Below are 57671 nucleotides of genomic sequence, written 5' to 3'. Positions count from 1 at the left end.
CTTGCCCGCGCCAATGGCGCCCGCACCGCGCTCGACATCGACTATCGCCCCAATCTGTGGGGCCTTGCCGGCCACGGCGCCGGCGAGGAACGCTTCATCGCCTCCGCGGCGGTCACGGCGAAGCTGCAATCCACCCTGCATCTCTTCGACCTGATCGTCGGCACCGAGGAAGAGTTTCACATTGCCGGCGGCACCACCGACACCATCGCGGCGCTGCGGGCGGTCCGCGTGGTCACCGGCGCGACGCTGGTCTGCAAGCGCGGTGCGGCCGGCGCGGTCGCCTTCGAGGGCCCGATCCGCAACAGTCTCGACGAGGGGCAGGCCGGACCCGGCTTCCCCATCGAGGTGTTCAACGTGCTGGGCGCCGGCGACGGCTTCATCTCCGGCCTGTTGAAAGGCTGGCTCGACGGCGAAACCTGGCCGACGGCCCTGACCTACGCCAATGCCTGCGGCGCCTTCGCCGTGTCGCGCCATGGCTGCACGCCGGCCTATCCGAGCTGGCAGGAACTGCAGTACTTCCTGAAGCGCGGCGTCCTGAAGGAGAAGGAAGCGCTGCGCAAGGACGCGGAGCTGGAGCAGATCCACTGGTCAACGACCCGCAAGACCGATTGGTCCACCATGCGCGTATTCGCCTTCGATCACCGCATGCAGTTCGAGGAACTGGAAGGGGCGACCCCCGACCGGATCGGCGCCTTCAAGCAGCTCTGTCTCGACGCGGCGCTGCGGGTCCAGGACGGTGCGCCCGGCCACGGCATTCTGTGCGACGGCCGGCTGGGGCGGCAGGCGCTCTACCGCGCCGCCGGTCGCGGCCTGTGGATCGGCCGGCCGGTCGAATGGCCGGGATCGCGGCCCTTGTCGCTGGAGCCGGAGATCGGCTCGGATTTCGGCGGCCTGTCGGAATGGCCGAGCGAGCACGTGGTGAAATGCCTGTGCTTCTGCCATCCCAACGACGCCCCGGATCTGTGGCGCGCCCAGGAGGAGACCATCCTGCGCCTCTACAACACCTGCCGGCGCAACCGGCTGGAATTCCTGCTGGAGATCATTCCCTCCAAGGTCGGGCCGGTGGACGATGACACCGCCGCGACGGTGATCCGGCGGTTCTACGATCTCGGTGTCTATCCCGACTGGTGGAAGCTGGAGCCGATGACCAGCGAGGCCGGCTGGCAGAAGGCCTGCGCGGCGATCCGGGACAACGATCCGAATGTGCGCGGCATCGTCGTTCTGGGTCTCGAAGCCTCCGAGGCGGCGCTCATCGAGAGTTTCTCCGTCGCCGCCCGCTTCGACCTGGTGAAGGGCTTTGCCGTCGGCCGGACGATCTTCGCCGACGCGGCGAAGGCCTACATGACCGGCGACATCACGCCCGAGGCGGCGGTGCGACAGATGGCGGAACGATACAGCAGGCTGTGCGCCCTGTGGGACGACGCACGCCGGGCAGGGGAGAAAGCGGCATGACGACGATCCGTCTGACAGCGGCGCAGGCTCTGGTGAAATATCTCACCGCCCAGATGACCGAGGACGGCGAGCCGTTCATCGCGGGGGTCTGGGCGATCTTCGGCCACGGCAACGTCGCCGGGCTCGGCGAGGCGCTGCATGCCGAGAAGGACCAGATCCGGACGCTGCGCGGCCACAACGAGCAGACGATGTGCCATGCGGCCATCGCCTATGCCAAGCAGTTGCAGCGCCGTCGGACCATGGCGGTGACCTCCTCCATCGGGCCCGGCGCCACCAACATGGTGACCGCCGCCGCGCTCGCCCATGTGAACCGGCTGCCGCTGCTGCTCCTGCCCGGCGACGTCTTCGCCAATCGCGGCCCCGATCCGGTATTGCAGCAGGTCGAGGATTTCGGCGACGGCACCGTGACGGTGAATGACTGCTTCCGGCCGGTGACCCGCTATTTCGACCGCATCATGCGCCCCGAACAGCTTCTCACCGCCCTGCCGCGCGCCTTCCGGGTGATGACCGATCCGGCCGAATGCGGCCCGGTGTGCCTGGCCTTCTGCCAGGACGTGCAGGCCGAAGCCTACGACTATCCGGCGGCCTTCTTCGAGCCGCGGGTCTGGCGGACCCGCCGGCCGCATCCCGACCCGGTCGAGCTGGAGCGTGTCGCGGAGCTCCTGCGCCGCGCCGAAAAGCCGGTGATCGTCGCCGGCGGCGGCGTGCATTACGCCGGTGCCTGCGACGCGCTGGAAGCCTTTGCGAGCGATCACCGGATTCCGGTGGTCGAGAGCCAGGCCGGCAAGTCGGCGCTCGCCTGGGATCATGATCTCAATTTCGGCCCGGTCGGCGTAACCGGGGCGGCGTCGGCCAACGCGATCTGCGCCGAGGCCGATCTCGTCCTCGGCATCGGCACGCGCTTCCAGGACTTCACCACCGGCTCGTGGAACCTGTTCCGCAATCCCGGGCGCCGGCTCGTCAGCCTGAACGTCGCCGCCTATGACGCCATGAAGCACGGCGCCGAACCGCTGTGCTGCGACGCGCTGGTCGGGCTGGAAGCGCTCGGCGCAGCGTTGGGCGACCATGCATTCGCCGCGCCCGATGCGGCCCTGAAACGCGACTGGTTCGCCGCCGTCGATCCGCTGACCGCGGCGCCAAAGGACAGCAATGCCCTGCCGACCGACCAGCAGGTGATCGGCGCGGTGCAGCGGGCCAGCGGCGTCGATACCGTCGTCATGTGCGCCGCCGGCACCATGCCGGGCGAACTCCATACCCTGTGGAAGGCGCCGCGCCCTGGCGCCTACCACATGGAATACGGCTTCTCCTGCATGGGCTACGAGATTGCCGGCGCGATGGGCATCAAGATGGCCGAGCCCGATCGCGACGTGGTCTGCATGATCGGCGACGGCAGCTACATGATGGCCAATTCCGAGCTCGCCACGGCGGCGATGCTGGGGATCAAGTTCACTGTCGTCGTCACCGACAATCGCGGCTATGGCTGCATCAACCGGCTGCAGATGAGCACCGGCGGCGCCGAGTTCAACAATCTCCTGGAACACGCCCATCACGTGAACCCGTCGCGGATCGACTTCGCCGCCCACGCCGCCTCGATGGGCGCCACCGCATCCCATGTCACCTCCATCGCCGAGCTGGAAGTCGCACTGGCGGCGGCGGGCGAGGCGGACGGTCCGGTGGTACTGGTGATCGACACCGATCCCTATCCCAGCACCGGGCCGGGCGGCCATTGGTGGGACGTCGCGGTGCCGGAGGTCTCGGCCCGTCCGGCGGTGGAAGCCGCCCGCAAGGCCTATGAAGCGCAATTGCGGATGCGCGCCGGCGGCTGACCGGTCGCCGCCCCGTCCGCCCTCGATCTCCTGACCGGAAAACTGCCCATGATCCGCTTCGGCACGAACCCCATCGCCTGGTCGAACGACGACGACCAGAGCCTCGGTGCCCATATCCCGCTCGACCGATGCCTCGGTGAGGCCGCCGCGATCGGCTTCGACGGCATCGAGAACGGCCACAAATTTCCGTGGGACCCGGCCGAATTGCGGGCGGTCCTCCAGCCGCACGGCCTCGCCTTCGTCTCGGCCTGGTATTCGCTCAACCTCCTCGTCCATTCGGCCGAGCAGGAGATCGCGCTGATCCAGCCGCATCTCGACCGGCTGAAGGCGATGGGCTGCACCGTCTGCATCGCCTGCGAGACCTCCAACGCGATCCACGGCAACGACGCCGTCGGGCTGGCGGCCTCGCCGGTACTGAGTGTGGATCAATGGGCGGAGTTCGGCGCCCGGGTCGAGAAGGTCGCGGCCCATTGCGCCGCCGAGGGCGTGCCGCTGGTCTACCATCATCACATGGGCACGGTCGTCGAAACGCCGGCCGAGCTCGACCTGTTCATGGCCCATACCGGGCCGGCGACCCGGCTTCTGTTCGATGCCGGGCATTTCTATTTTGGCGGCAACGGCGTCGATCCGGCGCCCTATCTCGCCCGGCATGTCGATCGCGTGGCGCATTTCCACGCCAAGAACGTGCGGCCGGCCGTGATGGCGGATGTGCGCCGCGACGGGCTGTCGTTTCTCGAGGGCGTGCGCCGCGGTGTCTTCACCGTGCCGGGCGACGCGGAAGGTGGTGTCGATTTCGGCCCCTGCCTCGGGGTTCTGGCGGAGCATGGCTACGACGGCTGGATCGTCATCGAGGCCGAGCAGGACCCGGAGGTCCACGATCCGGTCGAATATCAGAGCCTCGGCCTGAAGACCCTGAAGACGCTGGCCGCCGAAACCGGCCTCGTCGCGGACTGACCAGGCGGACCCGGTTCGCGGGGCGTGCCCTGCGGACGATCAACAGCATTGCGGAGGATCACGATGCCCGACCTTCTTCGTCGCCCGAACGGCCGGCATGGCCTGGTTCACGACATCACCCCGGCCGATGCCGGCTGGTCCTATGTCGGCTTCGCGTTGCATCGGCTGGAAGCCGGCGAGATGGCATCGGCGGAGACCGGCGAGGAGGAAGCGATCCTCGTTCTCCTGGAGGGCAAGGGCGAGGTCAGCGCCGGCGACCAGGAGTTCGGCGAACTCGGCGCGCGCATGTCGGTCTTCGAACTGGTGCCGCCCCACGCGGTCTATGTGCCGAACGGCTCGCACTGGCAGGTCACGGCGACGACGCCGCTGACGCTGGCGGTCTGCCGCGCCCCGGGCAAGGGCGGCCACGCCGCGCGGGTGATCGGTCCGCAGGGCATCCCGACCATCGTCAAGGGCAAGGGGGCCAACACTCGCAAGGTGCACGCCATCGCCATGGAGGAGCGCGACGTCGCCGACAGCCTGCTGGTGACCGAGGTCTACACGCCGGCGGGCAACTGGTCGTCCTATCCGCCGCACCGGCACGACGAGGACGATTTTCCGCGCATGACCTATCTGGAAGAGACCTATTACCACCGGCTCGATCCGCCGCAGGGCTTCGGCTTCCAGCGGGTCTTCACCGACGACGGCAGCCTCGACGAGACCATGACCGTCCATGACGGCGATGTCGTCCTCGTGCCGAAGGGGCACCATCCCTGCGGCGCGCCGCATGGCTACAAGATGTACTATCTCAACGTCATGGCGGGCCCCCGCCGCCAGTGGCGGTTCGAGAACCATCCCGACCACGACTGGATCGCCCAGCGCGACGCGGAGTGAACGGCCGACCGGCAAAGGCGAAGGAAGCGGGAACCGACGGCGCCGCGGGGCTCAGCCCGCGCGCTCGACCTGCCGTGCCAGCGCCAGGAGATCGGTTTCGCGGCCCAAAGGCGCGATGATCTGGACTCCTGTCGACAGGCCGCCGCGAAAGCCGGCCGGCAAGGCGAGGACGGGGCAGCCGGAAAGGGTGGCGGGCGCCACGCATTCCATCCAGCGGTGATAGCTGTCCATCGCCCGGCCATCGATGGCCTGCGGCCAGCGCTCGCCGATCGGAAATGGCCAGACCTGCGCGGCCGGAAGGGCCAAAAGGTCGAAGCGGGCGAAGAGGTCGACGAGCCGCAGATGCCAGGCGGTCCGTAGCTCGCGGGCGGCCTCGACGGTCAGCGCGGAGAGACGCAGGCCGTTCTCGATCTCCCAGACCATTTCCGGTTTCAACAGGTCGCGCGTCGCCGGATCAGCATGGAGCGGGGCATAGCGGGCCGTGACCGCCACATGGCGCTGGATCACGAAGCTCTGCCACAGGCGCTCGGCATCGAAGCCCAAAGCCGCAGCCTCGACCACCGCGCCCGGAATGCGTTCCAGCGCCGCGCGATTGGTGTCGAGAATGCCCGGCTCCATGGCGAGATGGTCGTCGAAATTACCCAGCCAGCCGATCCGGAGGGGCGCGTCCTTGTCGCGCGTCGAAGCATCGAGGTCGGGAAGCCCCGCCGACAGCGGCTGGCGCGGATCGGCGCCGGCCTGGACCCCGAGCAGCAAGGCGAGATCGTCGGCGGTGCGCGCCATCGGTCCGTCGGTGGCCAGCGCTGCCTCGAAGACATTGCCGGCCGGCAGGCTCGGCACCCGGCCGAAGGAGGGGCGCAGGCCGTAGACATTGTTGAAGGCGGCGGGATTGCGCAGCGAGCCGCCCATGTCCGAACCGTCGGCCAGCGGCAGCATGCGCGTCGCGATGGCGACGGCCGCACCCCCGCTGGAGCCGCCGGCGCTGCGCTCCGGCGCAAAGGTGTTGCCGGTCGCGCCGAACACTTCGTTGAAGGTGTGGGAGCCGAGGCCGAATTCCGGTGTGTTGGTCTTGCCGACGATGATCGCCCCGGCCGCCCGGATGCGCGCCGTCGAGAGGCCGTCGCCATCGGGCACGTGGTCGCGATAGATCGGCGAGCCGAAGGTGGTGGTCAGCCCCTTTGTCGGCGACAGATCCTTGATGGCGATGGGCAGGCCGTGCAGCGGTCCGGTGTCGGCGCCGCTGGCCAGCGCCCGGTCGGCGGCCGCGGCCTCGGCGAGCACCACCTCCAGCGGACGCCGGGAGATGATGGCGTTGTAGGTCGGGTTGAGCGCGTCGATCCGGTCGAGGAAGGCGGTCACGACCTCCACCGAGGACAGGCGGCCGGCACGCATTTCCGCCATCAACGCCGTCGCGTCCATGGCGCAGATTCCGGACACCGCCTCCGGCGCGCGCAGATGGCCCGGCCGGTCGAAGGGCGAAAGCGTCTCGCCGTCCGCCTGTTGATGTGCCCCGCCGGATGTCACCGGCGCAGGCCTCCCGCGGGGCGTCGCATCAGGCGCCGAGTTCGGCCAGAAGGCCGCCCAGAAGCCGGCCGCGCGACACCAGGCTCGACACCTCGATATGCTCGTTCAGCGTATGGACGTCGGCGCCGACGACGCCGAGGCCGTCCAGCGTCGGCAGGCCCATGGCGCCGGTGAAATTGCCGTCCGAGCCGCCGCCCTCGCTGGCATGGGCAAGGTCGAAGCCCAGCTCGTTGCCGATCCGCCGGACGCGTTCGTAGAGCTCCATCGTGCCTTCGCTGGCTTCCCAGACCGGGCGCACGACGCTCTTCTCGACGAAGAAGCCGGTGCCGTCCGGCTCGCGCCTGTCGAAGGCGAGGATGTTCTCGGTACCCCGGTCGAGGTCTTCCTGGCGCTTGGCCATGGAGAGGCACTCGGCCCGCGCGATGGTCGGCACGCAATTGACCCACTGGCCGCCATGCATGACCGAGACCGAGAAGGTGCAGTCCTCGTCGGTCATGTCCTCGATGGCGATGAGCTGCCGGGCCATCATCTTCACCGCCGACTGGCCGGCCTTCAGCGCCGCGCCGGCGTGGCTCGGGCGTCCCATGGCGGTCAGGTGGTAGCGGGCGATGGCGTAACGGCCGGTGACCACCGTGTTGCGGGCCCAGGCCGGCTCCGGCACCAGGATGTAGCGGTGTTTGGCGGCCTCGGCCTCGATCAGCGCGCGGGTGCCCGGGGTGCCGATCTCCTCGTCGGAGGTCAGCAGGACATGCACCGGCAGCGGCGTCTCGACGCCCATGTCGGCCAGCGCCTTGACGGCGCTGATGGCGATGTAGTTGCCGCCCTTCATGTCGCAGATGCCGGGGCCCCAGCAGATGTCGCCCTCGCGCCGGAACGGCAGCTTCTCCAGCGTGCCGAGCGGGTGCACCGTGTCGAGATGGCCGATAATCAGGATGCCGGGCTCGCCGGCCTTGGGGTGCGGAAACGCGCCGCGCACGCAATTGCCGAGCCCCTCGGGGCCGGGAATGGTCTCCACCTCGAAGCCCATGGCCTGCATGTCCTCGGCGGCCAGAGCCATCATCCGGTCGACCGCCGGCTTGTCATAGGTCGGGCTCTCGCATTCGACCCAGCGCCTCAGGCCGCTCAGCATCTGTTCCGCATCCAGCGGGATCTTGGTCACGTCCATCGTCACTCTCGCTTTCCTGAGGTCTCGAACCGGCCGGTCAGGCCGCCAGCCGCTTCTCGACGATGCGGGCCAGAAGGCTGGAGCCGATCGGCAGGATGCCGTCGTCGAGGATGAAGCCGGGATTGTGCAGCGGCATGGTGCCGCCATGGCCGACCCAGCAATAGGAGCCGGGGACCGCGTGCAGCATGTCGGCGAAATCCTCGCTGCCCATGGTCGGGCGCGGATCGGTGAAGACCTTGTCTTGGCCGACGATCTCGACGGCGACTTCGCGCAGCGCCTCGGTCTCGGCCTCGTGGTTTTCCAGCACCGAGAAGACGTCGCGGATGTCGACCACGATCTCGCAGTCGTAGCTCGCCGCGAAACCGGCGGCGATCTCGCGGATACGGGTGGCGACAAGCTCGCCGACATCGTCGTGGAAGTAGCGGATCGTGCCGCCGAGAGCGGCCTCTTCGGGGATGACGTTGTAGGCCGAGCCCGCGGCGAATTTGGTGATCGACAGCACCGCCGGCTTCAGCGGATTGACGTTGCGGCTGACGATCGACTGCAGGCTCTGGCCAAGCGTCATGGCGATGACGATCGGGTCCTTGGAATTGTGCGGCATCGCCGCATGGCTGCCGCGCGCCTTGATCTGGATGTCGAAGAACTTGGCGCCGGCCATCGCCTTGCCCGGGAAGACGGCGACCTCGCCGAGCTCCAGATCGGGCATGTTGTGCAGCCCGTAGATCTCGTCGCAGGGGAAGCGCTCGAACAGGCGGTCGGCGATCATCGCGCGGGCGCCGCCCAGCCCCTCCTCGGCGGGCTGGAAGACGAACATCGCGGTGCCCTTGAAACCGCGATTTGCAGCGAGATAGCGCGCCGCGCCGAGCAGCATGGTGGTGTGGCCGTCATGGCCGCAGCCATGGAAGCGGCCCGGATTGGTCGAGCGGTAGGGAAGGTTGGTGAACTCCTCCATTGGCAGGGCGTCCATGTCGGCGCGCAGGCCGATGGTCCGGCCCTCGCCGCCGGTGCCCCTGAGGATGCCGACGACGCCGGTGCCGCCGATGCCCTCGTGGATCTCGTCGACGCCGTAGCTCTTCAGCGCCGCGGCGACGATGGCGGCGGTGCGCTTTTCCTCGAAGCCGATCTCCGGATGGGCGTGCAAATCGTGGCGGATCGCCGTCAGGTCTTCGGCAAAACTTTTGATCTCGGGAATGATGGTCATGGTCGGGTTTCCTCGTTTCGCGGCCGCAGCTAGGCGGTCGCAGGCATTACGACGGATGGGATTCGGCGGGATCGAACACCGGGCCGATGGGCGACAGCTCGATGCCGGGCCGCAGCCGGCGGAAGGGCAGGTCGGCCGGCGACAAAGGCATGGGCCCCGGCGCCGTGCAGGTCAGGATGGTCTCGGCGATCGGCGCGAAATCGGCGCGGAAATGCACCGAGCTCTTGTTGACGAGGATCGCCTCCTCCTCCGGTTCGATGCCGACGAAGCGGTACATCTCGCGGTCGGCCATCTGCGCCTTGGCCGAGGCGACGACGACGCGCACGCCGCCGATCCTCAGGCAGGCGGAGGGGCCGAGCCGCATGCGCGCGCCGCCGTAGAAGGCACCGGACGCGATCAGGTCGCCGTCGGACAGGGCGGTGACCTCGAAGGTCCCGGTGAAGGGCGTGTCGCCGGCAACGCCGTCGGCGCCGCCGAGGGTGATCTCGGCCGTCACGCCGACACCGGCCGCATGGGCGGCGGCCGCCGCCTTGGGATCGAAGATCACGCCGATCGCGGCGCGCTGCGCGTCGGCTTCGACCAGCGCCTTCAGCATGCCGGTGGTGTTGGAATCGCCGCCGGCACCGGGATTGTCCTGGGTGTCGGCAATGACGACCGGGCGCGTGGCGCTTGCCGCGATCCGCATCGCCTCGCGCACCCCGTCCAGGGGGGCGAAGGCCTTGCCGGCATAGGCGGAACGCGCGGCGGCGACCCTGGCGGCCAGGGCGTCCGCAGCGGCATCGGCCGCCGCCTGATCGGCGCCATAGGCGAGGACGGACGGGCCGCAATCGGCAAAGTCGGCGGCCGGAAAGCCGCAGAGATAGGAAACGCTGGCAATGCCGCCCGTCTCCATCTCCGGCAGGCCGCAATAAAGCGTGGCGTTCGGCTCCATGCTGGTCGATTGCCAGGCGATGGGGATCAGGAAGGGGATCTGACGGAACGCCTTGGCGTGGCGCTGGCCGGCGAGCAGCGGGACCAACTGTTCGGCGGTACGGCGTCCGGTCTCGGCCATGTCGACATGGGGATAGGTGCGGTAGGCGACGAGGAGATCGGCCTCGGCGACCATCTGCGGCGTGACGTTGCCGTGCAGGTCGAGACTGGCGACCAGCGGCACATCGGGGCCGATGACCCGGCGCACCCGCGCCAGAAGCTCGCCTTCGCCATCGTCGAGATGGGTGCAGACCATGGCGCCGTGGAGATCGAGATAGACCGCGTCGAGCGGCAGTGCGGCCTCGACCGCCGCGACGATGCGGGCGGCGATGGCCTCATAGGCGTCTTCGGTGACATGGGCGGAGGGCACCGCTGCGCACCACAGCGTTGGCACGAGGTGCCAGCCGCGTCGCTCGGCTTCGGTGACGAAGCCGCAGATGCCCATGTTGACGTCGCGCGTCGCCGCGATCATCCCCGGGCCCTCCGCCAGCGCCGGCCAGCCACCACCATGCTCGAAGGCGGCGTAGTCCGCTCTGGTCGGCGCGAACGTATTGGTCTCGTGCATGAACCCGCCGACCGCGATGCGCGGGGCGGGCGTCCCTGTGCTGTCGTCTGTCATGCCGGCACGGTCGTGTCCCTGAAGCCCGCGGCGCCGGGTAGCGGGCGGAAGTTCGGAAAGTCCCAGTAGCGACCGGGGGCCGCGTCGATCAGCTCGCGCGTATAGGCCTCGCGCGGATTGCCCAGCACCTCGGCGGTCGGGCCGTATTCCACAACCCGGCCGCGCTGCATCACCACCACCTCGTCGCAGATCTGCGCGGCGACGCGCAGGTCGTGGGTGATGAACAGGAGGGCGACGCCGAGCCGCGCCTGGATGTCGTCGAGAAGGTCGAGGACCTGGGCCTGCACCGACACGTCGAGGGCCGACACCGCCTCGTCGGCGACGAGAACGTCCGGCTCCATGGCGAGCGCCCGGGCGATGGCGATTCGCTGGCGCTGGCCGCCGGAAAACTGGTGCGGATGCCGATCGATGGCGTCCTTGGGCAGGCCGACGAGTTCCAGAAGCGTCTTCGCCTGCTCGCGCGCCTCGCGGGGCGGGGTGCCGTAGTTGATCGGCCCCTCGGTGATGCTGTCGCCCACCGTCAGCCGCGGATTGAGCGAGCGGTTGGGGTCCTGGAAGATCATCTGGATGCGCTTGCGCCACGGCCGCAGCGCCCGGCGCGACAGGCCCGAAATGTCGGAGCCGCGCAGGCGGATGCTGCCGGCGGTGGGCTCGATCAGCCGCATGACGCAGCGCGCCACGGTCGACTTGCCCGAGCCGCTCTCGCCGACGATGCCGAGGGTGCGGCCACGCCCGAGGATCAGGTTGACGTCCCTGGCCGCGACGGTGCCCTCGCGTTTGCGGAACAGCGAGCCCTGGCTGTAGGTCATGCCGAGTTCGCTGGTCTCGAGCACGATCTCGCGGGAGGCCGCGGGGCGGGCGTCGCGCGGCCGCAGCGCCGGCACGGCGGTCAGGAGGTTGCGGGTATAGGGCTTGGTCGGGGCGGTGAGGATCGCCTGGATTGGCCCGGATTCCACGATCTCGCCGGCCCGCATGACGTAGACCCGGTCGGCGATGTCGGCGACGACGCCCATGTCGTGGGTGATGAACAGCACCGAGGTGCCGAGGCGCTCCTGGATCTCGCGGATCAGCTTCAGGATCTGCTTCTGGGTGGTCACGTCGAGGGCGGTCGTCGGCTCGTCGGCGATCAGCAGCCTGGGTTCGAGGACGAGCGCCATGGCGATCATCACCCGCTGGCGCTGGCCGCCCGAGAGCTGGTGCGGGTAGGAGCGGCACATGCGCTCCACATCCGGCAGATGGACGAGCGAGAGAATGTCGCGAATGCGCGTCCGGCGATCGGCGGTGCCCATGCTGGCATGGGCGCTCAGCACCTCCTCCAGCTGGCTCTCGACGGTCATCACCGGGTTGAGCGCCGTCATCGGCTCCTGGAAGATCATCGACATGCGGGTGGCGCGCAGCTGGCGCAGCCGCGTCGGGCTGGCGGTCAGCACATCCTCGCCCTCGACGAGGATACGGCCCGAGCGGGCGGTGAGCGCCCCCTTCGGCAACAGCCCCATCGTGGCCAGCGACGTCACCGACTTGCCGGAGCCGCTTTCGCCGACGAGGCAGACGGTCTCGCCGGCGCCGACGCGCAGCGAGATGCCGTCGAGGATCGGGGCCGGCGCACGGCCGCGTGTGGTGACGACGAGATCCTCGACGACGAGCACGTCGCCGCTGCTCGCGGCGGCGGGGTGGGCGTGGTCGCTCATCAGGCCTCCCTCTTCTTGCCGAGGCGCGGGTCCATGACGTCGCGGGCGGTGTCGCCGAGAATGTTGATCGACAGGATGGCCAGCGACAGGAACAGGCCCGGCCAGAAGATCAGCGACGGCTTGAGCTGGAAGTAGAGCCGGCCCTCCGACATGATGTTGCCCCAGGACGGCGTCTCGGTGCCGATGCCGGCTCCCAGGAACGACAGGATCGCCTCGGTCAGGATCGCCGAGGCGCAGACATAGGTGCCCTGGACGATCAGCGGCGCGATGGTGTTGGGCGTCAGGTGCCGCCACATGATCTTCGGCAGGCTGGAGCCGACCGCGATGGCGGCCTCGACATAGGGCTCCTCGCGCGCCGACAGGACGACCGAGCGCACCAGCCGCACGACCCGCGGGATTTCCGGAATGGTGATGGCGATGAGCACTGTCCAGAGGCTGGAGCCGGCCAGCGACACGATGGCGATGGCGAGGAGCACACTGGGGATCGCCATCAGGCCGTCCATGATCCGCATCAGGATGGCGTCGAGCCAGCGGAAGAAGCCCGAGATCAGGCCAAGCGGCAGGCCGATCAGCACCGCCACGAGGGCCGCGCCGATGCCGACGATCAGCGAGACGCGGGCGCCGTAGAGCGTGCGCGAGAAGACGTCGCGGCCATAGGCGTCGGTGCCGAAGGGATGGGTGGCGCTGGCGCCTGCCAGCCGTTCCATCGGGTTCATGGCGATCGGGTCGAAGGGCGCTATGACCGGCGCCAAAAGCGCGCCGATGACGATGACCGCCAGGCAGATCGCGGCGAGGGTCGGCGCAAAGCGCAGATCCGCCAGTTCGATCCGCGGCAGGAAGCGGCGCTTGATGACCGGCTCGGCAATCGGGGGCAGGGTGTCTCTCCTCGCCATCAGTATCGGATCCTCGGGTCCATGAACGCGTAGGAGATGTCGATCAGGAGGTTGATCACCACGTAGATGCCGCTGGTCAGGAGGATCAGCGCCTGGATCACCGGGTAGTCGCGGGCAAGGATGGCATCGACGGTCAGTCGCCCCAGGCCGGGAATGTTGAAGACGCTTTCGGTGACGACGACGCCGGAGATCATCAGCGCGAAACCGGTGCCGACGACGGTGAGGATCGGCACGGCGGCGTTGCGCAGGGCGTGGCGGAACAGGACGATCCGCTCCGACAGGCCCTTGGCCCGGGCGGTGCGCACATAATCCTCGTCGAGAACGTCCAGCATCGCGGCGCGGGTCATGCGGGCGATCAGCGCGATGTAGATCGTCGCCAGGGTGAAGGCCGGCAGGATGATGCGCGCAAGGAACGGCCCGACGCCGTCGAAGATGCTCTTGAAGCCCTGGACCGGGAGAAGTTTCAGGTCGATGGCGAAGATCTGGATGAAGATGTAGCCGGTGACGAAGACCGGAATCGAGAAGCCGAGCACCGAGATCGCCATGATGACGTTGTCGGTGAGCGTGCCGTGGCGCCAGGCGGCGAGGACGCCCATCGGGATCGACAGGAGAAGCGTGATCGCCATGGTCACGAGGGCGAGGCTGAGTGTCGGCTCCAGCCGCTGGCCGATCAGGGTCAGGACCGGCGTGCGCGAGATCAGCGAGCGGCCGAAATCGCCGCTCAGCAACTGGCCGCTCCAGGTGATGAACTGGGTCACCAGCGGCTCGTTGAGGCCGAGGCTCTGGCGGATCTGGGCGAGCTGTTCGGGGGTCGCCATGTCGCCGGCGATGATGGCGGCCGGGTCGCCCGGCGTCAGCCGCAACAAGAGGAAGACGAACAGCGCCACGACGATCAGCACCGGCACGGAGGCCAGGACGCGGCGGAAGATGTAGGCGAGCATGGGTCGAGCCTCGCGGCGCAGGACGCTGCAGAAGGGAACGGGTGACGCCGCGCCGTCAGCGACGCGGCGTCACGGGCATGGCGTCAGTCGGTCTTCTGGACGTTCCAGAACACCGGAACCGGCATCTTCATGACATCGGTCAGCTTGTTGGAGATCGTCGTCGGGATCCGGTACTCGCCGACCGGGATGTAGTTGACGACGTCATAGGCGTGAGCCTGGATGTCCTCGGCGATCTTCTTGCGCTCGGCCTCGTCGCCGGCCTTGGCGAAGGCGACGCGCAGCTCCTCCAGCTTCGGATCGTCCGGCCAGCCGAACCAGGCCGCTTCCTTGCCGCCGCCGTTCAGCATCGGATTGTTGAGCGGGCTCCACACCTCCGGGATGATCCAGTTGGTGAAGAACATGTTCCAGCCGCCGTCCGCGGGCGCGGCCTGGCTGGCGCGGCGGGTCACGAGGGTCTGCCAGTCCATCGGCTGCATGTCGACGGTGAAGCCGGCCTGGCGCAGGAGCTGGGCGGCGACCACCGGCTGCGGGCCGACGGAGCCGACATCGGTCGGCTGCATCAGGACGACCGGCGTGCCGTCATAGCCGGCCTCGTCGAGCATCTTCTTGGCGACCTCGGGCTGCGGGCCCTTCATGATCAGCTCGTCGCCGGCCTCGGTCGCGAAGGGCGTGTTGCAGCCATACATCGAGCCGCAGGTGTCCTGGTATTCCGGATTGCCGACGAGCGCGGCAAGGATCGGCTCCTGGCCGAGCGCCGCCATGGCAGCACGCCGGATCTCGACATTGTCGAAGGGCGGGTAGAGCCAGTTGAGCCGGCCCATGGTCTGGTAGCCGTAATCGGCGAGGGTCATCACCGTCAGCTCGGGATTGCCCTGCAGCAGCGGCAGGAGATCGGTCGGCGTCTGCTCGATATAGTCGATCTCGCCGCCATTGATGGCGTTCACCGCGGTCTGGGCGTCCGGCATGACCACCCAGGTCACGCGGTCGACATTCACCACCTTGCCGCCGGCGGTCCAGCTCGGCGCCTCGTCGCGCGGCACATAGTCGGGGTTCTTGTCGTAGACGGCGCGCACGCCGGGTTCGAACTCGGCCTCGACGAAGGTGAACGGGCCGGAGCCGGTATAGTCGGTGATCGCCTCGCCTGAGGGCGTCTGGGCGACGCGCTCCGGCATGATGAAGGACGGCAGGCCCGACGGCTTGGCGATCAGTTCGAGGACGTAGGAGAACGGCTCGGACAGGGTCAGGACGGCGGTCTTGTCGTCCTTGGCCTCGAGGCTCTCGACATATTTGAACATCATCTGGGCGCCGCCGTCGCGCTCGCCCCAGCGCTTCAGCGAGGCGACGACGTCGGCCGCCGTCACCGGTTCCCCGTCATGCCATTTCAGGCCGTCGCGCAGGGTGAAGGTGTAGGTGAGCTTGTCGTCGGAGATCTCCCAGCTGGCCATCTGCGGCTGCGGCTTCAGGCTCTCGTCCATGCCCAGAAGCGTGTCGTAGATCATGTAGCCGTGGTTGCGCGTGATGTGCGCCGTGGTGATCACGGGGTCGAGGACGCGGATGCCCGAATGCATCACGGCGCGAATTTCCTGGGCGGCGGCGGGGCCGCCGGCAAGGCCCGTCATGGCGACGACTGAGGCGAGCAGGGCGGATCGGATCGCCCGGGTTGGTCGGAAGGTGGAAGCGGCAGAGAAGAAGGACATCAATGCGTCTCCGAAGGGTAGGGCTCGGGGGCCGGGACATCTCCGCCCGTTATCGCATGCCGATAACCGTTTGCGGATTGTGGTATCGTAGGAACACGGCTACGATTCAGTCAACACTCCGAATTGATCAAATAGTGTGCAGCGCAGCATGCCGGCAGACCGGGAAGTTCAAAGGGACGGCCACTTCGTTGCCTCGCTCGGCAAGGCGATGACCCTTCTGGAGGCCTTCGCGCCCGAGCGTTCGCGCATGGGCCTGACCGAATTGGCCGAGGCGACCGGGCTTGACCGCAGCAGCGTTCAGCGTCTGGTCACCACCTTCACCCGTCTGGGCTATCTCGACAAGGACCCGACCACCCGTCGCTACAGTCCCTCGATCCGGATGACCGAGCTCGCCAACGCCTATTTCTGGTCGCAGGAGCTGGTCCATACGGCGATGCCCAAGCTGATCGACCTGCACCAGTCGCTGGGCGAAACCATCAATTTCTCGCGCATCGACGGGCCCGACATCGTCTACATTGTTCGCTTGCCCAGCGCCCGCACGAGCTTCGGCGCCTCCATCGTTGGACGCCGGGTTCCTGCCCTGAACACCTCAAGCGGCCGGGTGATGCTGTCGCGCCTCGGCGCCGAGACCCGCCGCCGCTGCGTCGAGGAATGGCCGATGCGGCGGTTCACGCCTGCGACGGTGATGGACCGCGGTGCCGTCGGCGCCCTCGTCGAGGCGGCGGCCGAAACCGGCTACTCCATCGCCGAGAACGAGGTGCAGATGAACGAGCTCGGCGTCGCCGTGGCCGTCGGCCGCGACCCGCAGACCGGCGGGGCGATCCATTGCTCGGTCAGCGGCACCGCCTGGACCCGCGATCGGCTGGAGGCCGAGATCATCCCACCCTTGCTCGATGCCGCCAACGGCGTCGGCTGACCGGCGCCCGCATGTCGAACGGCCGCGGCCGCAACACCGCGCCCGTCCCGTCCTGCCCATGCACCACTCACCCGTATCCGGGGACGTCCATGACCAATTTCTCCCGCTCCCAGATCGTCAGCAAGCCGGCCCGGATGTCGCAGACCGGCATCGTCGCGGCCCAGCATCGCCGGGTCGCGGAACTCGGCGCACAGGTTCTGGCGGCCGGCGGCGACGCCCTCGACGCGGCGACCGCCGTCTCCTTCGGCATGGGGGTGCTGGAGCCTTGGATGAGCGGCCCGGCCGGCGGCGGCGCGATGATGGTGTGGCGCGCCGGCGAGGCGAAACCCTACGCGGTTTATTACGGCATGCGCGCGCCCGCCGGGCTCGACCCGGCGGCGTTTCCGCTGGCCGGGGTAGGCCGGGCGAGTGACCTCTTTCCCTGGAAGCGGGTGGTCGGCGATCGCAATATCGAGGGCGCGACGGCGGTGGCGGTGCCGGGTGTCGTCGACGGCATCGGCATCGCCCATGCCCGCTGGGGGCGCATGCCCTGGCACGATCTCGTCCAGCCGGCGGCGGCGATGGCCCGCGAGGGGCTGAAGATCGACTGGTACGCCGGCCTGATGATCGCCTCGGCGGCGCGTTCGCTGGCGCGCGATCCGGACGCGGCGGCGCTGTTCCTGGAGGACGGGGTCTGGCCGCCGGTCGGCGGCTGGACGGCGCTGACCGATATCCGCCTGGCCATGGGCCGGATGGCCGACACGCTGGATGCGATCGCCCGCAACGGGCCGCGCGAGATGCACGAGGGCGACGTCGCCCGCGAACTCGCCCGCGACGTCGCCGACAAGGGCGGATCGCTGACCTATGCGGATCTGGCGGCCTATCGTGCCGAGATCCAGACGCCGCTGCCCTTCGCGGCGCCAGGTGGCCGGCTGCACGTGACGCAGGAACTGACGGCGGGGCCGACGCTGGCCGATGCCTTTGCGCGCTACGCGGCGGCGGGATCCTTCGCCGGGCCCGGCGACGAACTGGCGGCGACGGCGGATGCGCTGTCCGGGGCCTATTCGGATCGCCTGGCGCGGATGGGCGACCACGACAGCCCCGCCGCGCCCGGCTCGACGACGCATTTTTCCATCGTCGACCGGCACGGCAACATGGTCGCGATGACCCAGACGCTGCTGTCGGTCTTCGGGTCGCGGGTGGTCTCGCCTTCGACCGGACTGCTTCTGAACAACGGCATCATGTGGTTCGATCCCGAACAGGGCGGGCCGAACGCGCTCGCCGGCGGCAAGCGCTGCCTGATGAATGTCTGCCCGATTCTCGGCGAAAGCGGAGACACGCGGTTTGCCCTCGGTGCCTCGGGCGGACGCAAGATCCTGCCGGCCGTGTTCCAGCTTGCCCGCCACATGCTGACCGGAGGCGACCTCGACGCCGCCTTCCACGCGCCGCGCATCGACGTGTCGGGCGGCGATATGGTGATCGCCGACGAGGCGATCCCGGACGCCGATCTCGCGTCCCTGCGGCGAGCCCACCGGGTCGAGACCGTGCCGCGGACGGTCTTTCCCTATGCCTTCGCCTGTCCCTCCGGCGTGGCGCGGCAGGGGGCGACCAACTGGGGCGCCACCGAGATCGTCTCGCCCTGGGGCGACGCGGTCGCCGAAGAGGATGTCGCGGCCACCGCGTAGCGCCGGGCGCCGCACGGGCCGGAGCGCCGCATCGGGGGGTGTCGTTACAGGAGCGGGCTGACCAGCCGGGCGAGGTTTTCCAGAAGCCGCGTGCCGCGCGGGCGCGCCCGCCAGTCCTCCAGCGTCAGCGGGTCGCTGTGCGCGATGTAGTGGCGCTGGGCGGCGTCGAGGCGATTGCTGGCCTCCTCGCCATGCAGGATCAGGCTGATCTCGGCATTCAACATGAAGGACCGCACGTCGGTGTTGCTGGAGCCGATGACGCCGACCCGCCCGTCGATCGAGACGTTCTTGGCGTGCAGCAGATGGTCGCGATAGCGGTAGAGGCGAACGCCGGCTGCCAGAAGCTCGTCATAATAGGATCGCTGGGCAAGGCTGACGAGCCGCTGGTCGACGACCTGCGAGACGATCAGGTTGATCTCCACGCCGCGGGTGACGCCGTTCTTCAGGGCGGTGAGCAGCGCTTCGTCGGGAATGAGGTAGGGCGACACGATCGCGACCCGGCGTTCGGCACCGTGGACGAGCTCGATCAGCAGTCTTTCATAGCCCGGAACGCCGAAATCCGGTCCGCTCGGCATCGCCTGGAGAACGGCATCGCCGGCGGCGGACGCGACAGGCAGGGGCGCGAGCCGCGTCTCGGTCTCCAGATACCAGTCGCCGGCGAAGACCGCCTCCAGCGCGGCGGTGGCGGGGCCTTCTACCCGGCCGACCAGTTCGTCGTTGCGGATGCCCGGCTTGAAGTCGCGGTCGACGATGTTCTGCGAGCCGACAAAGGCGATCTCGCCGTCGATCAGGCAGAGCTTGCGGTGATTGCGAAGATCGCTGCGGGTTCGGCGCAGCGCTGCGAAGCGCACCGGCAGCGCCAGCCGGGCATCGACGCCGCGGGCGTTCAGCATCGGCAGGCTGCGTGCAGCCCAGGGCCGTGACCCGAGCGCATCGATCAGCACCCGGACGGCCACGCCGCGGGCGACGGCCCGGCCCAGCGCATCGGCGATCTTCGTGCCGGTCCGGTCGTCGGCGAAGATATAGGTGAGGAGGTGGACCTGCGTGCGGGCGCCGTCGATGGCCGCCACCATGGCGTCGATCGTCGCGTCGTAATCGGTGAAGAGGTCGACCCGGTTGCCCTCGCAGGCCGGAAAGCCGCCGAGCGCCTCGGCAAGCCGCGACAGCCGGTCCGGGGCGTGGGCGGGGACAGGCAGGTCGCGCGCCACCTGGGCGCGTTCCGGCGCCGTCGCGGCAAAGCGCGCGGTGCGCCAGGCCGGAAAACTGGCCCGGCCGATCAGGCGGTAGAGGATCAGGGCCGGGATCGGCAGGAACAGGACCAGGAGCAGCCAGCTGCGCGCCGATTCCGGCGGCCGGCGCAGCGGAATGACCACGATCATCACCAGGCGGACCGCCCATTCGCACAGGAGATAGGTGAGCGTGAGGCTCGGAAGGTCGAACATGCCCGCGCCTATGCGGACCGGCGCGCCGGCCCGGGCGGCCGTGCCTGGCAATCTCTCGTCATCGTGCCGGTCTCCCCATGCCGCCCCCGACGCCGGACCGGAGCGGTGAGGCTGGCGGTCTGGCGTCGGAGACAGACGGCCGGAGCCGGCCCGTTCTGTCAATGGCCCTCGCGGCGGGGGCCCCTCGGGAGGAACTCAGGCCGCCTGTTCGAGCTCGCTCGTGCAGCGCAGGATCTCCGCCTTGATCGCTCCTTCCAGCGCTTCGAGGCCTGCGATCAGCCGTTCCAGCTGCGTCGTGTCGACGGGGGCCTGGCCGGCGGCCAGCTTGGCGCATTCGAAATGCGCGCTGCGATAGCCCTGCACCAGACGCTCGATCTCGTCGGCCCAGAAGTCGAAGCTCGCCGTGTCCCGGCCGAGCGTGCGCCAGAAATAGGCGATGACATGCTCATAGGCATATTTGCGGATCACCAGGATCGGCAGTTCGGCGACGGCCTCCGGCAGATCCGCCAGCGGCCGCGTCGCGCGGGCGCCGGCATGGGTGGCGAGCACGCGTCTGAGCCCGGTCGCGAAGGGGTTCACGTCGAGCCGGATCACCGACCGGAAGAAGGCGGCCAGCGCCGCCGGCTCCGGTGGACGGCTATCGCGATGGTCGATCAGGAAGCCGCCCGAGACATGCGGGCTGGCCATGGCGGCGGCCAGCCGGTCGGCCGCGATCGGCCCTTCCCATCGAAAATCGACATCCCGCATGAGCAGCTTGCCCGGCTCGTCATGGGGCGCCAGCAGCGCGTAATGGGGGAAGGGATCGCGGTCGAACGGGTTCTCGCGCTCCGGCAGGCGGTGGAGGTCGACCATCACCATCGTGTCGATGCCATTGACCGGGTACTCCGCGGCGGTGAGCAGCGTGTCGGCATCCGCGACCGGCGTGATCGTGGCGCCGTAGAGCGAGGCGAACCAGTCGCGGAAATCGCCATGGGTCATGCCGGCCGCGTGGTAGCGGATCCGCATCCGGTCATCGAGGGCGAAGGGCGAATCCGGGATGGCCGCGTAGAAGGGGCGGTGGTCGATCCCGTCGCGGCGCTTCAAGCCGTCGCAGAGACAGCTCACATAGCAATGGACCTTGATGTCCATGGGCATTTCGCCATGCACGCCGGCCGCGGCCCGGGCCTCGGCGCGCCCGGCCGCCGGATCGATCGCCGGCCGCGGTCGCGGGGCGAGATCCGTGCCGGCCTGGTCGGGGCCGAACTGGGCGAGCAGATCGCCGATGGTGATCAGCCGCGCGCTGTCCAGCGCGGTCTTCGGCACCTCGAAGCCGTGGCCGGTTTCCAGCCGCACCAGAAGCTCCATCAGGATGACGGAATCGATCCCGAGATCCTCGCGCAGCCGGGCGGCGAGGGCGAAGCGTTCCATGCCGGGATGCCGGATCTCCTCGGCGAGGACCCTGCGGACGGTGTCGAGAAGGGAGGGCGCTGCGGGCTGGTCCATGATGATCTCTAGAGTCGGTCTTCGGTGTAGAGGCTGCGGATCTCGCGGCGGCTGATCTTGCCGGTGCCGCCGCGCGGGATCGCGGCGGCGCGGCGCATCTCGCGCGGGCGCTGGTGGCCGGCGAGTTGCGTGCCGCACCATTGCGCGATGGCGGCCTCGGTGACGTCGTCGGCGCCGGTGTAGACGAGCGCGACGCGCCCGCCGGAAAACGCGTCGTCCAAGCCGAACACCACGGCGTCGTCGATGCCCGGCATGGCCATGACCACGTCCTCGACCTCGCGCGGATAGACGTTGAGGCCCGAGACGATGATCGTGTCGTCGAGGCGCGCGTCGAAGACGAGAACGCCGTCGTCGCGCAGATGGCCGAGATCGCGGGTGCCGACCGTGCCCCAGGGCGTGTCGACGATGATCTCCGCCGGTTCCGCTGCGGTGCCGGCCTGCACCCGGTGATGGGGCAGCGGCCGGCCCATCTCGTTCGCTGCAACCAGATCCTCGCTGACGGCGACGACGCCGGCTTCCGAGCAGCCATATTGCTGGAACAGGGTGCCGGTCTTCGCCCGGATCGCCTCGAACCACGGCGCCGGCAGCAGCGTGCCGGAGGTCATTGCCGCATGCATGGTCTCGCCCGGCTTCAGGAAGCGGGCCGCCACGTTGAGAAAGGCCGGCGCGGCGTAGAGGAGGGGCCGCTCCATCTCGGCCATGCGGGACAGGACGTATTTTGGATTGTCCGGCGATAGCACCAGCGGGGTCACGCCGCGCGCGACACCGGCCAGGAGGCCGCAGATCAGGCCGTAGGAATGGCTGATCGGGCAGGCCACCACCGGCACCTTGTCGTGGGCGCCCTCGAAGAAGCCGACATAGGATTCGATCTCGGCCTCGATGTCCTCGAAGGTCCGGGCGATGATCTTTGGCTCGCCCGTCGTGCCGGAACTGGTCTGGATCAGGCGATGGCCGAATTCGGGCTGGCGGGCGTCGGGCTCCAGCGCCTCGGCCGGCGCACGGCCGAAGGTCAGCGTGTCGCAGCAGGCGCTGAGCGCGATGCGCCGGGCCGCCGTTGCCGGCGTCGCCGGGTGCAGCGGCATGACGCTGCCGCCCTCCTGCCGGATCAACAGGAACGCCGCCATCAGTTCGGCCGGATCGGTCAGGCAGATGGCGTGGGTGCCGTGCAGCGTGCTCCCCAGCCGGCCGTCGCGCTGCATCTGCGCGGCGAGCGCCAGCAGCGCGGCGAAATCGTAGTCGCGGTCATCGAAACGGATCATGCCAGGGCCTTCCAGGGCTTGCGGGCAAGGGAATTGGGAACGACCAGCGGGCCTTCGGCGGCGTGTCCGAGCTTGGCGGAGAGCAGCCGGTCGGTGACCACGGTCGGTGCATGCAGCCCGAGCTGGTCGGCCCGGTGCTCCAGCTTCAGGGCCTTGGCGTGGTTGGTGACGAGGCACAGGATCTGGTCGAAGAAGGCCTTCTGGGTGTGGCCGTAGCGCCGCTCCATCAGGAAGGCGAAGTCGGCGAGCGAGAAGACCAGCACGGCGTCGGTGAACAGCCAGCGCAGCTCCTCCACGTCCTGCATCCAGTAGAAGCGGTTGGGCGTGCGGTCGGCGAACAGCGGGTCGATCGCGGTAAAATCGGGCAGGGGCGGCGCGCCGCGCAGGAAGTCCGGCACCCATTCCAGATTGTCGGAGAAGTCGCGCAGGGCGATCCGCACCGGCCATCCGTCGCGATGGATCAGCACCAGGTTCTGGCCATGCGCTTCCGATGCCAGGCCGTAGGCCAGAAGCAGGTGAAACAGCGGCCGCACGACCACCTCGATCAGCTGCGTGACGAAGCCCGCGCAGCCATAGCGACGAATCCAGGGCGCGACGAACGGGTCGCCATCGGCCTCGACCGCGAAGAGGGCGTTGAGCGGCACCGCCCCTTCGCCCGGCGCCAGCCTGGCGGCCGGGTTGTCGCGCCAGATCGCGCCGGTGTGTTCGGCTTCGGTGCCGTTCCGGTCGAAGACGAGGGCCCGGGTTTCCTTCAATACGACCAGACGATTGCCATCGCTCAGCCAGCGGTCGTTCGCCACCAGCGTGGCAAGCCAGTCGGAGATGGCGGGACCGGCCAGCGCCCAGTGCGGGTCGAGCGTGCGGGCGACGGAGGTGTTCACCACCGCCAGCGGCAGCTTGAGGTGCGGCGCGTCCGGACGGTCCAGATTGATCAGCGTGCGCAGCGACTGGGTGGCGCGGTAGCTTTCGCCGGCCACGCCGAGGTCGTGGACCTCGCCGAGCGCGATCGCCGGGGCGACGATGGCGGAGGTCTTCGCACGCCATTGCCAGGGATGGACCGGCATCAGCTGCCACTGCGGCGCCGCGTCCGCGCCGATGCGGTCCAGCGCCATCGCGGCCACCACCGGCCCGGCCAGCTGGGCCCAGCCGTCCGGCCCGCGCAGATCCGGTCCGCTGCGGTGCAGCCGGTCGTCGCGGACCAGCAGCCAGCGAAGCTGGAACCCGGCCTTGGCTTCCGGCCCGAACCGCATGTCGTCGGCGTCGTTGAAGCCCAGCCGGCCCCGGAAGGCGGGGTGGTAGGGATGGCCTTCGTAGATCGCCGAATCGAGCCGGGCGAAGTCGAGCTCGCGGCGATTGGCGGGGGCCACCCGAATGGCGTGGGCGAGGCCGCTGGCCGTGCGGGCGAACTCGTCCTGAAGGCGCGTCCGGCGCACCGGCTCGGGCACCAGCGCAGCGATGATCGATGCCGCGGCATCGGCGGGCGCCGGCAGGCCGTTCAGCCGCACGGTGCCCGGCACGACTCGCGGCCGGCCGAAGGCGCCGGTATAGAGCTCCGCGTCGATGACGAGACCGGCGGCGCCCAGGCGCATGGTCCTGCGGCCGTCGGGACCCGGGGCGCCCTCGGCTTCGACCGTTAGCAAACCCTCGTAGAGGGCTGCCGACACGAGCTGCGCCAGAACGCGGGGCGCGGCGCCGTCAGGGCCGGGAAGATCGAGAACGAGTGTCATGAGGCCAGCCGTTGCGGCCGGGTGGGGCCCGGCGCGATGAGGGGATTGGGCCAGCGTGTGTAGACGCCGGCGCCGGTGGGGCTTGCGAGCTCGTCGGTATCGGCCAGCCGCAGGCCGAGATTGGCCTTGAGCACCAGGTCAGGCGCCGCAAGGGCGGTGTCGCAGAAGCGGCGGCCGCCGCGCGACGTGCGGCCGGCCAGCGTGGAGAGGGTCCGGCGCAATTGCCCGAGGGCGGCGTCTTCCGGCAGAAGCCCGTCCTCGCCGAGCCGGGCGATGACCGAGAAGACCTGGTTGACCAGGAGGTAGTAGGTGAGGCGCCCGACGATCTCCTCCTCGCGGAAGAACAGCCCGTCGATCCCCATCGCCTCCGGGAAGTCGGCGGAAAGCGCCGGCCGTTCGGCCTCCGACAGGTAGAAGCCCTGATTGTCGCGATAGACCAGGCCGACCGGCCAGCCGTCGGCGAGGCGCAAGAGGCAGTTCTGCTGATGCGCCTCCAGCGCGATGCCGGTGCGGTCGAAGAAGCCGACGACCGGCTCCACGCTGGCCTTCAGATAGGCGTCGAACCAGCGGGCCGCGGTGGCCTGCGGCGTCGCACCATCACGTGCGGCGAGCCGCGCGATCAGGCCCTTCAGCATCGACGGGCGCGGCCGCACCGGCGCCGCCGTCAGCGCCGCGAGCATCACCGGTGGTTCCACGTCGGGCGCGACGGTCTCGCGGTAGATGGTCTCGAAACCGGTGTCGGTCTGGCCGGGAAGCTCCACCGTCACCCAGGCCGGGTCGGGGAGGAACGACAGGCCGCCGGCTACGGCACCGGCGCCCTGCCGCTTCAGCCACCGCGCCATGGCGACGCCCGCCTTCATCTCCTCCCGGCCGTTGCGCCGCACCGAATTGGTGATCTGTACCGGCAGCGAGAACTTGAGCTGGTAGCCGGCCTCGGCCGAGCAGACCGTCCGCATCGAGGAGGTGGCGAAGAAGTCGGGCCCCACGGGCCCCAGCGGCCGCAGGATGCCGTCCCGGCGCGCCGCCGCGACATGGGGGGACAGCTGCAGATATTCCGCCTGCAGCGGGTGCATGAGGAGGACGGCCTCCCGGTCGTCCAGTCCGCACCTGGCCAGGTCGTCGCCGGCCAGCCTGGCGGCGATCTCGGTGGGTTTCGGGCCATAGGCATGGTCCTCGCGGACATGGTGCCGGTCGACGGCGAAGGCGACGAGCTGGAAGCGGCCGCCGGCTTCGGGCGCGTAGACCTCCCGCTGCCAGGGCGTGATGCCCTCCATACTCTTCGGCGTCGGGTGCAGCCAGTGGCCATAGACCAGCGACTGCTCCGTCGCGAGAAAATCGTGGCCGGGGACGGTGGTCCGGGCGCGTGCCAGATTGGCGTCGATCGCCCGGATGCTCTGGATCACCCGGGAGAGCAGCGCGGCGCTGTTGGCGCTGCCGGCCAGCGCGCCGCCATTGCGCTCGCTCGCCTCGGCGATCATCAGCTGGATGCCGGTCAGCCAGCTGATCGAGCGGAAGCGTCCGTCCCCGAGATCGGCGGCCTGGACGAGGCCGAATTCATGCGCCCCGCAGAGCGAGCGATAGGCGAGGGCGGCACGCAGGCGCCGGCGCTGCCCCGTCAGTCGCCATTCGATGAAGGAGGGCGCCGGGCCGTCGCGCGCGACGAAGCGGCCGGCGTCGATCTCGCGCAGATAGCAATTGGCGAAGGCACGGAACGCGGCGCGTTCCGCCACGGTCCAGCTCGGCTCGAGGGTCGGGGCAAGCCGCGGACCATAGGCCGCCGGGCGCCGCCATACCGATTCGGCGCCGATCGGGCGAGCGGCATCATCCGGTGCACGGGCGACGATCACCGGCACGGGCCCGGATTGCGGACGGCGGTCCGAATCCGTTCCGTCACCGACCATTCTGTCGCGCTGAGCCATCGTCCTCTCCGGGCAAGCGTCCGGACCGCACCCGCGTGCCGCCCGATTGCGTGGCGTTGCCTAACCGGCTTCCCGCCCCGTGACAATAAACATGAACAAAAGAATCATGTTTTGTAGTGGCGGACCGCGAAGGAGGCGGGCTGGGACCTCGGCCGCAACTCAGCCGGGAAGGCAGTGTGGCGATTGCAGGGCGGGAATGCGCCGCAATGGCGGCCCGTGAGAAGCGGACGGCGCCGGACTGGCGGTCTCCAGGCCCTTTCTTAAAGCGATTCCAGAGTCAGTGCAGTTTTGCCACAGTCGCGGCGTCGCGGTTGCAACGGCAATATACAAAGTTGATTCTACGAGTCATGTTTCGTAACGCATCTTCTCACACGCAACTTGTCCGCCACGGTGCCGAGCGCGTGTTTCCATGGTTCGAGTAAAGGAAAATGATCGATGACCGACGACCGGGCGACGACCTCGCTGCGCCGCATGCTTCTCCTGACGGTAAGTCCCGTCATCTGTGTCTTCGCGGCCGGCACGGCTTTCGCGCAATCGCCGGCTCGCGATTATACGCAGGCCACCGCCGCCACCGGTGAGACCGGAACGGTCATGCTCGGCGAAGTTGTCGTGGCCGGTTCCGGCGGCAGCGAGGAATCCATCGAGGACGGCAACACCGTCGCCGTCGTCGACTACACCGAGATCGAGACCTTCCGCCCGCAGACGGTCCAGGACCTCTTCCGCCGCGAGCCCGCGGTGTCCGTCGGCGGCACCATCGCGACCAACCAGAAGGTCTATGTCCACGGCATCGAGGAGACCAATCTCGCCGTGTCGATCGACGGCGCGCGCCAGAACAACAAGCTGTTCCACCACAACGCCACCAACGTCATCGATCCGCGGCTCCTGAAGGCGGCCCGCGTCGATGCCGGCGTTGCCGCCGCCGACGCCGGTCCGGGCGCCCTGGCCGGCGCGATCGCCTACGAGACCGTCGATGTCGACGACCTGCTGCGCGACGGGCGCAACTGGGGCGGCTATGTCGAGGGCGGCTTCCAGACCAATGGCGACACCTTCAGCACGCTCGGCGCCGGCTATGCCCGCTCCAACGGCTTCGAGGTGCTCGGCTTCCTGAACCGCGTCGACGGCGACGATTACGAGGATGGCGACGGCCGCACCGTGACCGGCACCGGCGCCGGCCTCGTCAGCGGCCTCGGCAAGGTGGCCTATGAGGGTCTGTCGGGCGATCGCTTCGAGTTCAGCTACGAGCGCGTGACCGACGACGGCGTGCGCCCCTATCGCGCCAATATCGGCTCGATCATCGGTGGCCGTCCGGTTCCCGATACCCGCATCTACGATCTCGACCGCCAGAACGTCGTCTTCTCCTACGAGAACACGCAGGCCACCGGCTGGTTCGACCCGAAGGTGACGCTCGCCTACAGCACGACCGATCTGGAAACCGAGGAAGACATCCTGCTCGGCGGCGTGCCCAGCGGCAACAAGGCCCGCTACGAGGCCAAGGCCGAGAGCTTCAACGCCACCTTCGCCAACGAATTCCATCTCGAGATGGGATCGGTGAACGCCGGTGTGGACGTCTATCGCGAGACCGCGGATTTCTACGACGCGATCTACTCGACCGGTGAGAAGGCCGACAATATCGGCGCCTTCGCGCAGGCCCGTCTCGACCCGACGGACAAGCTGTCGCTCTCCTTCGGTGGCCGTATCGACCACCAGGTCTTCACCGGCACCAACGGCGGAGACCAGCGCAACACCGGCGCCAGCGGCAACGCTTCGGTGAAATATGCCCTGACCGACCATTTCGCCCTGAAGGCCGGCGTCTCCAGCGTCTTCGGCGGCATCGTCCTGGCCGAGACCTTCATCCAGAACCCGGCCTGGATCTACACCGACATCGATCCGGTGCGCGGCGACAACGGCTTTGCGGGCTTCGAATTCCGCTATGCCGGCTTCATGCTCGACGGTCAGCTGTTCCGCACCGACATCGAGAACGGCCGTACGCCGGATTATCGCGGCGGCCCGTCGCTGACCCACGACTTCACCAGCACCGGTTTCGACCTGACGGCTGGCTATGACTGGGGCACCGGCAATGTGCGCGGCGGCTTCACCAGCGTGACCACCGAAATGGACGGCAACGGTGTCGACTCCTATGTCGGCAACTACTTCACCGTGCCGATGGGCGAGATCTTCACCCTCGCCCTGGTCCAGCGGGTCGACGAATACGGCCTGACCTTCGGCGCCGATGCCGAGTTCGCGCTGGAGGAAGACGCGCCGGCCAAGAACGGCGCCGATCCGGCCGGTGTGCGCCCGCTGGAAAGCTACGCGGTCGTCAACGCGTTCGTTGAGTACGTCCCGCCGCAGCTCAGCAACGTCACGCTGCGCGCCAAGGTCGACAACATCTTCGACGAGACCTATTCCGACCGCGCCACATACGGCCAGGAATTCTCCACCGTCGTGCCGCTGCGCAGCCCCGGCCGCTCCTTCGGCGTCTCGGCCCGCATCGAGTTCTGATCACCAGGGCGGCGGGCACAGGGCTCGCCGCATCGAAGAACCCATCATGGACAGGGGCCGGGGAGGAGACTTCCCGGCCCCTTTCTGCGTCGACCGGCGCCATCGCGGGGGCGTTCGCGCGTGCCGGCGGGCGAGCAGTGCCGCTGTCTGCCCGACGGTGACGCTCCGTTGCCGTCGCAGCCGGCGTCGCCGGCTTGAGCCGCGCGGCCGCGCACCTATAGTGAGCTGCAAGGCGCAAGGACCCGCTCCCGGGATCCGTCGCGGTTTTCCCGAAAACGGCACGTCGGCGCGGCCGACATTCGCCGCCAGCCACCGGACCCGGTCGCCCTTCACCCGCAAAAATTCGAAAATGGAGATGTCGATGACCGACAATGCCGACTACACGCCGCCCGCCGTCTGGACCTGGGACAAGGAAAGCGGCGGCAAGTTCGCCAGCATCAACCGCCCCATTGCCGGCCCGACCCATGACAAGGAGCTGCCGGTCGGCAAGCATCCGCTGCAGCTCTATTCCCTGGCCACGCCGAACGGCGTCAAGGTCACGGTCATGCTGGAAGAGCTTCTGGCCGCCGGCTACAGCGGCGCCGAATACGACGCCTGGCTGATCCAGATCGGCGAGGGCGACCAGTTCTCCAGCGGCTTCGTCGAGATCAACCCGAACTCCAAGATCCCGGCACTCAACGACCGCAGCGGACCGGAGCCGATCCGGGTGTTCGAATCCGGTGCGATCCTCATCTATCTGGCCGAGAAGTTCGGCGCTTTCCTGCCCACCAGCCCGGCCGCGCGGGCCGAGTGCCTGTCCTGGCTGCAGTGGCAGATGGGCTCGGCGCCGTTCCTGGGCGGCGGCTTCGGGCATTTCTATGCCTATGCGCCGGTCAAGTACGAATACCCGATCAATCGCTACGCCATGGAAGTGAAGCGCCAGCTCGACGTGCTCGATCGCCGGCTGGCCGACAACGAGTTCGTCGCCGGGCCCGAATACACCATCGCCGACATGGCGATCTGGCCCTGGTACGGGGCGCTGGCCAAGGGTCTGCTCTACGATGCGGGCGAGTTCCTGCAGGTGCAGGACTACAAGAACGTGCAGCGCTGGACCGAGGCGGTCTATGCCCGCCCGGCAGTCAAGCGCGGCCGGATGGTCAACCGCGTGATGGGCGAGCCGTCGAGCCAGCTCCACGAGCGCCATGACGCGTCCGACTTCGATACGAAGACGCAGGACAAGATCGCGCCCGCCGCGAAATAGCGCGGAACACCGATGCACACCCGGCGGCTCTGTATGGCCGCCGGGTTTCCTGCAAAGAGAAGAATTAGCTGGCGCCGTGCGCTTCCAGCACCTTCGCCACCAGCGGCATCAGCTCGTCCGCCCCGCGATAGCCATGGGTCAGCATCGTGTAGGTGCCTTCGGCATTCGGTCCGACGACCAGTGTCGGGAAGCCCTGCACACCGGCATTGCGCGAGGTGGCGTAGTCGAGGCGTGTGGCATCGCGCACCGCCTCGGACTCAAGCCGCATCAGGAACGGCTCGCGCTCCAGACCCATCTCCTCGGCGAGGTCGGCCAAGATCTCCGCCTGGGTGACGTCGCGGTTCTCGGCGTAGAAGGCGCGCTGGACGCGCTCGAGGAAGGGCAGTTCCAGCTCTGGGTTCTCGGCCCGGACCGCCACCACGGCCCGCGCGGCCGGATCGGTGTCGTAGACGAAGCCGTCCCGCTCGAAGAAATCGAAGTCGAAGGCCTGGCCCGAGCGCTCGTGCACATGCTGCCAGTGATTGCGGATTTCCGCCTTGGACTGCGCCGTCATCGGCTCTTCGGTGCCCGGCCTCAGGCCGCCCATCACCACCCGGACCGGCAGGGCGTCGCCATAGGTCTTGCGGATCGTCTCGATGGTCGGTGCGAAGCCCCAGCACCAGGAGCACATGGGGTCGGCGAAATAGATCGCCTGCAGACCGTCTGTCATGTCGATTGCCAATCTGTCGTTGCGGGTCGGGTTTGAAAGGAGTGTCGCGGCGTCCGCCGGTCAGGCCGGCTGACATTGGCGGGCGATATCCGCCGCCATGCCGTCGGCCAGATGCGCCAGCGCCGCCCGGTCGGTGCCGCGATGCGCCTCGATGCGCAGGGCGGTGACATCGGACTGGAATCGCGTCGCCAGCCGCTCGGCATCGGCATCGTCCGGGATCTCGCCGGCCGTCCTGGCGCGTTCGAAGGCGGCGGCGATCTCGGCCCGCATCAGGTCGAGATAGTGCCGCGCCGCATTGGCGATCGCCGGATCGTTGGGCGTTGCGTCGAGCAGCGTCTTGACCAGCATGCAGGCATGGACCGGGTCCTCGCCGAGTTCGCCGCGCCCCAGCGCGCGCAGATAGTCGGTCAGGCCGGCGATCGGCGTCGGCGCCGCCGCCAGCCGCGCGGCGAGGCCGGCGCGGTTGCGCAGGAAATAGCGCTCCAGCGCCGCCAGGAACAACGCCTCCTTGCTCTGGAAGGCGGCATAGATGCTGCCGGGCTTCATCGTCAGCGCGGCTTCCAGATCCTTCAGCGACGTCGCGTGATAGCCCTTCGCCCAGAACAGTCGGAGGGCGGCATCGAGGGCGGCGTCGCGGTCGTAGGGCCGGGCGTTGGGGCGGCTGCGTTTCATGTCGTCCAATGTAGGTCGCGCAAGGCAGCCTGTCTGTACCGCCGGGCCCCTCGACTTTCAAGTTTGAGTGATTGCTCAATTCGCTACTTGAGCGATCGCTCAAGATGATTAGCTTCCCGCTCATCGAACGGCGGCCGGAACACGGACCGTCCCCACGGACCCGCAGACATTCCGGACCTCCGTCCGGCACCGACATCAGGAAGCGATCATGACCGACTTTACCCTGCACGACGAAACCACCGCGCCGGACGACAGCAAGCCGCTGCTCGCCAAGTCCCAGAAGGCCTTCGGGATGGTCCCGGGCCTGCATGCGGTCATGGCCGAGGCCCCGGGACTGCTGGACGCCTATCAGCAGGTCCACGAGCTGTTCCTGAACTCCAGCTTCGACAAGGACGAGACCACCGTCGTCTGGCAGACGGTGAACGTCGAGAACAACTGCCATTACTGCGTCCCGGCCCATACCGGCATCGCCAAGGCGATGGGCGTCGACGACGCCATCACCGAGGCGCTGCGCAACGAGACCCCGCTGCCCAACGCCCGGCTCGAGGCGCTGCGCGACTTCACCCTCAGCGTGGTGCGCGATCGCGGCAATGTCGATGACGCGAAGGTGCAGGCGTTCCTCGATGCCGGCTTCACCAGGCGCAACATTCTCGAAGTGGTGCTCGGCTATTCGCAGAAGGTGATGTCGAACTACACCAACCATCTGGCGCAGACGCCGGTCGACAAGCCGTTCCAGAAATTCGCCTGGCAGAAGGGCGCCTGAGCGTCAGCCAGCCAGCACGCCGGGACAAGCCTGTCTCGTCACCGAACGCGCGGCCTGCCATCCTTTTAGATGGCGGGCCGTCGTCGTTTCGGCCGGCGTCATCTCAGCGCCGGAACAGGCAGGTGCGCTGGCCCTCGATCTCGCGGATCATCACCGGCAGGCCGAACACCGCCTCGACCACCTCTTCGGTGATTACCGCCGCGACGGGACCCTCATGGGCGACCTTTCCGTCGCACATGGCGACGATGCGGTCGGCATAGGCGCTGGCGAAATTGATGTCGTGCAGGACGACGACGATCGTCTTGCCCAGTTCGTCCGCGGCGCGGCGGATCAGCCGCATCATCGCCACCGCATGGCGGATGTCGAGATTGTTCAGCGGCTCGTCGAGGAGGATGGTGCCGGTGTCCTGCGCCAGCACCATGGCGACGAAGGCCCGCTGGCGCTGGCCACCGCTGAGTTCGTCGAGATAGCGCTCGGCCAGATCCGACAAATCGAGATAGGCGATGGCCTCGGCCACCTTGGCGTGGTCGGCCGCCCTCATCCGGCCCTTCGAATGGGGAAAGCGGCCGAAACCGACGAGATCGCGCACGGTCAGCCGCACCGACAGCCCGTTCTCCTGCCGCAGGATGGCCAGCCGCTTGGCGAGTTCGTCGCCCTTGGTGCGGGTGACGTCGAGGCCGTCCACGAGGACGCGGCCGCCATCCATCGGCAGGAGCCGCGCGATCATCGACAGGAGCGTCGACTTGCCGGCGCCGTTCGGTCCGATGATCGCCGTCACCCCGCCCGCCGGAAGCGACAGGCTGACGCCATCGACCACCAGGGCGCGATCGTAGCGCTTGGTCAGGTGCTCGGCCTCGATCATGCGATGCCTTTTTTCAGGATGAGGGCGAGGAAGACGAGGCCGCCGGCGAACTCGACGACGATTCCCAGCGCCGTGTCGAAATGCAGGACGTGTTCGAGCAGCGTCTGGCCGCCGACGAGGCAGATGATCGCGATCAGCGAGGCCGCCGTCATGGTCAGGCGGTGGCTGCGCGCGCCGACGAGGCTGACCGCCAGGCTGGCGACGAGCAGGCCGAAGAAGGTGACCGGACCGACCAGTGCCGTTGAGACCGATACCAGCACGGCCACCGTGGCAAGGACCAGCATGACGGCGCGGCGATGGGCGATGCCCAGCGAGATGGCGCGGTCGCGGCCAAGCGACAGGACGTCGAGCGTCGCGGTCATGCGCCACAAAGCGAGGCTGGCGCCGCCGATCAGCACGGCGGCGATGCCCAGAAGATCGGTCTCGATGGTGTTGAAGCTGGCGAAGAGCCGGTCCTGCAGGACGACGAAATCGTTCGGGTCGATCAGCCGCTGCATGAGACCAGCGGTGGAATGGAACAGGATGCCCAGAACGACGCCGATCAGGAGCAGCCGGTGGATGTCGCGCGTGCCGGCGCCGATCAGCGTGCCGTAGAGGCCGCAGGCGAACAGCACCATGACCAGGAGCTCGCCGGCGAACAGCGCGGCGGGAGCGATCGCCGCCGTGGTGGCCGCACCGGTCAGGAACACGAGCAGCGTCTGGATCAGCCGGTAGAGGGCGTCGAACCCCATGATCGATGGCGTCAGGATGCGGTTGCCGGCGATCGTCTGGAACACAACGGTGGACGTGGCGATGGCGTGGGCGACGAGCAGCATCGCCGCCAGCTTGGCGCCGCGGAACGGCAGCACGAACGACCAGTTGCCGCGCGCCCCGAGCGTCAGGAAGAGGACGCAGGCGAGGATCGCCAGCGCCGCCAGAACGAGGAGGGCGACGTGTTCGGGCCGGTCGCTCCGACGGGGCGGCGTCGCCGCGCGGGCGGTCCCTGTGCGGCCATGGGTGGCGCCGAGGTCAACCAAGGCTCGGCCTCCGGCGGAAAATGATCGCCAGGAACACGCAGGCGCCGAGAACACCCATGATCGTGCCGGCCGGGATTTCATAGGGCGCCCGCACCAGCCGCCCGACGAGATCGCAGGCCAGCACCAGCGCAGCGCCCGACAGGGCGACATAGGGCACCGTGCGCCGGCCATTGTCGCCGACGAGCATGGAGACGAGGTTCGGCACGACGAGGCCGACAAAGGGAATGCTGCCCACCGACACGATGGTGACGGCGGCGACGAGCGAGACGACGACGAGGCCGAGCGCCAGAACGCGCTCGTAGGAGAGCCCCAGATTGGTCGCCACGTCGCGGCCGAGGCCGGCGAGGGTGAAGCGGTCGGCGGCGAAGACCGCCAGGATCGTCAGGCCGAAGGCGATCCAGAGGAGTTCGTAGCGGCCGCGCAGCACCATCGAAAAATCGCCGCTCACCCAGGCGCCGAGCGACTGCAGCAGATCGAAGCGATAGGCGAGGAAACTCGCCCCGGCCCCGATGATGCCCGACAGGATCAGCCCGACCAGCGGCACCAGCATGCCGGAGCGCAGCCGCAGCCGGGCGATGATCGCCATGAACAGCGCCGTGCCGGCCAGCGCGAATCCGGCGGCGATCAGCATCTTGCCGAAGACCGGGAGGCCGGGGGCGAGGATCGTCACCGCGAGCAGGCCGAGGCTCGCCGATTCCGTCGTGCCGACGGTCGACGGCTCGACGAAGCGGTTCGACGACAGCATCTGCATGATCAGGCCGGCGACGGCGAGGCCGGCCCCGGCGAGCAGCGCCGCGAGCGTGCGGGGAATCCGGCTGACCAGCAGCAGCCGCAGGCCATCCGCGTCCCGCCCCCCGGCCGAGAGCGTGCCGACCGACAATGCGCCGGCGCCGACAAAGACGCTGGCGAGAGCCAGGAGGACGATCGTGGCGATCAGGCCAGCGATGATGCGGGAATGGGACATGGCGGTCATGGTTGCTGCCGGCGCAGGACGGGGCAGGGCGCAAAGGGAGCGTGCGTCGGGGCGGGGCCCCTTCGCGTCAGGAGCCCTTGTCGAAGCGCGTCGTCAGTTGCTCGACATTGGTCTCGAGCGAGGTCAGGCCCGGGGCGGTCAGATACCAGGTGGCTGGGTTCAGATAGACGACATGGTCCGAACGCCACGCCTTGGTGTTCTCGACCAGTTCGTTCTCCAGCAGCGCCGCTGCGGCGCCCTGGCCGATGGCGGCGTCGCGGTCGATCACGAACAGCCAGTCCGGATCGGTGTCGGCGATATATTCGAACGAGACCGCTTCGCCGTGATTGGCGGCTTCGAGGCCGGGGTCCGCCGGCGTGACGCCGAACTCGGCGTGCAACAGCCCGAAACGCGAGCCGGCGCCGAAGGCGCTGATGCGGTTGCCGGTGGTCATGACGATGAGGCCGGTGCCGATGCCGGCCGACGTCTCCTTCAGGGCGGCGATCCGGCCCTGCAGATCCGCGATCCGCTGCTCCGCCAGGTCGGCCTTGCCGAAGATGGCGCCGAGCGTGGTGATCCGCTCGAAGGCACTGGCGAGGAGATCGCCGCCATCGACGGTCATGTCGATGGTCGGCGCGATCCGTGCCAGCGCCTCGGTCTGTTCGCTGGAGCGCCCGCCGGCGATGATAAGGTCGGGGGCGAGGGCGGCGACCGCCTCGAAATCAGGCTCGAAGATCGAGCCGACCTTCGGCGTGGCGTCGCCGGCATAGTGGGCGAGATAGTCCGGGAACGGCGCGGCCGGCAGACCGGCCATGGGAACGTCCAGCGCGTCGAGCGTATCGATAGACGCCATGTCGAAGACGACGACCGTCTTCGGCTCGGCCGGAATGACGACGTCGCCGCGATAGGTCGAGACCGTCATCTCGCCGGATGCCGGCTCCTGGGCGAGCGCCGGCGCCATGGACAGCGCCAGGCCGCACCAGGCCGCGATCAGGTGCGGCAAGAGGCGGCGGCGGGACGATGGCGCCCCAAAGCGGGCCGAAACGGGCTGGAATGCGGACATGTCTGATCCTTTGCGAGTCTGCCGGACGGCGGGCCGACAGGGCTGAGTGGATAATATGAAAATCATTGTCAAGATTAGCAGTGCTTTGGCAGCAGGGCGCGGACCGGCGAGCTTCCGCAACACTTCCACATAACCTGAGAATTGAAATCATGTTTAGTCCGGGCTATGGCGGCCCGGAAGAACCGGCGGTGGCCGTCGCGCCGTGCCGGACGGGCGGGCTGGGGCGACGAGGCCCGCCGCCGTAATGACAGACAGGGAAGCAGTGCCGCATGAAGCACGAGATCATTCGCGTTCGCCATGAATTGCGGCGACGGGACCTTGAGGTCAGCCGGGTCGAATATCCGACGCCGGGCATGCTCCGCATGACCCTGACCGGAGAGGAACTGGAGGGGTTCCACAGCCCGTCCGCCGACGACCATGTGAAGCTGTTCATTCCGCAGTCCGACGGCGAGCCGGCGATGCGCGACTACACCCCGCGCCGCTACGATGCGCAGACGCAGTCGCTGGTCCTCGACTTCGCGCTGCATGACGGAGGCCCGGCCACGCTCTGGGCGCGCTCGGCGAAGGAAGGGGATCGCCTGCAAATCGGAGGGCCGCGCGGGTCGTCCATCGTGCCGCATGATTTCGACTGGTGGCTGATGGTCGGTGACGAGACCGCGCTGCCGGCGATCGGCCGGCGGCTGGAAGAGTTCGCGCCCGGCACGCCGGTCACCACGCTGGTCGCGGTCGAAGGCCCGGAAGAAGAGCAGGCGCTTGCGACCCGGGCAGCGCATCGGCCGCTCTGGGTGCACCGGCCGCTTGCGGCCGCCTCCGACCCCGCGCCGATTCTTGCAGCGCTGGCCGATCTGTCGCTGCCGGAGGGCGAGGGCTTCGTCTGGATCGCGGCAGAAAGCCGCGTCGCCAAGGCCGTCCGCGCCCATGTGACCGACGTTTGGGGCCATCCCAAGCAATGGCTGAAATCCAGCGGCTACTGGAAGCTCGGCACCAAGGACAGCCATGAGGAATTCGACGATTGAGCACCGGCATCCGCACCCGGTCTGCACCGACGAAAGCCGGGTCCGGCAGCTACCCTTGCCGCGGATCGCGTGATATCTGCCGGACATGACGACGCTCCGGCGCTTCCTTGCGGACCGATCCGCGGCCCTCGCGGCCATGCTGATCCTGACCCAGCTTCTCCTGGGTCAGGCGGCGGCATCGGGTTTTGCCTGCGCCAGGATGGACGCGTCCGCCGCGGCCGGCGTGACCGTCATCTGCGTCGGCGACGGCTTCGAGACGCGGTCGGCTCCGGCGGGTAATCAGTCCGAGCACGATTGCTGCGTCGATTGCCCCTCCGCGGCCGGATGCGGCCAGAGCCCGGCCCTGCCGGCGATGGCCGATCTCGCCTCCTACGCGATCGCCGCCGGCGCCACCGACGCGGTCGTTGCCTGGACGCCGTCGGCCGCCGCCCTCGGCCCGCGCGCGCCGCCGCCGGGGCTCGCTTTGCAACGCGGCCCACCGCTTCTCTCCGTCTGAACAAACGGCCCGACACCTGTCGCGGCCCTGCCTGTCCTGTTCAAATGGAGACTTCCATGTCCCTTCGCATCACGCTGGCTGCCGCAGCAGCCCTCACGCTCGGCCTGCTGTCGGCCGCTTCCGCCCATGACTACAAGGTCGGCGACCTCACCATCGCTCATCCGTGGAGCCGTGCCACGCCGCCCAATGCCGCCGTCGGCGGCGGCTACATGGTCATCGAGAACCACGGCGCGTCGGATGACCGGCTGCTCGGCGGCGCGACCCCCATCGCCGGCGAGGTCCAGATCCACACGATGGAGATGGACGGCGACATCATGAAGATGCGCCGGCTCGAAGACGGTGTCGCGGTGCCTGCCGGCGCCACGGTCGCGCTGGAGCCCGGCGCCTATCACCTCATGCTCATGAACCTGACGGAGCCGCTCACCGAAGGCAGCCGCGTGCCGCTGACCCTGCGGTTCGAAAAGGCCGGTCCGGTCGAGATGGAACTGGCGGTCGAGGGCATCGGCGCCCGGGCACCGGCCGCGATGGACCACGACCAGCATGGCGGTGCGGCGATGTCGCACGGTGCCGGCGACATGCCGGCCGAGACGGGCGGACACGACGCCATGAGCGACGGCGCCGAGCCGCACCAGCACTAGGCCGCACTCTCTCCGAACGTAGCCTGCGGGCTGCGCCCGACGAGGGATCGCGAGGCCGCGCCACGGCGTCGTCTTGCGGTCCCGGCGCGGAGCGCGTCCGAGCCGCTTCTCCTTCCTCCGTCAGCCATCGCAGGATCGGCCATGGCGTCGCCCTGAGTCTTTGCGGGCCGCGGGCCTGCTGGCGATCCTCGCGATCGGCGGGGTGCTGTTTCCGCTGGTCGGCCTGTCGCTGATCGTGATGCTGACGCTCGATCTTGCGCTCAGCCGGTTCTGGCGGCGCGGACGGGCCTGATCGCACGCGGCAGAAGTCACCGGTCCGGCGTTGCCGGGCCGGCGATGCCTAGAGGCCTGCCCGCGTCACTCCGCTGCGGTGGGTGCCAGCATGGCGGGCGCGTCCTCGCGGGCGCGGCGCGAGTGCCGGCGGGTGGTACGTAGGCGGTTGACGAAGGCGGCGATGAAGATCGCCGTCAGCACCAGCACGATCGTCGCCGCCGGGGCGCTGTCGAGGAAGAAGCTGAGATAGGTGCCGATGAGCATCGCCGACACGCAGACCGCGACCGAGACGATCAGCATCCGGCCGAAGCTGCGCACCAGCAGGAAGGCGATGGCGCCCGGCGTCACCAAGAGCGCCACGGCGAGGATCAGGCCGACCGAGGTCAGCGTCGCCACGATGGTCAAGGACAGGCTGGCGAGCAATCCATAGTGCAGGAGGCCGGTGTTGAGCCCCGAGGCCTGGGCCTGCGCCGGGTCGAAGGCATGGAGCAGCAGGTCCTTCCATTTCAAGAGCAGCAGCGCCGAGACGACCAGCGCGATGATGCCGGAGGTCATCAGGTCCTTGGCGCCGATCCCCAGCATGTTGCCGAACAGGACATGGTCGAGATGCTCGTTGGTGTGGATCGAGGTGTAGAGGATGATGCCGACCCCGAACATGCCCGAGAAGACGACGCCCATCACCGTGTCCTGCTTCACCCGGCTGTTGTGCGAGAGATAGCCGGTGAGCAGCGCGCAGGTCATGCCGGCGACGAAGGCACCGACGATCAGCGGGATGTTGAGCACCCAGGCGAGGACGACGCCCGGCAGCGTGGCGTGGCTGACCGCGTCGCCCATCAGCGCCCAGCCCTTGAGCACCAGGAAGCAGGAGAGGAGGGCGGTCGGCGGCCCGACCATCAGGACGATCCAGAAGGCGTTCTGCATGAACGGGAACTGGAACGGCAGGAGAAGCTGGTCGAGGCTCATGCCGCTTCCTCCCGGATGGCGTCCGGTCGCGGCGTGGCGAGCGCGGCGGCGGCCTTGCGGCGGGCGGCGATCAGCCCGTGCTTGGGCGCGAAGACGAAGGCGACGAGGAAGATCACCGTCTGCAGGGTGACGATCACGCCGCCGGTCGCCCCGTCGAGGAAGTAGCTGAGATAGGCGCCGACGAAGCTGGTGACGGCGCCGATGGCGACGGACAGGCCGATCAGCCGCGGAAACCGGTCCGACAGGAGATAGGCGGTGGCGCCGGGCGTCACCACCATGGCGATGACGAGGAAGGCGCCGACGGTGACCATCGCGGCGACGATCGCCGCCGACAGGAGCATGAAGAACATCACCTTCAGAAGGTCCGGCCGCAGGCCGATCGAGCGCGCATGGTTCTCGTCGAAGAAGGTGACCATCAGGTCCTTCCACTTGGCGAGCAGCACGACGAGGCAGACGAGGCCGATGATCGCCAGCTGCAGCGTGTCCTCAGGCGTGATGGCGAGGATGTTGCCCATGACGATGGTCTGGATCGACACCGAGACCGGGCTGATCGACACCATGAACAGGCCAAGCCCGAAGAAGGAGGTGAAGATGATGCCGATGATGACATCGATCTTCAGGCCCGAGCGTCCCGACAGGAACAGCATGGCGCCGGCCGCCAGCCCGCCGGCGATGAAGGCGCCGAGAGAAAAGGGCAGGCCGAGCATGAAGGCGCCGGCAACGCCCGGCACGACCGAATGGCTGAGCGCGTCGCCGATCAGCGACCAGCCCTTCAGCATCAGATAGGCCGAGAGGAAGGCGCAGACGCCGCCGACGAGGGCCGAGACCCACATGGCGTTGGTCATGTAGCTGTACTGGAACGGCTCGAGCAGCGTGGTGATCATCGCCGCTCCCCGTCCTGCGGGGCCTTGCCGGGTGCCGCGGCCGGTGCGGCGGTGGCGCGCGGCTCGCCGTAATGGACGAAGGCGCGCTCGTCATCGGTGATGATCGACAATTCGCGTGGATCGTCATCGTCGTGCAGGGCAGCGCCCGCCAGCGTCACGTGGCGCAGCACGCCGCCGAAGGCGCGCTCCAGATTGCGCCGGGTGAAGATCGTCGCGGTCGGCCCGTAGGCCAGCACCGTGCCCTTGACCAGGACGACCCGGTCGCAGAATTCCGGCACCGAGCCGAGATTGTGGGTGGAGACCAGCATCACCCGGCCTTCGGCCTTCAACTCGCGCAAGAGGGCGACGATCTGTTCCTCGGTCTTCACGTCGACGCCGGTGAAGGGCTCGTCGAGGAGGATCACCTGGCCGTCCTGCGCCAGGGCCCGCGCGAGGAAGACCCGCTTGCGCTGGCCGCCGGAGAGCTCGCCGATCTGGCGGTGCCGCAGATCCTGCATGCCGACCCGCGAGAGCGCCTGGTCGACGGCGGCGCGATCGGCCGCGCCGGGGCGGCGCAGGAAGCCCATATGGCCGTAGCGGCCCATCATCACCACGTCCTCGACGAGGACGGGAAACGCCCAGTCCACCTCTTCCGACTGCGGCACATAGGCGACGAGGTTCTCGCGCAGCGCCTGCTTTACCGAACGGCCGAGCAGGGTGATCTCGCCGCGCGCCGCCGGCACGAAGCCCATGATCGCCTTGAACAGGGTGGACTTGCCGGCGCCGTTGACGCCGACTAGCGCGGTGATCGTGCCGCGCGGGATCTGGAAGGTCGCGTCGTGCAGCGCGGTATGGCCGTTGCGATAGGTCACGGTCACGTTGTGCGCCGAGATGCCGTCGCCGGTCGCAGTGCTGCCGGCAGGCCGGTCGTCCGCTACGTCAGACGTCTCGCGCGTGATGGTCATGGGGTGCCTGTCAGATCCCTTGGCTGCTCGGATGGGGAAGCCGTCGTGCGAAGGTCGCCGCGGCTTGCCACCGTAGATGGAGAGGCGGTTACTGGCTGTCCACTGCCAGGCCGTCGGCAATCGTCTCGGCGTCGGTCCGCAGGAGATCGAGATAGGTCGGCACCGGCCCGTCCGGCCCGGACAGCGAATCCACGTAGAGGACGCCGCCGAAGGTCGAGCCGGTCTCGCGCGCCACCTGTTCGGCCGGCGCGGAACTGACGGTGCTCTCGCAGAACACGGCGGGAATGTCGTTCTCGCGCACCGCGTCGATCACCTTGCGCACCTGCTGCGGCGTGCCGGTCTGGTCGGCGTTGATCGGCCACAGATACAGCTCCTTCATGCCGAAGTCGCGGGCGAGATAGCTGAACGCGCCCTCGCAGGTGACCAGCCAGCGCCGGTCTTCCGGGATGGCGGCGATCCGGTCGCGCAGCGGCGCGATCGTCTCCGTGATCTGCTGCTTGTAGCGCTCGGCATTCGCCCGGTAGGCGTCGGCATGGTCCGGGTCGTTTGTGGCGAGGGCGTCGCTGATGTTGTCGACATAGACCATCGCGTTTTCCAGCCCCATCCAGGCATGCGGATTGGCGAGGCCCTCGTAATCGCCCTCGGCGATCGAGATCGGCGCGATGCCGTCGCTCAATGTGGCCGACGGCATGTCGCCGAGATTGGCGACGAACTGCTCGAACCAGCGCTCCAGGTTGAGGCCGTTCCACAGGATCAGGTCGGCGCCGCTGGCCCGCACGATGTCCTGCGGCGTCGGCTGGTAGCCGTGGATCTCGGCGCCGGGCTTGGTGATGGACACCACATCCGCATGTTCGCCGGCCACGTTCTGCGCGATGTCGGACAGGATCGTGAAGGTCGTCACGACCTTGAGCCGCTCCTGCGCGGTGGCGCCCGTCGCCAGGAGCGCTGCGGCGAAGGCGGCGAGGATCGTCGTTCGAACGAACGGCATGGGGTCTCCAATCTCTGTCGGTCGGTGCACGCTGCCTGCCAATTCCGACTTTTGCAAGTGCAAATCGTTTGCAACTGGGTTCCGTGAGGAGCGCAGTCGCGCCTGCGGGATGTAGGCCTCCGAAGGCTCCGCGGAACCGCCTTTCGCATCCCGCAGTCATCCTCGCCATCACCGCCGATGCGTCCGGTCTGGACGGCCTCGCATCAGCTTTCGTCGGCACAGTCGGCTGGAGCGATCCCACGGTATTTCAAGCTGGCCTGAATCATTAAGATTTGATTAGAACTTGAGCGAATGGTTAACGGGCGGAAAACGGCATGGCATTGAGTGAACTCGTTGTACGGACACGGGCGGACAGCGATGTGCTGCGCCGGCAGGCGGTCGAGGTCGAGGATGCCGTCTGGGGCCCGCTGGGCTTCCTGAACCATACACGGGCCCATCGTGAACATTACGACAGGCTGCTGGAAGACCATGCCGACCTGCAGCTCTGCCTCGTCGACGAGGCGACGGGCCGCCCGGTCGCGCTGGCCAATTGCGTGCCGGTGGCGTTCGGGGGCGATCTGTCCGAACTCCCGGCGGAAGGCTGGGACTGGCTGGTCGAGACCGGCGGGACCGGTCGCCGCAGCCAGGCCAATGTTCTGGGCGCGCTGGCCATCTCTGTGCCGGTCGCCGAGCGCGGCAAGGGCTACGCCTTCCGGATGATCGGCGAGTTGCACCGGATCGCCGAGGCCAATGGCTTCGAGCGGATGATCGCGCCGGTGCGCCCCTCCGCCAAGACCGTCCATCCCCATGCGTCCATGGCCGATTATATCGGCTGGCAGGACGAGCGCGGCCGTTGCTTCGATCCCTGGCTCCGCAGCCATCTCGCGCAAGGCGGCCGGGTGGTTCACCCCTGCGAACGCTCCATGGTCGTCAGCGAGCATATCGCCTTCTGGGAGACCTGGGCGGGGCGGCGGTTCGAGACCTCGGGCGACTATACGCTGGCCGGCGGCCTGGTGCCGGTCGCCATCGACGTCGAACGCCAGCGCGGCACCTATTCGGAACCCAATGTCTGGGTGGCCTACACGCACTGACCCTTCGGATGGCCGACGTAAGCCGTCAGCGCCGGGGCACCGTCTCCGTCGGCTGATGCCGGCGCTTGCGGAAACGACAGGGCTGCGATCGCCTCGGCGCTCATGCCGGGCTCGCGGATCGTGCGCCATAGCCACAGGGCGCGGGCGACGCGGCCATTGCCCATGGTGAAGGGGCGCAGCATCGCGAAGAGCTGCACCGCCTCGTCGGCCGAGGCCAGGCCGGAGCGGGTGAGGGCGAGGAGGTCGGCGAGAGCGTCCGGCAGGGAGGGCACAACGTCTTGCTGATCGGCGGCGTCGGGCGCGACCGGCGCCTCCCGGAGCACCGCTCCTGGGGCCAGATAGGCGGCGAGAATCTCGAGATTCGCGACCCGGGGCTCGTTGGCCGCGAGGAATCCCCGATGCGCGGCGATGACGGCTTCGCTCGGCTGTTGCGTTTCGCCACTGCGCCGGAGGCTGTCGGCCACCAGTGAAGGGACCCAGCTTCCGAACGCCGCGGCGGCCATGTCGAGCGGCATGGGCGGGTCCATCCTTTGGTGGCGCGGCGGCTCCTCGGGCGAGGACTGTGCCGGATGGGAATCAGCCTAACCCACCATTCCTTCAACTATTCTTAGCGCTTCGCCCCTAAGCCAAAGGGGAAAGCGAGATTGAGATGCGTGACATCCCGAAGAAAAGTGAGGCTCGCCCCCGGCCCAATCTGCGTCGCCTCGCGCAGGTTGTCGGCGGCACCGTGGCCGTGGCCAGCGCCCTGTTGATCTGTGTCATCGTGTATACGGGCATCAAGGCGAACCGCACCGAGGTCCAGGCCGAAAGGGCCAGGATCGAGAATGCGCTGAACCAGAGCGTTGCCCGGACCCTCGACCAGCAGAAGAGCGTCGCCTGGTGGGACGATGCCGTCCGATTGATCGTCGATACGCCCGATCTCGGTTTCATCGACAGCAATTTCGGCATCTTCCTGACCGAGACCTACGGGCACGACGAGGTCTACATCGTCGATTCCCAGAACAAGCCGGTCTACGCCTATCGCGACCAGGGGCGGCAGGAGCCCGATGCCTTCGAGGCCCGGCGGCAGGAAGTGCTGCAGGTGCTGACGGCGACGCGCACCGGCGGCAATGCAGGCCTGGCCGAGCGCGACGACTTCTTCTCCGAGCGCCAGAAGCACTACGAGGTGCTGAAGAAGGTGCTGGGCGTCGCGTCCTGGCAAGGCGCGATCCTGACCGTCGACGAGAAACCGGCCATCGTGACCGCCATCACGATCGTCCCGAATGTCGACATGACGCTGTTGCGCCAGCCGCCTTACGTCCTTCTGAGCGTGGACTGGATCGACGCCGACTTCCTGCAGCAGCTCAGCCAGTTCCTGCTGATCCCGGACATCACCCTCGCGGCGGCTGAGAGCACCGGGGCCGCGACCATCTCGGAGGCCTTTGTCACCGACGACAATCGCTCCACCGGATATCTGAACTGGACCACGAAGCGACCGGGCCAGCCGCTCCTGACGATCGTGCTGCCGCTGGTCGCCGTTGCCGTGATCGGCCTCAGCCTTTTGTGCGCCGTCATGCTGCGCCGGCTGATCCGGGCATCGAACGAGCTGTCGGCCCGCGAAGCCGCCGCCCGCTACGAGGCCGCCCACGATTCCCTGTCCAAGCTGCCCAACCGGCCGGCCTTCGTCTTCGCCGCCAATCAGGCCCTCGACGGGCTCCAGGAGCGGGGCCGGGGCGGCAGCATGACCATCGGCTATCTCGACGTCGACCGCTTCAAGGACATCAACGATACGCTCGGCCATCATATCGGCGACGGGCTGATCAAGGCGTTCGGCGAGCGACTGCGCCAGCATCTGGGGCCGCACGATTTCCTCGCCCGCTTCGGCGGCGACGAATTCGCGATCTTCCGGTCGCGCAAGGGTGTCAGCTTCGCCAAGCCGCTGGCCTCGCTCGTCGTCGAGGCGTTCCAGCAGCCCTTGCTGATCGAAGGTCACGAGATCACCGTCACCGCCTCGCTGGGCCTCGCGCAGTTCCCGGAGCACGGGGCCTCCATCGAGGACCTGATGCGCCATGCCGACATCGCGCTCTACGAGGCCAAGCGTCTCGGCCGCGGGCATGCGGCGTGGTTCACGACCCAGATGGCGGCGAGCCTGCGCCAGAAGCGCGAGATCGAGATGGATCTTCTCGAGGCGCTGAACGGCGAACAGTTCGACCTTCACTACCAGCCGATCATCTCGGCCCGTTCCAACCGGATCGTCGCCGTCGAGGCGCTGTTGCGCTGGAAGCATCCGGTCAAGGGCATGATCAGCCCCAGCGTCTTCATTCCGATCGCCGAAGAGATCGGCCTGATGTCGAAGCTCGGCGACTGGGTGCTGAAACGCGCCATGACCTCGGCCGCGCTCTGGCCGGACATCGAAGTCACGATCAACCTCTCGCCGGCCCAGTTCTACCAGAGCGATCTGGAGATCCGGCTGCAGGAGCTGATCGCCGAGACCGGCGTCTCCCCGACGATGGTCACGCTGGAAATCACCGAAGGGCTGCTGCTCGAACCCTCGCCCCGCATCATGGCGACGCTGCAGGCGATCCGGGACCTTGGGTTCCAGATCGCGCTGGACGATTTCGGCACCGGCTTCTCCAGCCTGAGCTATCTGGTCGAATACCGCTTCGACAAGCTGAAGATCGACCGCAGCTTCGTCAGCGCGATCTCCCAGGCGGGGTCGGCCCAGACCGTGGTGCAGGCGGTCATCCGCCTCGGCCATGCGCTGGGCATGGAAGTGGTCGCCGAGGGCGTGGAAACCGTGACGGACAGCGTCACCATGCGCTTCTGGGGCAGCGATCACCTGCAGGGCTACTTCTTCTCGAGGCCACTGCCGGCCGACGAACTCATCGCCTTCATCGGCTCGTACAATTCCTCCAGCGTGGCGCTGCAGTTCGACGAGGCGAGCAATCTGCTTCAATCGAACGGCAGCCTCGGCTAAGGGCTGGTCGGCAAAGGCGGCGCCTGCGGTGCGAAAGCGCCGGCGCCTGCCATGGCAGGATCGACGAGCCGGGGGAGAACAGCGTGACGCCAGACAGGGACGGGCCGGCCGGGAACGCCAGCTACAGCTGGTCGGACTTCGACCCGGAATACTATTTCAACCATTATTACGGCGAGCCGCACGCCGATGACGAGGCGGTCATCCGGTCCGCCTGCGCCGCATTCAAGCGCGCCGAGCCCCTGGGCGGCAAGCTCGACATCGTCGATGTCGGCACCGGGCCGAACCTCTTTCCGCTGATGTGCGCGGCGCCGCGGGCAAGGCGGATCACGGCCTGGGAATATGCCGAAAGCAATGTCGGCTGGCTGCGGGCCGAACTGGCGGCGACGACCCTGCGCCCGCAATGGCAGCATTTCTGGCAGGTGGCGCAGGCCGCCTGTGAGCCGGAACTGTCCTTGCCCGACGATCCGCTGCCGATGCTGCGTGCGACCGCCGAGGTCCGGCGCGGATCGGTCTATGATCTGCCGGAACGCACATGGGACGCGGCCACCATGTTCTTCTGCGCCGAATCCATCACCGAGAAGCGCAGCGAGTTCGATCTGGCCTGCAACCGCTTCGCCCGCTGCGTGAAACCGGGCGGCAGCCTGATCGCGGCGTTCCTGGTTGGCTCGTCGGGCTATGCCGTGGCCGGCCGGCCGTTTCCGGTTCTCAACGTCTCGGAGGAAGACATTCTCGACGTCTTCGCGCCGCTGGCGACGGACATAAGGACCGAGCGGATCGGCATCGTCGAGGCGGAGATCCGCAGTGGCTATTCGGGCATGCTGTTCCTGACCGCCCGCGCGGTTTGACCGCCGCCGGCCGGCTCACATCATCGACAGGGCGACGAGGATCGCCAGAGCCCAGCCGACGACCATCGCGGCGCCACCCCAGGCGAGGATGGCGCGAGGCGTCATGGTCCCGGGGTTCGGGACACGGCCGAGTTCGCGCAGATGATCGAAGGGCATGAAGGACTGTCGTCAGGCGGCGGGACACGAAGTTACGGAGCGCCGCTCAAAAAGACGCATCCGTGTTTTCGTTCCGCCCGACAAATATCGGCGGCCAGTCTAAAGCTGTCGGTCGGCGTCCTCCCGCCAGTCCCGCTCAGCCCGGCGCGCCCATGGCCGCCGTCAGCGCGATCCCGGCCAGTCGCCCGGCCGGGATCGGTAACGGCCGAGCGCGTCAGTTCTTGGCCAGCCCCAGGCCTTCGAGAACCGATTTCGCCGTGACCGTGAAATCCGCCGCGAAGACGTCGAACTCGCCGGGCTCGTCCCAGACCGGCGTGATGCCCCGTTCCTTCAGCGCCGACTGGACCTCGGGACGGGCGTTGGCACGCGCTGCCGCCTGATAGAGGATGTCGCGAGCCTCGGCGTCGATCCCCCTGGGGGCGACCAGCGCGAACCAGTTGGCATAGGACCAGTCCTTGCCGATCGCCTCCCTGACGGTCGGCGCATCCGGGAAGGTCTCGGAACGCTCGTCCAGCATCACCGCGAGGGTGCGCACCCGGCCGGCCTCGAGGAGGCTCAACGCCTCGACCGGCGAGCCGGTGAACATCGTGATGCCGCCGGACATGACCTCCATAAGCGCCGGTGCGCCGCCCTGGCTCGGTACCCATTTCAGCTTCTGCGGGTCGATGTCGGCAGCAGCGAGAAGCCCGCCCGCGGCCACATGCCAGGATCCGCCGACGCCCGTTCCCGAGGACGAGTAGGTTCCCGCCGGCTCGCTGCGGATCGCCGCGATCAGTTGCTCCAGCGTCTCGAAGGGCGAATCCGCCGCCACGGTGACGCCGGCCGGGATGATCGCCAGCCGCGAGAACAGGTCGAGATCGTCGAGCGAGATGTCGGCCGTCCCGAGGGTACGGTAGAGGCCGATTTCCGGGCTGGCGGCGCCGAGCGTGTAGCCATCGGCCTCGGCATTGATAATGGCCGAGTGGCCGGTGATGCCGCCGCCACCGGTGCGGTTGATGACGTTGACCGGCACGCCGAGCTCTTCCTGGAAGCCAGCGGCGAAGGTGCGCACCACGGCGTCGGTGCCGCCGCCGGCCGCCCAGGGTACGATGATCGAGATCGGCCGATCGGGAAAGGCGTGTGCCGGCCCCGCGACGGCGAAAAGGCCGGCGATCAGACCGGCCACGGCGTTGACGAGCAGTTTCATGATGTCCTCCCAGACGGATCGCGCCGGTTCCCCCATGAAGTCCGGCGAACAATCAGTCTGGATGACCTTCGGGAATGACGAAAGCGCGTCAGGGTTGTTTCGGCTGCAAACGACCCGGCGCAGCAGGCTTCCGAGCCTGCTAAGCGAAGGCGGAGCCGCCGCGCCCTGCCGGTAGCGCCGCGGTCAGGCGCCGGTGATGCGGTTGCGCCCGGCGCGCTTGGCGCCGTAGAGCGCCGCGTCCGCTGCGGCGATCATCGCCGTGCTGTCGGTTCCCTCGCGGGTGCCCGCGATGCCGCCGCTGAAGGTTGCCCGGAACAAGGTGTCGTCGCCGGCATGGCCGATCTGCGAGAACCGTAGGCGGATCCGGTCGAGCACGGCCTGCGCCGCCGCAACCGGCGTGTCGAGCAGCAGCAGGCCGAATTCCTCGCCGCCATAACGGGCCACCACGTCGGTGCGCCGCAACCCGCCGACGAGACATTGCGACAGGGCCTGGATCACCCGGTCGCCGGTCTGGTGGCCATGGGTGTCGTTGACCTGCTTGAAATGATCGATGTCGATCAGCGCCACGGTCAGCGGCGCGCCGGTGCGCCGCGAGCGCTCCAGTTCCAGCGTCACCCGCTCCTTGAACCGGGCGTGGTTCAACAGGCCGGTCAGGCTGTCGCGCTCCATGATCTGGCGCAGCGCCAGCGCCCGCTCGGCCCGCATCCGCACGGTGGCCGCGAGATGGGCGAGGTCCACCGGCTTGCGGATGAAATCGTCACCGCCGATCTGGCGGGCCTGCGTCTGCGCGGCGATATCCCGCTCGGCCGACAGGAAGACGATCGGCAGGGGCAGGGTCTGGCGCGACTGGCGGATGATCTGCGCCAGTTCGAGGCCGCTGGCGCCCGGCATATGCATGTCGAGAAGGACGAGATCGGGGGTGACCTCGGCGATGTGCCGCAGCGCGTCGGCGGGATCGGTTACCACCCGCGCGTCCATGCCGGCCGCTTCCAGCGCCAGCGCGTAGCTTTCGGCAATCAGCTCGTCGTCGTCGACGATGAGGATCGACAGGCGCTGCTGGCGGTCGCCGCTGGTCTCGAAATCCGACAGCCACGCGCCGAGTTCGACCGTGTCGACGGGCGTGGCGATGATCGCTTCGATGCCGGCTCGCGCCACGGCGAGCCGCCGGGCGAAGGACGGCGCCGCTTCGGCCAGCACCACCCGCACCTGGTTCTTCAGGACACGGCTCAGCGCCAGATCGGGATCGTAAGCGCCGCACACGACCGCGGCGAGGCAGCCGTCCGGCACGCCTGAGCGGCCGTCCACGGCCTCATAGCCGAGGCCGGACAGGGCCAGCAGCAGGCCGGAGATACGGCCGTCATCGGCAAAGGCGCAGACGATCTGGCGCGCCGGGCCCTCATCCTGCCGGCGCATGGCGGTGTCGAGGTCGGAAACGGCGAGGGGGGCTGCCTGGGCGGTCATGCGCCGTCTCCTTCTGCCGGTTCGCCGACTGCGAGCCCGTCTGCGGCAAGATTGTCGCGGATGGCCGCGACGGTACCGCGAATGCGAGCGGCGAGCGCCATGTCGTCGGGATCGGCGGCGATGAAGTCTTCCAGCTCGGCGGCGCTTTTCGAGATGACGGCGAAGCCGAAGGTCCCGCCGGCACCGGCCAGCGAATGGGCGATGCGCCGCACTTCCTCGCGATCGGCGGGCGCGCCTTCGTCGGCCAGCCGTCCGGCCAGCGCGTCGAGCATCGCGACATGGGTGGCGGCGCGCCCGGCAAATTGTTCGCGCAGGCGCATCAGCCGGGCCTCGATGGCGGCGGTGTCGGGCTGTGCGCTCATGCGACGCCCACCACGAATTCGACGCCGATGTCGCGGCCGATCTGCCAGCGCGTGGTCACCCGTCGGGTGATCCCGGTTCCCACGATGGCGAGGTCGAATTCCGCCGGCACGGCGAAATAGCTGTCGACCCTCAGCCGCGCGCCCGAAGCGGTCAGGTCGCGGACATTGCAGTCGATGATGGTGCTGCGGCCGTTGATCAGGATCTTGGCCTGTCGCAGCACGCGCTGGCGTCGCTCCTTGCGGCGCTCCGTCGCCTGGGTGATCGGCGTCTGGCCCGACTGGGCTTCAGCCCGTGCGGCCGGGACAGCCTCCGCGTCGCCGGCGGTCGGCGTGCCCGAAAAGGCCGTCACGGTCGCGGCTTCGCCGGTGGGCGCAGGACGCGCTGCGGCGATCAGGCCGTCGCCCCTGGTCCCAGCGTCCGGGTGGAGCGCGACGCCGATCTGCGGCGTGAGATGGACCTGCGCCCGGTCGAGGGTGAAGCCCCGGGTCAGCGCCTGCCGCAGGCGCTGGACCATCGTGTCCACATCCGCCAGGGCCGCCGGCCGGTCGACGATGATGACGAAGCCGTCCTCACCGAGATGGCCGGCGATGTCGCCGGCGGACAGTTGGCTGCGCAGTTCGGCGGCGAAGGCGTTCGACAGCCGCTGGCCGGCCATGTAGCCGAGCTCGGCGCGCACGGTGGCGAGTTCACGGATGTCGATGACGATGACCGCGAAGCGCCGGGCCGCGCCGGGTGCTGTGAAGTCGGCCAGCCGCGCCTGCATGAAGCGCTGGTCGTAGAGGCCGGTGGTGGCGTTGAATTCCAGTCGTTCCTGCAGCGCTTCGGTCCGGGCCCGGGCGCCCTGTGCGGCCTCGTGCCGGTCGACCGCGCCGCGCACGGCGCCGACCAGCTCGGTGACCTTCAGGTCCCGCTTCGAGACATAGTCGCTGAAGCCGCTGCGGAAGGCCTTGACCGCGGTCCGTTCGCTGCCGCCGCCGGTCAGCATGACGATGGGAGGCGGGTCCGACAGCATGGCATTGACGCGTTCGGCAACGGACAGGCCGTTGTTCTGTCCGAGGTCGTAATCCATGAGAATGCAGTCGAACGGCTCGGTGCCGAGGGTGTCGAACAGCGCGGTTTCCGATTCCAGACAGGTGACCCGCATCCCGCCCTGCAGGGCAAGAAGATTGGAGACATAGTCGAGGAAGAGCGGGTCGTCGTCTACGACGGCGAGGCCGATGTCGCGGTCCATATGCTATCCGTCCATTTGCCTGCACCTTGGACATTGCCCAAGGGTGGGTGTTGCGCCGGATAGTCCGGGATCGGCGTTAAGGATGGATTGATAGCGCTTTGAATCCAGATGGTTACGAATAAGAGCGTTGCACCGCCAACCCGCTTTTCGACATCGTGGCGCTTTCGTGCCATTGCGGGCAGGGCGCCGTCCGCAGCCCTCGCGAGGGGCCGGGCATGCGCCGTACCGGAGACTGTCAGGACAGGAAGATATCCATGACGACCCATCGCATTCTCCATGTCGACGACGAGGCTGACATCCGGGAAATCGCCGTGATGTGTCTCGAACTGGAGCCGAGCTTCGAGGTCCGCGGCGCGAGCTCGGGCGCCGAAGCCCTGGCGGTGGCCAGCGAGTGGGTGCCCGATCTCATGCTGCTCGACGTGATGATGCCGGGCATGGACGGCCCGGAGACACTGCGACGCCTGCGCGAAGACGCGCGCACCGCCGAGGTGCCGGTGGTCTTCATGACCGCCCGCACGCAATCGGCCGATGTCGAGCGCTTTCTGGGTCTCGGCGCCCTCGGCGTGATCCCCAAGCCGTTCGATCCGATGGCGCTGGCCGGCGAGGCCCGCAGCTACCTGGACCGCTGACCGGTCTGCCGGAACACGGCCGATCGTGCCGACGGACGGGGGTAGGGAACTGCCGACTTGTCGCAGGGCGCAATCTCGTCGCGTCAGCTTAAGCTATTCTCAAAGGAAAGACGGAATGCTCGCCTAGCATTGCCCGGTCGACACTTGCCGTCCGGTGCGCGGGGATACTGTCATGACCGGCCTGCACCGTCTTACCCAGCTCTATCCGATCCGTCTGGCGATCGTGATCATTCTCTATGGCCTGGCGGGCTGGCTGGGGCTGCTCCTCGCCGTACCACCGGGCTACGCGACGGTTCTGTGGCCCGCCTCGGGTATCGCCGTGGCGGCGCTGCTGCTCTACGGAGCCGGCCTCTGGCCGGGCGTGCTGCTCGGCTCGCTGATCGTCAATCTGAGCGCCGGGCATGCGGCCGCGCCGGACGGGATCGCGGCGACCGGCATCGCCGTCGCGGTCGCGATCGCGGTCGGTTCGACCATCCAGGCGCTGGTCGCGGCCGGCCTCGTGCGCCGCGTCTTCGGCGTGCCGGTCAATCTGTCGAGCCGCCGCGATCTGGTCCTCTTTGCGCTGTGTGCCGGGCCGCTGCCGTGCCTCGTCGCCGCCTCGATCGGCGTTGGCTCGCTCTATTTCGCCGGCCTCGTTGCCCCGGAGGCGCTGGCCCGCAACTGGTTCACATGGTGGTTCGGCGATGTCGCCGGCGTGCTGATCGTCCTGCCGCTCGCGCTGGTCGCGCCCTGGCGGAACTGGAGCCTGCGCTGGTCGGGGCAGCCGGTCACGCGTTTCACCGCGCCGTCGCTGCTGGCGCTGATCGTCCCGCTTGCCCTGACCCTCTACGCCTGGAAGATGACGACGGAGATTTCCGAACAGAAGAACCAGGCGTCCTTCGCGGTGCTGGCCGAAGACAGCCTTCAGGCGCTGTTGCACCGCATCTCCTCCTACAAGCAGAGCCTCGACGGCGGTTCGGGCCTGTTCCTGGCCTCCGCATCGACCACCGCGCAGGAGTGGGAGACCTTCGTCGAGGCCCTGAACATCGAGGAGAATCTGCCCGGCATCAACGGCATCGGCTTCATCCAGCCGGTCGGCCTGGGCGGCCTGCAGAGCTTCCTCGACCAGGCGTTCCGCGACGGGGTGGGGCCGATGCAGGTGCATCCCGACACGCCGGCACCGGCAAGGTTCGTCATCAAATATATCGAACCGCGCGATCGCAACCTGAAGGCCCTCGGGCTCAACATCGCCTTCGAAACCAATCGCTACGAAGCAGCGGTGCGAGCCCGCGACACCGGCGAAGCGGTGATCACCCGCCGGATCTTCCTGGTGCAGGACACCACAAAGAGCGCCGGCTTCCTGCTGCTGCGCCCGCTCTACGCCAATGGCCGGCCGCTGCGCAGCATCACCGAGCGGCGCCGCGCCTTTCTCGGCTGGGTCTATGCGCCCTTCATCGCGCCGCTGTTCATGGACAATCTCACCGCAAGCCAGGGCGTCGGCGTCGATCTCAGCGTCTATGACGGCGGCACGGCCGATCCCGAACAGCTGATCTATTCCAGCAAGGCCGCCGGGTCCGGGGGGCACGAGCCCGCCTACCGGGTCAAGAAGGTGCTGCCGGTCATGGGGCAGCAATGGACGGTCTCCTGGCAGAGCACGCCCGATTTCGAGACGAGCGTCGCCAGCAACGAGGCGACGCTGATCCTGGTCGGCGGCATGCTGCTGACGGTGCTGTTCGGCGCGCTCTTGTACTCCCACGCCCGCCGCGAGGAATCGATCCGCAACACCGTCGAGATGAAGACCCACGCCATCGCCGCGCGCGAACGCGAGAACCGCGCGATCGTCGACACCGCCGTGGTCGGCTTCATCGTCCTCGACAGCGCCGGCCATATCCTGTCGGTCAACCGCGCCGTGGAGGCGATCTTCGGTCACACCGCCGACGAGATCCGCGACCGGCACGTGGAGACCATCCTCAGCTACGATGCCATCACCGCCGTCACGCTCGCCACGGCGGTCGGCGAGGGCGAGCCCGCGTCGGATTCGCCGGTGGTCATCAGGACCCGCAGCAAGGCCGGCAAGCGCCTGTATCTCGACGTGCAGCGCAACGACTGGTCGACCGAATCCGGCGACCTGCGCCATACGCTGATCATCCGGGACGTGACGGCGCAGCGTCTGGCGGTCGAAGCGCTGGAGGCGAACGAGCGCCGCTGGAACCATGCGCTTGAAGGAGCCGGCATCGGCGTCTTCGACATCGACTTCCGCCGCGGGCAGTCCTTCGTCTCCGACACCTGGAAACAGATGCTGGGCTTTTCGCCCAACGACGACATCGAGCCGCGGGCCGAATGGCTGGCCCGCATCCATCCCGAGGATCTTCCGGCCCTCAAGGCGGTCGAAGACGCCTATTACGACACCGGGACCTTCCGGTCGGAGGCGGAATACCGGATCCGCCGCAAGGACAATGTCTGGATCTGGCTGCGCTCGGATTCCATCGTCATCGAGCGCGACAAGGCCGGCAAGCCGATGCGGGTGATCGGCACGCAGTCGGAGATCACCGAGCTGAAAACCGCCGAGGCGGCCCTGCGCTCCAGCGAGGAGCGGGTGCGTCTCGCCCTGCGCGACGCGCCGGTGGGCATGGCCATGCTCGATCTGAACGGTGGCTGGATCAGGGTCAACCAGGCGCTCTGCGCCTTCCTGGGCTACAGCGAGGACGAGCTTCTGGAGCGCGATCTGGCCGCCGTGACCCATCCCGACGACGTCGGGATCGACCACGAGCAGATGGCGCAGATGATCGCCCAGACGCTGCCGACCTACCAGGTCGAGAAGCGCTTCCTGCATCGCGACGGCCGCGCGCTCTGGTGCCTGTTCAGCGTGTCGCTGGTGCATGACCACGACGGCCAGGCCTATCTCGTCTCCCACGTCCAGGACATCAACGACCGCAAGGAGATGGACCGTCTGAAGAACGAGTTCGTCGCCACGGTCAGCCACGAGCTGCGCACGCCGCTGACCTCGATCCGCGGTTCGCTCGGCCTGATCCAGGGCGTGATGGCCAAGGACGTTCCGCCGGCCGCGACGCGTCTCCTGACCATCGCAGTCGCCAATTGCGAGCGGCTGGTCGCGCTGATCAACGACATTCTCGATCTGGAGAAGATCACCGCCGGGATGATGGCCTTCGAGACCGTCCTCGTCGATCCGAACGCGGCGGTCACCCAGGCGATCGAAGCCAACCAGCCCTATTTCGAGCGCTTCGGCGTCTCCGTGGCGTTCACCGCGACAGGCGAGGGGGAGGCGTGGATCCCGGTCGATCCGGCCCGCTTCCAGCAGGTTCTGGCCAATCTCCTGTCCAACGCCGCGAAATTCTCGCCGCAGGGGGGCGTCATCGACGTGGCGATCGAGCCGATCGACGGCGCGATCCGGATCTCGGTCACGGACCATGGCACCGGCATCCCCGCCGAGTTCCAGTCGCGCATCTTCGACCGCTTCACCCAGGCCGATTCCTCGGCCACCCGCGAGAAGGGCGGCACCGGGCTCGGCCTGCACATCACACGCCAGATCATCGAGACGATGGGCGGGACGATCGACTTCGCCAATGTCCCGGGGGCGGGCGCGCGGTTCTGGATCGACATGCCATGCCAGGCAGCCGAGCCGGCGGCCCTGCCGCCCGGTCGGTCGGAGGCGGAAGCCGCGTATGACGGGCCGCGCGGCCTGCCGGTCGGCCTGCATCTGGAGGACGACGGCGACTTCGTCGAGATCCTGTCGGCAATGCTGCGCGGCAAGGTGGAACTCGTCAGCGCCGGCAGCCTCGCCGAGGCACGGCAGGCGCTGAAGGACCGGCATTTCGATTTCGCAGTGCTCGACCTGACGCTGCCCGACGGCCACGGACTGGCGTTTCTCGACGAGCTCAGCCGCACCGACGGCGGGCGCGTGCCGACCCTCGTCCTGTCGGCCGCCGACGTGATGATCGACGACGACCGGGTCGACGAGATCCTGGTGAAGTCGCGGGTGACCGAAACCCGCATCGTGGCGTCGATCCTGTCCTTGGCGAGCGGCGAGAGCGAAGCCCCGGAGCCGGGAAGGCTCAGGGCCTAGAACGCAGCCGGCGGGGCGTACGGCCCCGCAGCCGCGCGGCGATCAGGCGCCGCCGGATTGCGGCCCGCCTGGCAGGTAGCTGCGCACCAGCCGCGCCACGTCGAGCTCCGAGGAGCGGGTCTTGGTCAGGGTCGCATTGACGCGGCGAGGCAGGTTCGGATCGACCTCGTCGGCCGAGAAGATGATCACCGCGACGTCCGACGACAGGTCCGGCAACAAATCGAGGCCAGAGCCGTCCGGCAGGTTGATGTCGAGGATGACCAGCTCGAAGGGCTGCCGCGCCACCAGTTCGCGCGCCGCCTCCAGCGTGCGGGCAGAGGTGACGCAGACATCGCCGCCCAGCCCGCCGGCAAGCACTTCGGTGACGTCGCGATTGTCCTCGACATGCAGGATGCGCGGCCGGCTCTCGGGCGAGCGGATCGCCACGCGGTCCAGCGCGGCACGCAGCTTGGCCGTGTCGATCGGCTTGGCCAGCCAGTCGATGATGCCGACGGCCGATCCGTTCAGCGCTTCGCGGGTCTCGTCGGCCACGGCCGAGATGACCAGAACCGGCAGATCGGGATTGCGCGGCGACCGGCGGATCTCGTGGAAGAGCTCGATGCCGCTGTCACCGGCCAGCCGGATATCGAGCGTGACGGCAACATATTCGAAGTTGGACAGAAGCGTCCGCGCCGTCGCGATGCCCGGCGCGATGTCGCTGGCAAACCCCTGCGCGTCGAGATGGGCGGCCACGATCTCGGCGATATCCCGTTCGTCCTCGCAGACGAGAACGCGGGGCCGATGGTCGATGACACCGGCCGGATCGTTCTGCCGGGCGACCAGTTCGGGCAGGTCGACATGGAAGGTCGTGCCGGTATCGCCGGTATCGAAGCCGATCTTGCCGCCCAGCTTCTCGACGATCGTCTTGGCGATGCTGAGGCCGAGCCCCGTGCCGCCCTTCTGTCGATTGTCGGTGGCGTCGGCCTGTTCGAACTTGCCGAAAATGCGCTTGCGGAAGGATTCGGGGATGCCCTGGCCCTGGTCGGAGACCGACATGCGCACCCAGTCCTCGCCGAGCCGCGCGATCGTGACGGTGACGGTCCCGTCGACCGGCGAGAACTTGACCGCGTTGGAGAGGAAATTGGCGAAGACCTGATGCAGGCGGTTGGTGTCGGTCTTCGCCTCGATGTCGGGCGCCTCGTCGACGAGCCGGATGGTGACGCGGCGCTCGGGCATGTAGCTGGAACTGGCGGCGATCGCCTGTTCCAGGAGGGGGCGCAAGCGCGTTCGCTGCAGGTCGAACGGCATCTTGCCGGATTCCAGCTTCTCCAGATCGAGAATGTCGTTGATCAGCAGCACCAGCCGTTCGCTGTTGTTGTGGGCGATCTCGACCATGTGGGCGGCCTTGGGCGGCAATTCGCCGGTGACACCGGCGGTGATCAGGCCGAGCGAGCCGCGGATCGAGGTCAGCGGCGTACGCAGCTCGTGGCTGATCGTGGCGATGAACTCGTTCTTCACCGCGGCATTGCGCTTCTGCTCGGTG

48 protein-coding genes (2 of these 48 only partly in view) are annotated in these 57671 nt (G+C 68.4%); 18 read left to right on the top strand and 30 right to left on the bottom strand.

Annotation, left to right across the window (positions count from 1 at the left end; genetic code table 11):
- From J3367_RS11840 to iolB, 4 genes are all read left to right on the top strand, one after another.
- A protein-coding gene (locus J3367_RS11840) for a bifunctional 5-dehydro-2-deoxygluconokinase/5-dehydro-2-deoxyphosphogluconate aldolase (protein WP_024350157.1) crosses the window boundary here: on the top strand, positions 1-1452 show its 3' portion. The gene continues 468 nt to the left of window position 1, outside the view; only the last 1452 of its 1920 coding nucleotides appear in the window; its start codon lies beyond the left edge, outside the window; its stop codon occupies positions 1450-1452.
- Positions 1449-3278 (top strand): 3D-(3,5/4)-trihydroxycyclohexane-1,2-dione acylhydrolase (decyclizing), encoded by a 1830-nt coding sequence (gene iolD / locus J3367_RS11835; protein WP_024350158.1) that lies wholly within the window; start codon positions 1449-1451, stop codon positions 3276-3278. Before J3367_RS11840 ends, iolD begins: the two co-directional genes overlap by 4 nt.
- Before the next feature lie 48 nt (positions 3279-3326).
- Positions 3327-4232, top strand: a complete 906-nt coding sequence (gene iolE, locus J3367_RS11830; RefSeq protein ID WP_024350159.1) for a myo-inosose-2 dehydratase — start codon at positions 3327-3329, stop codon at positions 4230-4232.
- A 63-nt stretch (positions 4233-4295) separates the two neighbouring features.
- Positions 4296-5105, top strand: coding sequence for a 5-deoxy-glucuronate isomerase (iolB, locus tag J3367_RS11825; protein WP_024350160.1), 810 nt, complete (start codon positions 4296-4298; stop codon positions 5103-5105).
- Between the two features lie 51 nt (positions 5106-5156).
- On the opposite strand, the gene J3367_RS11820 is transcribed toward iolB, so the two are convergent.
- The 8 genes from J3367_RS11820 to J3367_RS11785 form a co-directional block, all read right to left on the bottom strand.
- Positions 5157-6629: an amidase gene (locus J3367_RS11820; protein WP_024350161.1), complete on the bottom strand. Its 1473-nt coding sequence runs from the start codon at positions 6627-6629 to the stop codon at positions 5157-5159.
- Between the two features lie 28 nt (positions 6630-6657).
- Entirely contained in the window at positions 6658-7794 is a 1137-nt protein-coding gene (locus J3367_RS11815; protein WP_024350162.1) for a M20/M25/M40 family metallo-hydrolase, read from the bottom strand.
- A 37-nt stretch (positions 7795-7831) separates the two neighbouring features.
- Positions 7832-8995: a M20 aminoacylase family protein gene (locus J3367_RS11810; RefSeq protein ID WP_421461153.1), complete on the bottom strand. Its 1164-nt coding sequence runs from the start codon at positions 8993-8995 to the stop codon at positions 7832-7834.
- A 46-nt stretch (positions 8996-9041) separates the two neighbouring features.
- Positions 9042-10583, bottom strand: a complete 1542-nt coding sequence (locus J3367_RS11805; RefSeq protein WP_024350164.1) for a M81 family metallopeptidase — start codon at positions 10581-10583, stop codon at positions 9042-9044.
- Entirely contained in the window at positions 10580-12271 is a 1692-nt protein-coding gene (locus tag J3367_RS11800; protein WP_024350165.1) for an ABC transporter ATP-binding protein, read from the bottom strand. The genes J3367_RS11805 and J3367_RS11800 overlap by 4 nt, the downstream gene beginning before the upstream one ends.
- A complete protein-coding gene (locus tag J3367_RS11795) occupies positions 12271-13164 on the bottom strand; it encodes an ABC transporter permease (protein ID WP_024350166.1) in 894 nt (297 codons plus the stop codon). Before J3367_RS11795 ends, J3367_RS11800 begins: the two co-directional genes overlap by 1 nt.
- Positions 13164-14105, bottom strand: coding sequence for an ABC transporter permease (locus J3367_RS11790; protein ID WP_009210491.1), 942 nt, complete (start codon positions 14103-14105; stop codon positions 13164-13166). Before J3367_RS11790 ends, J3367_RS11795 begins: the two co-directional genes overlap by 1 nt.
- Positions 14106-14188: 83 nt before the next feature.
- Positions 14189-15802: an ABC transporter substrate-binding protein gene (locus tag J3367_RS11785; protein WP_024350167.1), complete on the bottom strand. Its 1614-nt coding sequence runs from the start codon at positions 15800-15802 to the stop codon at positions 14189-14191.
- A 148-nt stretch (positions 15803-15950) separates the two neighbouring features.
- Between J3367_RS11785 and J3367_RS11780 the strand changes: the two genes are divergently transcribed.
- Together J3367_RS11780 and J3367_RS11775 are read left to right on the top strand one after the other, a co-directional pair.
- Positions 15951-16718, top strand: coding sequence for an IclR family transcriptional regulator (locus tag J3367_RS11780; RefSeq protein WP_029702939.1), 768 nt, complete (start codon positions 15951-15953; stop codon positions 16716-16718).
- Between the two features lie 89 nt (positions 16719-16807).
- The gene (locus J3367_RS11775; protein WP_024350169.1) at positions 16808-18382 is read left to right on the top strand and encodes a gamma-glutamyltransferase; all 1575 of its coding nucleotides are present in this window, start codon (positions 16808-16810) and stop codon (positions 18380-18382) included.
- A gap of 44 nt (positions 18383-18426) precedes the next feature.
- Here the strand turns inward: J3367_RS11775 and cls are convergent, their stop codons facing one another.
- The 5 genes from cls to J3367_RS11750 form a co-directional block, all read right to left on the bottom strand.
- On the bottom strand, positions 18427-19824 hold the full coding sequence (gene cls / locus J3367_RS11770; RefSeq protein ID WP_024350170.1) for a cardiolipin synthase: 1398 nt from the start codon (positions 19822-19824) through the stop codon (positions 18427-18429).
- Positions 19825-20019: 195 nt separating this feature from the next.
- Positions 20020-21306: a DUF6005 family protein gene (locus J3367_RS11765; protein ID WP_024350171.1), complete on the bottom strand. Its 1287-nt coding sequence runs from the start codon at positions 21304-21306 to the stop codon at positions 20020-20022.
- An 8-nt stretch (positions 21307-21314) separates the two neighbouring features.
- Positions 21315-22565 (bottom strand): AMP-binding protein, encoded by a 1251-nt coding sequence (locus tag J3367_RS11760; RefSeq protein WP_024350172.1) that lies wholly within the window; start codon positions 22563-22565, stop codon positions 21315-21317.
- A complete protein-coding gene (locus tag J3367_RS11755; protein ID WP_421461149.1) occupies positions 22562-24292 on the bottom strand; it encodes an IucA/IucC family protein in 1731 nt (576 codons plus the stop codon). The genes J3367_RS11760 and J3367_RS11755 overlap by 4 nt, the downstream gene beginning before the upstream one ends.
- Positions 24289-26211: an IucA/IucC family protein gene (locus J3367_RS11750; protein ID WP_421461147.1), complete on the bottom strand. Its 1923-nt coding sequence runs from the start codon at positions 26209-26211 to the stop codon at positions 24289-24291. The genes J3367_RS11755 and J3367_RS11750 overlap by 4 nt, the downstream gene beginning before the upstream one ends.
- Positions 26212-26646: 435 nt before the next feature.
- Here J3367_RS11750 and J3367_RS11745 point away from each other — a divergent pair, with 435 nt between their 5' ends.
- Together J3367_RS11745 and yghU are read left to right on the top strand one after the other, a co-directional pair.
- Entirely contained in the window at positions 26647-28710 is a 2064-nt protein-coding gene (locus tag J3367_RS11745) for a TonB-dependent receptor domain-containing protein (RefSeq protein ID WP_421461145.1), read from the top strand.
- A gap of 361 nt (positions 28711-29071) precedes the next feature.
- Entirely contained in the window at positions 29072-29950 is an 879-nt protein-coding gene (gene yghU / locus J3367_RS11740) for a glutathione-dependent disulfide-bond oxidoreductase (RefSeq protein WP_024350176.1), read from the top strand.
- Between the two features lie 64 nt (positions 29951-30014).
- On the opposite strand, the gene J3367_RS11735 is transcribed toward yghU, so the two are convergent.
- Both J3367_RS11735 and J3367_RS11730 read right to left on the bottom strand, forming a co-directional pair.
- Positions 30015-30659 carry a DsbA family protein gene (locus tag J3367_RS11735; protein ID WP_421461143.1) on the bottom strand — a complete coding sequence of 215 codons (645 nt, stop codon included), beginning with the start codon at positions 30657-30659 and terminating at the stop codon, positions 30015-30017.
- Between the two features lie 60 nt (positions 30660-30719).
- Entirely contained in the window at positions 30720-31331 is a 612-nt protein-coding gene (locus J3367_RS11730; protein WP_024350178.1) for a TetR/AcrR family transcriptional regulator, read from the bottom strand.
- Positions 31332-31539: 208 nt separating this feature from the next.
- Between J3367_RS11730 and J3367_RS11725 the strand changes: the two genes are divergently transcribed.
- Positions 31540-32094, top strand: coding sequence for a carboxymuconolactone decarboxylase family protein (locus J3367_RS11725; protein WP_024350179.1), 555 nt, complete (start codon positions 31540-31542; stop codon positions 32092-32094).
- A 103-nt stretch (positions 32095-32197) separates the two neighbouring features.
- On the opposite strand, the gene J3367_RS11720 is transcribed toward J3367_RS11725, so the two are convergent.
- The 4 genes from J3367_RS11720 to J3367_RS11705 form a co-directional block, all read right to left on the bottom strand.
- Positions 32198-32956, bottom strand: coding sequence for an ABC transporter ATP-binding protein (locus J3367_RS11720; protein WP_024350180.1), 759 nt, complete (start codon positions 32954-32956; stop codon positions 32198-32200).
- Positions 32953-33873, bottom strand: a complete 921-nt coding sequence (locus J3367_RS11715) for an iron chelate uptake ABC transporter family permease subunit (protein WP_051141565.1) — start codon at positions 33871-33873, stop codon at positions 32953-32955. The genes J3367_RS11720 and J3367_RS11715 overlap by 4 nt, the downstream gene beginning before the upstream one ends.
- A 91-nt stretch (positions 33874-33964) precedes the next feature.
- Complete coding sequence (locus tag J3367_RS11710) at positions 33965-34936, bottom strand: ABC transporter permease (protein WP_024350182.1); 972 nt, start codon at positions 34934-34936, stop codon at positions 33965-33967.
- A gap of 76 nt (positions 34937-35012) precedes the next feature.
- On the bottom strand, positions 35013-35885 hold the full coding sequence (locus J3367_RS11705) for a siderophore ABC transporter substrate-binding protein (RefSeq protein WP_192844227.1): 873 nt from the start codon (positions 35883-35885) through the stop codon (positions 35013-35015).
- A gap of 371 nt (positions 35886-36256) precedes the next feature.
- On the opposite strand from J3367_RS11705, the gene J3367_RS11700 reads away from it, so the two are divergent.
- The 4 genes from J3367_RS11700 (at position 36257) to J3367_RS11685 (ending at position 38429) form a co-directional block, all read left to right on the top strand.
- Entirely contained in the window at positions 36257-37003 is a 747-nt protein-coding gene (locus J3367_RS11700) for a siderophore-interacting protein (protein WP_024350184.1), read from the top strand.
- An 85-nt stretch (positions 37004-37088) separates the two neighbouring features.
- On the top strand, positions 37089-37499 hold the full coding sequence (locus J3367_RS11695) for a hypothetical protein (protein ID WP_024350185.1): 411 nt from the start codon (positions 37089-37091) through the stop codon (positions 37497-37499).
- Between the two features lie 56 nt (positions 37500-37555).
- Positions 37556-38137, top strand: a complete 582-nt coding sequence (locus J3367_RS11690; RefSeq protein WP_024350186.1) for a copper chaperone PCu(A)C — start codon at positions 37556-37558, stop codon at positions 38135-38137.
- A gap of 160 nt (positions 38138-38297) precedes the next feature.
- Positions 38298-38429 (top strand): hypothetical protein, encoded by a 132-nt coding sequence (locus J3367_RS11685; RefSeq protein ID WP_280137473.1) that lies wholly within the window; start codon positions 38298-38300, stop codon positions 38427-38429.
- Positions 38430-38494: 65 nt separating this feature from the next.
- Here J3367_RS11685 and J3367_RS11680 read toward each other — a convergent pair whose 3' ends face one another.
- From J3367_RS11680 to J3367_RS11665, 4 genes are all read right to left on the bottom strand, one after another.
- On the bottom strand, positions 38495-39373 hold the full coding sequence (locus J3367_RS11680; protein ID WP_024350187.1) for a metal ABC transporter permease: 879 nt from the start codon (positions 39371-39373) through the stop codon (positions 38495-38497).
- Positions 39370-40257 carry a metal ABC transporter permease gene (locus tag J3367_RS11675; RefSeq protein ID WP_024350188.1) on the bottom strand — a complete coding sequence of 296 codons (888 nt, stop codon included), beginning with the start codon at positions 40255-40257 and terminating at the stop codon, positions 39370-39372. Before J3367_RS11675 ends, J3367_RS11680 begins: the two co-directional genes overlap by 4 nt.
- Entirely contained in the window at positions 40254-41201 is a 948-nt protein-coding gene (locus J3367_RS11670) for a manganese/iron ABC transporter ATP-binding protein (protein WP_024350189.1), read from the bottom strand. The genes J3367_RS11675 and J3367_RS11670 overlap by 4 nt, the downstream gene beginning before the upstream one ends.
- Before the next feature lie 88 nt (positions 41202-41289).
- Positions 41290-42189 (bottom strand): metal ABC transporter substrate-binding protein, encoded by a 900-nt coding sequence (locus tag J3367_RS11665; protein WP_024350190.1) that lies wholly within the window; start codon positions 42187-42189, stop codon positions 41290-41292.
- Between the two features lie 314 nt (positions 42190-42503).
- Here J3367_RS11665 and J3367_RS11660 point away from each other — a divergent pair, with 314 nt between their 5' ends.
- Positions 42504-43259: a hypothetical protein gene (locus tag J3367_RS11660; protein WP_029702945.1), complete on the top strand. Its 756-nt coding sequence runs from the start codon at positions 42504-42506 to the stop codon at positions 43257-43259.
- Here the strand turns inward: J3367_RS11660 and J3367_RS11655 are convergent.
- Positions 43247-43774, bottom strand: coding sequence for a hypothetical protein (locus tag J3367_RS11655; protein WP_024350192.1), 528 nt, complete (start codon positions 43772-43774; stop codon positions 43247-43249). The two genes, J3367_RS11660 and J3367_RS11655, sit on opposite strands and share 13 nt — an antisense overlap.
- Positions 43775-43908: 134 nt before the next feature.
- Here J3367_RS11655 and J3367_RS11650 point away from each other — a divergent pair, with 134 nt between their 5' ends.
- Both J3367_RS11650 and J3367_RS11645 read left to right on the top strand, forming a co-directional pair.
- Positions 43909-46215, top strand: coding sequence for a bifunctional diguanylate cyclase/phosphodiesterase (locus J3367_RS11650; protein WP_024350193.1), 2307 nt, complete (start codon positions 43909-43911; stop codon positions 46213-46215).
- An 83-nt stretch (positions 46216-46298) separates the two neighbouring features.
- Positions 46299-47060, top strand: a complete 762-nt coding sequence (locus tag J3367_RS11645) for a hypothetical protein (protein ID WP_024350194.1) — start codon at positions 46299-46301, stop codon at positions 47058-47060.
- A gap of 15 nt (positions 47061-47075) precedes the next feature.
- Here the strand turns inward: J3367_RS11645 and J3367_RS11640 are convergent, their stop codons facing one another.
- The 5 genes from J3367_RS11640 to J3367_RS11620 form a co-directional block, all read right to left on the bottom strand.
- Positions 47076-47216 carry a hypothetical protein gene (locus J3367_RS11640; protein WP_155898442.1) on the bottom strand — a complete coding sequence of 47 codons (141 nt, stop codon included), beginning with the start codon at positions 47214-47216 and terminating at the stop codon, positions 47076-47078.
- Positions 47217-47430: 214 nt separating this feature from the next.
- Positions 47431-48402: a tripartite tricarboxylate transporter substrate binding protein gene (locus J3367_RS11635; RefSeq protein WP_035694841.1), complete on the bottom strand. Its 972-nt coding sequence runs from the start codon at positions 48400-48402 to the stop codon at positions 47431-47433.
- Between the two features lie 183 nt (positions 48403-48585).
- Positions 48586-49863, bottom strand: coding sequence for a GGDEF domain-containing protein (locus J3367_RS11630; protein WP_024350196.1), 1278 nt, complete (start codon positions 49861-49863; stop codon positions 48586-48588).
- A complete protein-coding gene (locus tag J3367_RS11625) occupies positions 49860-50225 on the bottom strand; it encodes an Hpt domain-containing protein (RefSeq protein ID WP_024350197.1) in 366 nt (121 codons plus the stop codon). The genes J3367_RS11630 and J3367_RS11625 overlap by 4 nt, the downstream gene beginning before the upstream one ends.
- Positions 50222-51457, bottom strand: a complete 1236-nt coding sequence (locus J3367_RS11620; protein WP_024350198.1) for a GGDEF domain-containing response regulator — start codon at positions 51455-51457, stop codon at positions 50222-50224. Before J3367_RS11620 ends, J3367_RS11625 begins: the two co-directional genes overlap by 4 nt.
- A gap of 254 nt (positions 51458-51711) precedes the next feature.
- Between J3367_RS11620 and J3367_RS11615 the strand changes: the two genes are divergently transcribed.
- Positions 51712-52086 (top strand): response regulator, encoded by a 375-nt coding sequence (locus J3367_RS11615; RefSeq protein WP_029702955.1) that lies wholly within the window; start codon positions 51712-51714, stop codon positions 52084-52086.
- A gap of 172 nt (positions 52087-52258) precedes the next feature.
- Entirely contained in the window at positions 52259-56149 is a 3891-nt protein-coding gene (locus J3367_RS11610; protein ID WP_024350200.1) for a PAS domain S-box protein, read from the top strand.
- A 42-nt stretch (positions 56150-56191) separates the two neighbouring features.
- Here J3367_RS11610 and J3367_RS11605 read toward each other — a convergent pair whose 3' ends face one another.
- Positions 56192-57671: the 3' portion of an ATP-binding protein gene (locus J3367_RS11605; RefSeq protein WP_024350201.1), read on the bottom strand. The gene runs 926 nt beyond the window's last position; 1480 of the gene's 2406 nt are visible here — the last part of the coding sequence; its start codon lies off the right edge, out of view; the stop codon is at positions 56192-56194.

Origin of the sequence: Aurantimonas sp. NFXS3, assembly GCF_049132005.1 — a bacterium.
Classification (GTDB): Bacteria; Pseudomonadota; Alphaproteobacteria; order Rhizobiales; family Rhizobiaceae; genus Aurantimonas; species Aurantimonas coralicida.
The sequence above is the reverse complement of the archived record's forward strand: the minus strand, read 5'-3'. Positions and strand labels throughout refer to the sequence as shown.

Excerpts from the sequence above, each read along its gene's own strand:
- iolD (WP_024350158.1), top strand. The coding sequence starts at position 1,449 with ATGACGACGATCCGTCTGACAGCGGCGCAGGCTCTGGTGAAATATCTC.
- iolE (WP_024350159.1), top strand. The coding sequence starts at position 3,327 with ATGATCCGCTTCGGCACGAACCCCATCGCCTGGTCGAACGACGACGAC.
- iolB (WP_024350160.1), top strand. The coding sequence starts at position 4,296 with ATGCCCGACCTTCTTCGTCGCCCGAACGGCCGGCATGGCCTGGTTCAC.
- J3367_RS11815 (WP_024350162.1), bottom strand. The coding sequence starts at position 7,794 with ATGGACGTGACCAAGATCCCGCTGGATGCGGAACAGATGCTGAGCGGC.
- J3367_RS11810 (WP_421461153.1), bottom strand. The coding sequence starts at position 8,995 with ATGACCATCATTCCCGAGATCAAAAGTTTTGCCGAAGACCTGACGGCG.
- J3367_RS11805 (WP_024350164.1), bottom strand. The coding sequence starts at position 10,583 with ATGACAGACGACAGCACAGGGACGCCCGCCCCGCGCATCGCGGTCGGC.
- J3367_RS11800 (WP_024350165.1), bottom strand. The coding sequence starts at position 12,271 with ATGAGCGACCACGCCCACCCCGCCGCCGCGAGCAGCGGCGACGTGCTC.
- J3367_RS11795 (WP_024350166.1), bottom strand. The coding sequence starts at position 13,164 with ATGGCGAGGAGAGACACCCTGCCCCCGATTGCCGAGCCGGTCATCAAG.
- J3367_RS11790 (WP_009210491.1), bottom strand. The coding sequence starts at position 14,105 with ATGCTCGCCTACATCTTCCGCCGCGTCCTGGCCTCCGTGCCGGTGCTG.
- J3367_RS11785 (WP_024350167.1), bottom strand. The coding sequence starts at position 15,802 with ATGTCCTTCTTCTCTGCCGCTTCCACCTTCCGACCAACCCGGGCGATC.
- J3367_RS11780 (WP_029702939.1), top strand. The coding sequence starts at position 15,951 with ATGCCGGCAGACCGGGAAGTTCAAAGGGACGGCCACTTCGTTGCCTCG.
- J3367_RS11775 (WP_024350169.1), top strand. The coding sequence starts at position 16,808 with ATGACCAATTTCTCCCGCTCCCAGATCGTCAGCAAGCCGGCCCGGATG.
- cls (WP_024350170.1), bottom strand. The coding sequence starts at position 19,824 with ATGTTCGACCTTCCGAGCCTCACGCTCACCTATCTCCTGTGCGAATGG.
- J3367_RS11765 (WP_024350171.1), bottom strand. The coding sequence starts at position 21,306 with ATGGACCAGCCCGCAGCGCCCTCCCTTCTCGACACCGTCCGCAGGGTC.
- J3367_RS11760 (WP_024350172.1), bottom strand. The coding sequence starts at position 22,565 with ATGATCCGTTTCGATGACCGCGACTACGATTTCGCCGCGCTGCTGGCG.
- J3367_RS11755 (WP_421461149.1), bottom strand. The coding sequence starts at position 24,292 with ATGACACTCGTTCTCGATCTTCCCGGCCCTGACGGCGCCGCGCCCCGC.
- J3367_RS11750 (WP_421461147.1), bottom strand. The coding sequence starts at position 26,211 with ATGGCTCAGCGCGACAGAATGGTCGGTGACGGAACGGATTCGGACCGC.
- J3367_RS11745 (WP_421461145.1), top strand. The coding sequence starts at position 26,647 with ATGACCGACGACCGGGCGACGACCTCGCTGCGCCGCATGCTTCTCCTG.
- yghU (WP_024350176.1), top strand. The coding sequence starts at position 29,072 with ATGACCGACAATGCCGACTACACGCCGCCCGCCGTCTGGACCTGGGAC.
- J3367_RS11735 (WP_421461143.1), bottom strand. The coding sequence starts at position 30,659 with ATGACAGACGGTCTGCAGGCGATCTATTTCGCCGACCCCATGTGCTCC.
- J3367_RS11730 (WP_024350178.1), bottom strand. The coding sequence starts at position 31,331 with ATGAAACGCAGCCGCCCCAACGCCCGGCCCTACGACCGCGACGCCGCC.
- J3367_RS11725 (WP_024350179.1), top strand. The coding sequence starts at position 31,540 with ATGACCGACTTTACCCTGCACGACGAAACCACCGCGCCGGACGACAGC.
- J3367_RS11720 (WP_024350180.1), bottom strand. The coding sequence starts at position 32,956 with ATGATCGAGGCCGAGCACCTGACCAAGCGCTACGATCGCGCCCTGGTG.
- J3367_RS11710 (WP_024350182.1), bottom strand. The coding sequence starts at position 34,936 with ATGTCCCATTCCCGCATCATCGCTGGCCTGATCGCCACGATCGTCCTC.
- J3367_RS11705 (WP_192844227.1), bottom strand. The coding sequence starts at position 35,885 with ATGGCGCCGGCGCTCGCCCAGGAGCCGGCATCCGGCGAGATGACGGTC.
- J3367_RS11700 (WP_024350184.1), top strand. The coding sequence starts at position 36,257 with ATGAAGCACGAGATCATTCGCGTTCGCCATGAATTGCGGCGACGGGAC.
- J3367_RS11695 (WP_024350185.1), top strand. The coding sequence starts at position 37,089 with ATGACGACGCTCCGGCGCTTCCTTGCGGACCGATCCGCGGCCCTCGCG.
- J3367_RS11690 (WP_024350186.1), top strand. The coding sequence starts at position 37,556 with ATGTCCCTTCGCATCACGCTGGCTGCCGCAGCAGCCCTCACGCTCGGC.
- J3367_RS11680 (WP_024350187.1), bottom strand. The coding sequence starts at position 39,373 with ATGAGCCTCGACCAGCTTCTCCTGCCGTTCCAGTTCCCGTTCATGCAG.
- J3367_RS11675 (WP_024350188.1), bottom strand. The coding sequence starts at position 40,257 with ATGATCACCACGCTGCTCGAGCCGTTCCAGTACAGCTACATGACCAAC.
- J3367_RS11670 (WP_024350189.1), bottom strand. The coding sequence starts at position 41,201 with ATGACCATCACGCGCGAGACGTCTGACGTAGCGGACGACCGGCCTGCC.
- J3367_RS11665 (WP_024350190.1), bottom strand. The coding sequence starts at position 42,189 with ATGCCGTTCGTTCGAACGACGATCCTCGCCGCCTTCGCCGCAGCGCTC.
- J3367_RS11660 (WP_029702945.1), top strand. The coding sequence starts at position 42,504 with ATGGCATTGAGTGAACTCGTTGTACGGACACGGGCGGACAGCGATGTG.
- J3367_RS11655 (WP_024350192.1), bottom strand. The coding sequence starts at position 43,774 with ATGCCGCTCGACATGGCCGCCGCGGCGTTCGGAAGCTGGGTCCCTTCA.
- J3367_RS11650 (WP_024350193.1), top strand. The coding sequence starts at position 43,909 with ATGCGTGACATCCCGAAGAAAAGTGAGGCTCGCCCCCGGCCCAATCTG.
- J3367_RS11640 (WP_155898442.1), bottom strand. The coding sequence starts at position 47,216 with ATGCCCTTCGATCATCTGCGCGAACTCGGCCGTGTCCCGAACCCCGGG.
- J3367_RS11635 (WP_035694841.1), bottom strand. The coding sequence starts at position 48,402 with ATGAAACTGCTCGTCAACGCCGTGGCCGGTCTGATCGCCGGCCTTTTC.
- J3367_RS11630 (WP_024350196.1), bottom strand. The coding sequence starts at position 49,863 with ATGACCGCCCAGGCAGCCCCCCTCGCCGTTTCCGACCTCGACACCGCC.
- J3367_RS11625 (WP_024350197.1), bottom strand. The coding sequence starts at position 50,225 with ATGAGCGCACAGCCCGACACCGCCGCCATCGAGGCCCGGCTGATGCGC.
- J3367_RS11620 (WP_024350198.1), bottom strand. The coding sequence starts at position 51,457 with ATGGACCGCGACATCGGCCTCGCCGTCGTAGACGACGACCCGCTCTTC.
- J3367_RS11615 (WP_029702955.1), top strand. The coding sequence starts at position 51,712 with ATGACGACCCATCGCATTCTCCATGTCGACGACGAGGCTGACATCCGG.
- J3367_RS11610 (WP_024350200.1), top strand. The coding sequence starts at position 52,259 with ATGACCGGCCTGCACCGTCTTACCCAGCTCTATCCGATCCGTCTGGCG.